A 56,145-nucleotide genomic window follows, 5' to 3' on the forward strand; every position below is an offset into this window, starting at 1 on the left:
CCCCCCCCCCCCCCCCCCCCCCCCCCCCCCCCCCCCCCCCCCCCCCCCCCCCCCCCCCCCCCCCCCCCCCCCCCCCCCCCCCCCCCCCCCCCCCCCCCCCCCCCCCCCCCCCCCCCCCCCCCCACCCAAATTTTTTTGTCGTGGTTCGTCGGCAGCGTCAGATGTGTATAAGAGACAGGGGCAATAGCATATAGTAAAAATAAAAAGCTGAATCTATTTGTGTTTAATGTTGATAGTTTAAAACATTACAATAGTATAGACACCTTAATTAAAAGAAAGATTTATAAGTATTTTACGTTCAGTGAAGAAGAACTGGAAAAACTAGATTGGAAGGTTCAGGTAAGCAATTAAGAAGACAACATTAAACGTGCGCCGACCAAATGAATTAATATATGCAAATCAGGTTTGGAAAAATGAAAAAATCATCTTTATTTATACTGATTCTAGCAAGTGCTGTAGCGCTTTATTTTATCACTAAAAATATTTATGTAGGGCATAAAACATATGTAACCCCAATCAATTCACATATAGATTCCATTAGTTTTGCAAATAGAGGGGGGGTTATGTATTATTATAAAGGAGGACAATTTATTGGGGATTTCTTTTTTAAAGGACGCGACAGTGCCTTTCTTAAGGTGGGAGATTCTGTAAGTAAAAAGAGCAAAAGCTATGTACTTAAGGCTTATAGGAGAAACAGCAGTGGAAACCTTGTGTATTATAGAACATTTACTAATGATTAATCAAATGTTAGACGAAGCTCACGCCTCTAAGTCTAACTTCAGCTACAATACATGAAACTTATATATACCCTCTTTTTTTGCCTATCGTTGCTAATGCTCTTTATTAATCTTAATCGTCCGGAGCTGATAAATAGAAAAATTGCAATAGGGTTATGGATTGTCTTTGTATTGATTGTGGCATTACATTTTGTAATAAAAACTGATTTTATGCTCCCTGCAAAGGTTGTCCAAATTCCTGTAATGGGGCTGGTTTTTATAGTTCTTGCGCACTATATTGCCGAATGGCAAAAAGAAAGCGCCAATAAATCGCAAATGTCAGATGAGATAAAATCATTAAGGATCAAAATGACTTCGATTATGTTTCAAAGAATAATCTATGCTTTTGTATTCTTACTTATATTGATAAGTTTGGCAAATTGAACTAATCGAGATAAAGAACTGATGGATAAATGTTAACAATGGGCAAGGTTTTAACCATAATATGCTTTGTTGTTATACTAATAGCAGTAGGTGTTGTTGTTCATTTTGTAGGTGGCGTTAGTCGGCAAACGCCACCAATTCAAAATTATGAATACCAAGGAAGTATAAATGAATTAGTGGAGGATATTAGTAACTATACTAAGTTAAAATCCAATGGAAAGTATTTCATAACAGATACGGTTGGAAATATTCATGAGGATTATGCAATCAGATTAACTATAGAATTAAAGGTTGGTAATGATACAATTGAATATGAACTAAAGATTGAACCTCAAAACAAGGCAGTTATGCCAATTAAGACAAATGTTTATTTAACTATGGCCTATAATAAAACAACAGTTTCTGGTGGTTATCAAGCTGAGAGCCCAGGGATAAAGCCTCTTGTCGATTTTTTTAATTCAGATTTCTTATCCAGCCTCAAAAAACTTCATAAAGTTGAATAGTTCAACTCAGCTAGCGCAGGTTTACAGTTCAAACTAATGTGCGTTTAGGCAGAAAGAAATAGCTATAGACCTGTATGATCGCATTTAAAAAGAATGTTAAAAAAGCCCTTCCTTACGATAGGGAGCAATACCTCGATTTCTTGGATCAAGATGTTAATTCAATTGCCAAATGGTACGGAGTCTCATTTCAGCTGCCAGGTGGCTATGAAGGAAGGAAAATTGGATTGGCGGAATATCTTGAAGCTTATGAGAAGTGGTTTAAAGCGATAATATCTCAGTTCGACAAGGGTTCATCCTGGACAGTTAATTACGATAACAAAGACATGAAATGGTTTCCCAATGAAGAGGATAATCTAGCAGCTTTACGGACCGTGTTCAAACAAAATCATATTCCAAATGAATTTAAAGGAGCCTTATTGTTTACAAAAGATGATTTGCTGAAGTTTGCGAAGGAGTTGATTTCATACCCGCTTGCTGTATTTAACGAAGTAGGTCTTTTATATAAGGATCTAGATATCTCACACAGCGAACGGCCATTTATTATAAAAATATCAGGACATGCAAATATTGATTTGTTGAGCACGGATCAAGGGCTTTTGACGGAGGTGGCAAACGCAATCAAACCCGAAAAGTTTATCTTAAGACCTTATAGGGGCACTTCGCTATGATTTGATTTATTGCCTTTGTCCAGCCACTAGGCGGGCTAACCGAAGGAAGTGCCCTAGTCATTTCCTTCGGGGTTCATATGCACCAATAAACTGACTTAAGATGAATGCCTTCGTTTCATTGATTAGTCCTTGTTGTTGATAAGGCACAATAGAGTCGACCACAAAATCATATTCAATTTGGTTTTTGATTTTTCTGTGCTTAAGTATCTTTGTTTTGTGACATATATTGTTGCCTTCAACGGAATGCTAGCATAAAAGCCCTCAAATTTTGAGGGCTTTTATGGATAAAAATTTGAGGTAAGATCTTTCGCAATGCATTCTACTTCACCTTAAACGAATCCTTCAAGCCAACCGTACGGTTAAAAATAAGCTTGCCTGGCGTCGAGTCCTTGTCTAAGCTGAAGTAACCCTTGCGGATGAACTGATAGCCCAATCCAGTAGTCGCGTTGGCCAAATAAGGCTCGATATAAGCCGCTTTGATCACTTCCATGCTGTTCGGGTTCAGGTAGTCCTTAAAATCGCCTTCCTCGCTATCTGGCGATTCCACGGTAAACAGCCTGTCGTACAAACGAACCTCTGCGGTATGTGCATGTTTGGTGCTCACCCAGTGGATGGTACCTTTTACGTTGATGCCACTGGTGTCGGCACCACTTTTCGATTCTGGAATATAAGTACAATGAACCTCGGTTATGTTGTCGTTTTCATCCTTTTTAAAGTCATGGCACTGTACAATATAGGCATGTTTTAACCTTACCGTAGCGCCTGGCGCCAGCCTGAACCATTTTTTGGCAGGTTCTTCCATAAAGTCTTCGCGCTCTATCCATAATTCATTGCTGAAAGGAATTTCGCGGGTACCGCCTTTATCTTCTGCTTCAGGGTTGTTTTCGCCGATCAATATTTCTTCTTGTCCTTCCGGATAGTTGGTAATCACCAATTTGATCGGATCCAACACCGCCATCACCCGGTTGGCGCGTTTGTTCAAATCTTCGCGGATGCAGAACTCCAATAAGCTCAGTTCGATCAGGTTTTCGCGCTTGGCAATGCCAATACGTTCGCAAAACTCGCGGATACTCTCTGGCGTGTAGCCGCGTCTGCGCAGACCACTGATGGTAGGCATACGTGGATCATCCCAGCCACTCACCAAACCTTCGTTAACCAATTGCAGCAGCTTGCGCTTGCTCATGACGGTATAGGTGAGGTTTAAACGGGCAAACTCATATTGTTTAGATGGAAAAATCTCTAATTGCTCAATAAACCAATCGTACAGCTCACGGTGTGCCACATATTCCAGGGTACAAATCGAGTGTGTAATGTGCTCGATGCTGTCGCTTTGGCCGTGGGCGAAATCGTACATTGGGTAAATGCACCAGGCATCGCCGGTACGGTGGTGGTGGGCATGTTTAATGCGGTAAATGATCGGATCGCGCATCAGCATGTTCGAACTCGCCAAATCGATCTTGGCACGCAAGGTACAGGCGCCATCGGGCAGCTCGCCGTTTTTCATGCGGGCAAACCAATCGAGGTTTTCAGCGATGCTGCGGCCGCGGTAGGCACTTGGCGTTCCCGGTTCGGTAGGCGTGCCTTTCTGGGCAGCAATTTCTTCGGCTGTGCTATGGTCTACATAAGCCAGGCCCTTTTCAATTAATTTTACAGCAAAGCCGTGCAGTTGGTCAAAATAATCAGAAGCATACAGTTCGTTTTTCCACTGGAAGCCCAACCATTGGATATCTTCCTGCTGGCTGTTTACGTATTCGGTTTTCTCCGTTACCGGGTTGGTATCGTCGAAACGCAAATTCGTATAGCCACCGTATTTCTGGGTTAACCCAAAATTAAGGCAGATGGCTTTGGCATGGCCAATATGCAGGTATCCATTAGGCTCGGGCGGAAAACGTGTAACCAACGTCTTGTATTTGCCGCTGCTTAAATCATTCTCTATTAGCTCTTCAATAAAGTTTAATGATTTCTCTTCACTCATAAAATTATCTATCTTAAATGTCAAAGTTACGAAGAATAGGGCTATTTTTTGAGCTTGTTTGCAAGGATTAATGAATAAAACGGCTAATTTCTTTACATTTACATCCTATTTTACAATCAAATATGAACAAGACATTGAATAGGCCCATCCGTGTTTTAGTGGCAAAGGTAGGCTTAGATGGGCACGATCGTGGCGCCAAGGTTATTGCTACTTCCCTGCGCGATGCCGGAATGGAGGTGATTTATACCGGCTTGCGCCAAACCCCCGAAATGGTGGTGAATACAGCCCTGCAAGAGGATGTAGATGCCATCGGGATTTCGATTCTTTCGGGAGCGCACATGACCGTTTTTCCGAAGATTGTAGAAATCATGAAAAAGAAAGAACTGAACGATGTGTTGCTCACCGGTGGAGGCATTATCCCGGAAGCCGATATGAAAAAACTCCAGGAAATAGGTGTGGGCGAGTTGTTTGCCCCCGGCACCCCCATGACAAGCATCGTTCAATATATTGAAAACTGGGTAGTTACCCATCGAAATTTTTAAGTTATGACCTATCAACAACTGTTAACCGAAATCAAGGAAAATATACTTTACGTGACCATCAACCGCGAGCAAAAACTCAATGCACTAAACAAGGAAGTGCTAGCCGAGCTTGCCGATGTCATTGCCAATGCTACTTCGAATCCAGAAGTGCGTGGTGTTTTGCTAACTGGTGCAGGCGAAAAGGCTTTCGTGGCCGGAGCGGATATCTCCGAATTTCAAAACTATAACCTGGCAGAGGGCAAAGAACTGGCCCAAAAAGGACAGGAAAATGTATTCAATGCCATCGAGAACTGTCCGAAACCGGTAGTGGCGGCTATCAATGGCTTCGCACTAGGTGGCGGCTTGGAATTGGCCATGGCTTGCCACATCCGCGTTGCCAGCGAAAATGCCAAATTGGGTCTGCCTGAAGTTACTTTAGGCCTTATTCCGGGTTATGGCGGTACGCAACGATTAACGCAACTGGTGGGCAAAGGCAGGGCTATGGAGATGATCGCCACTGCCGATATGGTTACCGCCGAAAAAGCGGCGCAAATGGGCTTGGTAAATGAAGTCGTTCCACAAACTATGCTGATAGCCAAAGCCGAAGAAATACTAGGCAAAATCAAACTCAGGGCTCCATTGGCCGTGGCCAGTGCCATTAAAGCCATCAATGCGGCAGGTGGCAACAAAACAGGCAATGGCTTTCAGGTAGAGATAGAAGAATTTAGCAAATGCTTTGGTACGGCCGATTTTAAAGAAGGCGTAACGGCATTTTTAGAAAAAAGAAAACCTGTTTTCAGCGGTAAATAAGAGCCGCTCCAAAGTTATGGCCTGTCTGCAAGAAATGCAGGCAGGCTTTCTTTTTTTAAGGCAATATTTTTTGCAATTACCTGATTTTTAACTTAAAGGAAAAATAACTTTAATTTAAACGAGAAAAAAATTCCCGCTGTGAATTAATTGTAAAAAAACTTAAAAATGGTGTAGAAAATATTTCCCACAGTAATTTTTTAGCTATATTTAGCTATTATTTGACTGGCGCATATTTCGTATGAAAAAAATATTAATTGTTGATGATGAGGTTAATATAGGCCTTTTGCTGTCTAAATTCTTAACCAGAAATTCATTTGCCGTAGAAACTGCTACCAGTGGTGCCTCTGCCATGGACTATCTTTCTAAGCAAAGTTTTGACCTCGTGCTGTGTGATTATCGCTTGGAGGATACAGACGGAAAGGAAATGCTCATCAAAATCAAGGAAAGATACCCTACAACCGGTGTGATTATCATTACCGGCTATTCTGATATCAAGCTGGCTGTAGAACTGATCAAATTGGGGGCGTACGACTATATCACCAAACCACTTTATCCCGACGAGATTCTCAATACGATTAACAAGGCTATCGAAACGCAGATTGCCTTGAATGCAGCAGCCAACGATCCTGTTGAAACCGGAAACAAGAAAGACAAAAGCAACAACAAGCAGATACAAGCCGAAACCGGCGAATTTGTGGTGGGCCAAGGTGCGGCTTCGAGAGACTTGATGCGTCAGATCATGTTGGTAGCCCCAACTTCCTATAGTGTTATCCTAACCGGCGAAAGCGGTACGGGAAAAGAATCGGTGGCCAAAACCATCCACATGAACAGCCCGAGAAAAGACAAGCCGTTTATTGCCATGGATTGCGGTTCGCTAACCAAAGAATTGGCGGGAAGCGAGTTTTTCGGTCACGAGAAAGGCTCGTTTACCGGAGCGCTCTACACCAAGATAGGCCATTTTGAGATGGCCAATGGAGGCACCTTGTTTTTGGATGAAGTAGGTAACCTTTCTTACGACATCCAGGCAGCCCTGCTAAGAACAGTACAGGAACGTAAAATCAAGCGTATTGGCAGCACCAAGGAAATCGACCTGGATGTTCGCATTATCGTAGCAACCAACGAAAACTTGGGCGAAGCTATCCAAAAAGGCCGTTTTAGGGAAGACTTGTACCATCGGTTTAACGAATTTTCTATCCATTTGCCACCCTTGCACTTAAGGGGTACCGACATTATGGTGTTTGCCAACACGTTTTTGGCGCAGGCTAATGCCGAGCTTAACCGTAACGTGCAGCGCTTTTCGGAAGAGGTAGAAGAATGTATTTTAACCTATAACTGGCCGGGTAACGTGCGCGAACTTAAAAATGTGGTAAGAAGAGCCACCTTGCTTACAGAAAGCGAAGAAATCCAGCTCAAGGCATTGCCTTTGGAAATTTCTACCTATGCCAAGGCCACCGCTATCGAAAATGCCGTAGAGAACACCATTATCCGTTCGGCAGGTACCAATAGGCCCCGCGATTTGAAAAATGCCGCACTCGAAGCAGAGTACGAAACCATTTTAAATGTGCTGCGCGAAGTGAATTTTAACAAAACCAAAGCCGCCAAGCTTTTAAATATCGACCGCAAAACGCTTTACAACAAAATGAAGGCGATAGATCTGGGCAACTAGGCTAATTGTGGCCTTGGCCTATTAAATTTAAAGATTCTAAAAACATTTTGGGGGCTTTTGCTATTATTGCTTTTAACCGCTAAAGCTCTATATGTCTTTATTTAACTACAAACAGCGCAATAACATCAACCTGGTCATTATTATTGCCCTGGGCTGTTTAATTGCCTATTCCCTGCTCGGCATTTTTAGTTCCTTGTTAAGCGCTTTGGTGCTTTATACCATTTTGCGCCCAGGCTATATTTATTTGACCGAAGTAAGGGGCTGGAACAAGAGCTTTACGGCCATTCTCCTGCTCTTTCTGTCGCTAGTAGTGCTGGTGTTGCCTTTTTACGCATTAAGCAGCATGGTGATTGAGAAAATAACAGAGCTACGCAACGACGAGCTTTATTTCAAGAACATCCTGTATAAGGTAAAACATCTTTTGCCGGTAGAGGAAAACGTGCAGGTGATTATTGAAGACGGCCTCAAAAAAGCGGGAGCCTGGGCAACAGGGCTTTTCCCATCGCTTATTTCGGGTATTTTTAACACGGTGCTGGGCCTGTTGCTCATGTACTTTATTCTTTATTTCATGCTAGTAGAGCGCGAAACCTTTGAGCGGGCGTTAATCAAATATGCCCCGTTTAGAGAACAGAATGCACAACGCTTTGCCGAAGAAATGCGTAATACTACCTATGCCAATGTAGTGGGGCAGGGATTCATCTGTTTGGTGCAGGGCTCGCTGGTCAGCTTGTCGTTTTACGTGCTGGGCTACAAAGACCCGTTGTTTTGGGGCGTGGTTACCACTTTTATTTCTTTTGTGCCCGTTTTGGGTCCGCCGGTGGTGTTTGTGCCGGCCGCCCTGTTGCAAATGGCCAACGGTAATAATTTTGCCGCCTGGGCCATGCTCATCTTCGGTTTTGTGGTTATCATTAACATCGATAATGTGTTGCGTTTCATGATTGCCAAAAAAGTTGGAAATATTCATCCCATAATTACGGTAATTGGCGTGGTTATTGGTATTCCTTTATTTGGTATATTGGGACTGGTGTTTGGCCCACTGTTGCTCTCGTACTTTATGCTGCTCGTCAAAATCTACGAAACCAGTTCGCTGGCTTCGGAAAGATTGGAAAGAATTAAAACAATTCGGGAACATGAGGAGTTATAAAAACGAGTTTTAACAATGCAATAACATCTCTTCTGCTATATTTGAAACAAACAAATTGTTAAACATAAAATTTTAAGATCATGAGCGATAATTCAAAAGTAGTTGTAGCGCTATTAGCCGGTTTGGCTGCAGGAGCAGCATTAGGTTTATTGTTTGCCCCAGAAAAAGGAAGCGAAACTCGCGATAAATTAGGACAGTCGTTGAAAGATTTTGGCGATTCGATCAAAGACAAGGCGGCCGATGAGATCAACAACCTCACTTCGCTGAAAGATAAAGTAGTAAACTCTATCAAAAGCAAACTGAGAGACGTGGAAGATGAGTATTCATCGGAAGTAGAAAACGTTTGAGCGATTTAACAACACGAACAAATAATGGAAGAAAACAAAGAAAAAGGCTTAGAGGATATCTTTTTAGATGCCAAGGAGTATATTGATACGCGTATCGAATATACCAGGTTGTCGGCGGTAGAAAAAGGTTCTAAAATATTTGCAGACCTGATTACGAGCGCTGCGGTAATTATTTGCTTTGTACTGGCATTTTTGTTTGCTTCGTTTACATTGGCGCTCTACCTGTCGACCGTTTTGGGAAGCTATGCGGCCGGTTTTGGGTGCGTGGCAGGAATTTACCTGTTCCTGTCTGTTATTGTTTATTTAACCAAGGACAAATACATCGAAAAACATTTGATCAACATGTTCATCAAAAAATATTTCGATAAAGTTGCCGATAAAGACGACGATGAAGAAGAGAAGTAACATACAGAACCTGAACGACCTGCAAGGCGAAATCAAGCGCCTTAAGGCCGATTATAAACAAAGGGGCGAAATGCTGAAGCATGATTCGAAAGCGTATGTGGCTCGGTTTTCTATTGGTAACCTGATTAAAAAATATGCAACCCCAAGTGGTTTTCTCAAATTAGACGAAAAAACCCATATCAGTAGCAAGGTGATGTCTATTGTGCTGCCTATGCTAATGAACAGTACTTTTTTTAGAGGCTCCGGTCTGATTACCAAGGCCTTGGCGGCGCTGGTATCGGGCAAAGTAGGCAAATCTTTAGATGCCGAAAGCATGTCGGGCATTTTTAACCTGGTGAAATCGCTTTTTACCAAAAAGAAAAAGGACAAGGAAAAAGAGCTGGCTTTTGTAGATTATGGCATTCCGCCAGACAGCGAAACCTATTAACAAAAAAGGAAACCATTTTGGTTTCCTTTTTTGTTAATTTATAAATCAGATTTGATTTTCAGCTCTTTCAATTGCTTTTCGTCGATGGTGCTTGGGCTATCGATCATGATGTCTCGGCCCGAGTTGTTTTTAGGGAAAGCAATCACATCGCGGATGCTATCGAGGCCGGCAAAAATAGAGCAAAGCCTATCGAAGCCGAAGGCAATGCCACCGTGCGGAGGCGCGCCAAACTCGAAGGCATCCATCAGGAAGCCAAATTGTTTTTGAGCCTCTTCAGGGCTAAAGCCCAGGTGTTTGAACATCAAAGCCTGCAAGTCGCGGTCGTAAATACGGATAGATCCACCGCCAATTTCAGTGCCGTTAACCACCATATCGTAGGCATTGGCCCTTACCTCGCCAGGTGCGGTATCGAGCATAGCAATATCTTCTGGCTTAGGCGAAGTAAACGGATGGTGCATGGCGTGGTAGCGCTCGGTTTCCTCATCCCATTCCAGCAACGGAAAGTCGAGTACCCAAAGTGCGGCAAAGGTATCTTTGTTGCGCAGGCCAAGTCGTGTGCCCATTTCTAAGCGGAGCTCGCTCAATTGCTTGCGTACCTTGTCTTTTACGCCGGCCATCACCAATACCAAATCTCCAGGTTCGGTTTGGCAGGCGGCCGACCATTTTTGCAGCTCCTCTTCGCTATAAAACTTGTCGACCGACGATTTTAACGAGCCGTCTTCGTTGTGGCGCATATAAATCAAACCGGTAGCGCCAATTTGCGGACGCTTGATAAAGTCGGTCAGTTCGTCTAATTGCTTACGGGTATAGTGTGCACAGCCTTTGGCGTTGATGGCAATTACCAGTTCGGCATTGTCAAAAACCGCAAAATCCTTCCCTTTTACCACCTCGTTCATTTCGATGAACTTCATCTCAAAACGGGTATCAGGCTTATCTGAACCATACCAGCGCATCGCATCGGCATATTGCATACGAGGTACTTCAGGCAGGTCGTAGTTGCGTACCTCTTTAAACAAGGTACGGATCAGGCCTTCGAAAGTATGTAGAATGTCTTCTTGTTCGATGAAAGACATTTCGCAGTCTATTTGGGTGAATTCTGGCTGCCTGTCGGCACGCAAGTCTTCGTCCCTAAAACACTTTACAATCTGAAAGTAGCGGTCAAAGCCCGAAACCATCAGCAATTGCTTAAAGGTTTGTGGCGACTGGGGCAGGGCATAAAACTCGCCCGCGTTCATGCGGCTTGGTACCACAAAATCCCTGGCGCCTTCCGGTGTCGATTTGATCAGTACCGGCGTTTCTACTTCAATAAAATCCAATCCGTCTAAGTAACGGCGGGTAGCCTGAGCCATTTTGTGGCGCAAGATCATGTTGTTCCTGATCGGATTGCGGCGCAGGTCAAGGTAACGGTATTTCATGCGCAAATCGTCGCCACCATCGGTTTTATCTTCAATTAAGAATGGAGGCAGTTTGGCCTTGTTCAATATTTCGAGGGCTTCTACCTTAATTTCGATATCGCCGGTCGGAATTTCCTTGTTTTTGTTAGAACGCTCTACTACAACGCCACTTACCTTGATCACGAATTCGCGGCCAAGGTTGCGCGCGGCTTGGCAGAGGTCGGCATTGTCATTCATGTTAAAAACCAATTGCGTAATGCCGTAACGGTCGCGAATGTCTATAAAAGTCATCCCGCCCAAATCTCTCGAATTTTGCATCCAGCCACAAAGTGTAACGTTTTCGCCTAGATTTTGCAGCGTTAAGGCGCCGCAAGTAGTTGTTCTTAACATCTTTAAATCAAATTTTGAGCCGCAAAAATACACAATCCTGTCAAGGTTTCCGAAACCTAGGCTGATTATGTGGGCAGAAAATTTTTTTTTCTACCTTGATGCAACGTTTTTGAAAATAGACTGTCTCTTGATTTGAACGCCTTTTAAAATTGGAAACTGCATACATAGACAAACACGTTTCGCTGGTTAACGAATGCCGAGCGGGAAGCCGGAAAGCACAGTTTGAGCTTTACAAATTATATGCTAGCGCGATGTATAACGTAGCCCTGCGTATTGTAAACGACGATGCCGAAGCCGAAGATGTACTTCAGGAAGCATTCCTGGATGCCTTTAACCGTATTGCGGATTTTAGGCAGGAAACCACGTTTGGTTTATGGCTTAAACAGATCGTGATTAACCGGGCCATTAACTATTTGCGTAAACGCAAAGCCGAATTTGTAAGCATAGACGAGGTTGACGTGGCCGAAGAAACGGCACCAGACCCAGAAGAAACCGCTTTAAAGGTAGAAGCCATTAAAGCTGCCGTGGCCGAGCTGCCAGATGGATACCGAGTGGTACTAACGCTGTATTTGTTTGAGGGCTACGACCACGAAGAGATTGCACACATATTGAAAATAACAGAAAATACATCACGCTCGCAGTACATGAGAGCCAAGAGAAAGTTGAATAGTTTATTAGAAACGAAAGGAGTAGCAAGATGAATAATAAATTAGAGGAGTTTGTAAAGGCTAACAAGAAAGAATTTGAAGTAAAAGGCCCGTCAGAACAGCTGTGGGAACGCATAGCCTCCGAATTAGACAAGAAAGAAAAAGAACAGCCAAAAAAGTCGGTAAGGTTATATTCGTGGCTCAGCATCGCGGCGATGCTGGTGATTAGTTTGGGCATTTATTTTACGGCCAGCTATAAAAAAGCCAACAGTACGGGTTTGGAAATTGCCGATGTCAATCCGGCATTTAAAAACAAACAGGTGCATTTGGCCAGCCTTATCGAGGAAAAGAAAGACAGCCTACAGGTTTATGCCAAGGATAATCCGGAGCTGTATGGCAAATTTACCGACGATATGTCCAAACTGAGCAGAGATTACGAAGCCCTAAAACAAGAGCTGCAAACCAGCCCTAACCGCGCAGACGTAGTCAAAGCCATGATGAAAAACCTCGAAATACAATCGCAGTTGCTTAGCCAGCAATTAGGAATTATAAACCAAGTCAATCAATATAAAAAGGAGAATTCGATATAGGGCCAACGGCTTTGTATCACAAAACAATCGATCATGAAAAGAATAAAAAATGTAGCCTTGGGGGTGTCGGGTTTGCTATTGCTCGCTACGCACGTTAACGCTGTGCAAACCGGAGAAGTAACCGCCTCGAGCCCCGCAGCACCAGCTGCGCCGGTGATGTCAACCACTGTAGCCAAAAACGGCGGATCAAAAGCCTCTCAAATCAGCGTAAGCAATTCAAGCTCGGTAAGCTATTCGTACAGCAGCAACCAAGATGCCGATGATCCGATGCGGGCCAAAACCTTCTCCAAGTCGTTTAGTGTAGACCGCAACGACAAAGTGAATTTGAGCAATCAGTATGGCGGCATGACCATTAAAACCTGGGACAAAAACGAAGTGAAGGTAGACGTAGACATTAAAGCCTATGCCAATACCGAAGAAGCCGCACAACGCTTGCTGGACAATACCAACATTAATGCCTCTAAAAGTGGCGACGTTGTATCGTTTAAAACAAGCATCGGCGACGGCAATAAGGGAAGTGGCAGCCGCAATGGCAAAAGATGGCGTCAGGAAGTAAAGGTATACTATACGGTTTACATGCCATCAACCAATGCTTTAACCGCGTCGCAAGAATATGGCGGCATTGTAATGGATAGCTTTGCTGGCCCAACTTCGCTTAAGGTACAATATGGCAATCTTACCGCCGGCGACTTGAGCAATGCCAATAACTACATTTCGGTACAATATGGCAAATGTGTGTTGCAAGACCTGAACCAGGCGCGTATCAAGCATCAATATGGCGGGGGCTTAACCATTGCTTCGGTAGGTACGCTCGATTTGGATGCGCAATACACCTCGGCCAATATTAACACCATTAAAAACAGCGCTACCATTAAACATCAATACGGCAGCGGCCTAACCATTGGCACGGCGGGTACGTTGAATCTCGATTTGCAATACACTTCGGTAAATATCGGAACCGTAAAAAATGCTTCTGTAATCAGGCATCAATATGGCAGCGGCATCACCATTGGCAATGCGGGCCCACTCGATTTGGACGTGCAGTACGCCACGGTTAAAATAGCCAACCTGCATGGCAACTTGGGCGCTAGGATCCAATACGGTTCGCTAAGTGCCAACAATATCGATGCAATGAGCAGAAACATCAGTGTCAATGCCGAATACAGCAGTGTGGCTTTGGGTTTTGATGCCGGCTATTCAGCCGATTTTGATGTAGCGGTAAGCTACAATAGCTTTAAATACGGCAGCAATGTAACGGCGCGCAAAACCAACGACGACGACGACCAGACCAAACGCTATACCGGCCAGATCGGCAAAGGGGGCAGCAACAAGGTAAGCGTACGTTCTGCCTATAATTCGGTTACATTTAGATAAACAAACCAAACAAATAAAGTCAAGGCCTGTTAATGAAAATTAGCAGGCTTTTTTTATTTTCGCCTAAGATCAGATTAACTATGGAATTTTTAAGCAGTCCAGAAGCCTGGATTTCACTATTGACCCTAACCGTTTTAGAAATTGTTTTAGGGATAGACAACATTATCTTCATTTCTATTTTATCGGGTAAATTACCAGAACATCAGCAAAAAAAGGGGCGTCAGCTGGGTTTGGGCCTCGCCATGATTACCCGTGTGCTCCTGTTGCTGTCGCTAACCTGGATCATGAAACTTACTTCGCCCTTGTTTAACATTGGCGAGTGGTTTGGCGTTGACAGCCAAGAGTGGCTAAGCAAGCTGGCTATTTCTGGTCGCGATTTGATCCTGATTATCGGTGGTATTTTCCTGATTTATAAAAGCACGCACGAGATACACGAAAAACTGGAGAGCGCCGAAGAGCATGAAGTCAAAGGAAAAGTATATTCTTTTAGTGGTGTCATTGTGCAGATCCTGCTGCTCGATATCGTATTCTCGCTCGATTCGGTGATTACCGCCGTAGGTATGGCCGAACATGTGGAGGTGATGATTGCCGCGGTTATCATTGCCGTAATCATTATGATGGTTTCGGCCGGAGCCATCAGCAATTTCGTCAATCAACACCCAACCGTAAAAATGCTGGCGCTTTCGTTCTTGCTGCTCATTGGGGTTTCGCTTTTGGCCGAAGGTTTAGACCAGCATATCCCTAAAGGCTATATCTATTTTGCCATGGCTTTTTCGGTATTGGTAGAAATGCTGAACCTGAAAATGAAAAAAGGCAAAAAGCCGGTCAAGTTGCGCAATACACCACATGAAGATACCGACAAGAAGTAAATCGCAAATCCGCATGTCGACAGGAAGCTCTAATCGTCACGACGGTTTCCTATTTTTTATAAACGCAATATTGTTGCGTTTAATTTTTTAGGTTTGTCCAAAATCAATTCAAAAGAAATGGACAGCTATGAAGTAATCATTATTGGAGGCAGCTACGCCGGTCTTTCGGCCGCCATGGCCTTGGGCAGGTCGTTGCGCAACGTACTGCTGATTGATGCAGGCGAACCCTGCAACAGGCAAACCCCACATTCGCATAATTTTTTAACGCAAGATGGCGAAACACCAGCCATGATCAGCGCCAAAGCGAAGGCTCAGGTGCTGGCTTATCCTACGGTTAAATGCCATGAGGGGTTGGCCATCAAAGCCGAGCAAATAACCGCCGGCTTTGCCGTATCAACCATCGATGGACAACGCTTTGAAGCCCGAAAGCTTATTTTGGCTATGGGCATTAAAGATATATTTCCAAACATCAAGGGCTTTGCCGAGTGCTGGGGCATTTCGGTTTTGCATTGTCCGTATTGCCATGGGTACGAAGTGGCCAGGCAGCCTTTGGGCGTTATAGCCAATGGCGATATGGCTTTTGAATTTGTCAGAATGATCTATAATTGGAGCACAGCACTTACCTTGTTTACCAATGGATTGCCAGCTTTGAACGATGAGCAGGCCGAATACTTTAAGCGAAAAGACATTCAAATCGTAACCGATGAAATTGCCGAAATCGTACATCAAGACGGGTTCCTCAAGCATCTTTTGCTTAAAAATGGGAACAAGCATCCACTAAAGGCTGTTTTTGGCCGTGGTGGCCTCGAGCAGCATTCGTCGCTCGCGGCCGAATTGGGCTGTGAAATAGACCAGCAAAACCTGATTGTGGTTAATGGCGTACAAACCACGGTACCCGGTGTTTTTGCGGCTGGCGATTGTACCACATTGTTCCGCACGGTTTCGGGAGCTGTAGCAAATGGCAACCTGGCTGGTATTTCGGCCAGCAAGGAATTGATAGCAGCCGATTTTTAATTCCGATTTGAGCATGCCAAAGCTAAAGCCTACTTTTGTAGGCCTACATTTTAAGCTGAGCGTATGATAACCTTTTTCGAAGCCTCATTGGCCGAACTTTCTATCCATAGAATTGGCAACAAGCTGCAAGACGAGTTCTATGTACTGTCAGAACAGTCGATGTATATCCAAGACGAAATGCTGAAACAGCTCTTGCTGCAGTATTTCCTGTCGCCTTATGAAAAGGTGAATGAAATTTACCACTTCATGCACCCCAACAACGACCTGAACCTGAATGAGGTGTATCACTTCGCTGCTGAAATTTTTGCCAATGGCGATTTGTTTCACGAAAACAGCAAGAAACTGGCTACCTACCTGTACGATATTTCGAACCATCCGAAAATCAAGTCGGGCGAGCTTTATGTGGCTTATTTTGAAAATGTGCAGATCGAAGGAGACTTGCACGACGCCATCGGCATTTTTAAATCAGAAACCAAAGAGAGCTATATCAAAGTTTATCCAGAGCAGAGCGGCTTTGCGCTAAGCTATGAGCAGGAAGCCATCAATATCAGCAAACTGGATAAAGGCTGCCTTATTTTCAACACCGATAAAGAACAGGGCTTTAAGGTAGCGGTTATAGACCAGACCAACCGCAGTGCCGAAGCCGTGTACTGGAAAGACGAATTTTTGAGGCTTAAGGTAAGGAATGATAACTACAGTCAAACGCAAAATGTACTGGGCGTGTACAAAAACTTCATTACCGAAAAACTGGATGAGGAGTTTGAAGTAACCAAAACCGATAAGATCGATTTGCTAAACCGCTCGATGAAGTATTTTAAGGAAAAGGAAAGCTTTGATATCGACGAGTTTGCCAACGAGGTAATTGCCAATCAAGAAGGGATAGCGCTTTTTAAAAGCTACAAAAAAAGCTACGAAGAGGAGTTTGATGCTCCAATTGCCGATACTTTCGATATTTCTGATGCGGCAGTTAAAAAACAGGCCAAAGCATTCAAAAGTATTTTAAAGCTCGATAAGAATTTCCACATCTATATCCACGGCAATAAAGAACTCATTGAAAAAGGCTTTGATGATGACCGCTCGATGAACTATTACAAGGTTTATTTTAGGGAAGAGCAATAGTCCGATCAGCACCCGATTGGGCCTGGTATCTGGCTCAAGTCAACTTAATTTCTTCATGATTGATTTGAGGCCGTTGGTTCCGTTTCTTAAAAAGGAATAAATTTTCTTAAATTGCTGTAAGCTAATAACCAATACCAACTACTTATGGCACTTAAAATCCTCAATTCGATCTTCATTCTTTTTGCCTTATACATGGGCATCAAACAAGGCTTTGCCATGATCAATGGCAAACCAGAAATGCTTCAGCTATTTAACAAATTTAATGTGGGCAAAAACGGCGTACTGGTGCTGGGTGCCTTCACCGTCATCGGTGCTATCCTGGTCTTGTTTCCCAAGACATTTCTGTACGGCAACTTCATCACGGCTGCGGGCATTTTGTTTATCATGGCGCTTGAGTTGAGCCATAAAGATCTGAAGGGGGCTGCGATTGAACTGCCTTTTCTACTGTTGTCGCTGGTTATCCTCTATCTGCAACATCCGCTGAGTAAATCCTAGTATTAAAGATCGCTTTTTTGCCGCAAAGAATCCAAAAGTATGCGCTAAGAAAGGAAAAATTCGGCATGCCCTACACCCAGGTGTAGGGCATGCCGAAGAGATGTCTCGAGAATGTTATGGTGTTTTAGTTTTCAAACACTTAGCTTTAAAGTTATGATCCCAACCAAACCCAACAGTATTTTTAAAGTAATCGGTGCCTCTTCTTTAGGGACGCTGATCGAATGGTACGACTTTTATATTTTCGGCAGTTTGGCCAGCATTATCGGGGCGCAGCTTTTTCCGGCCGATGCCGGGGCTTCGGCTTTGATCAATACCTTGGCCATTTTTGCGGCGGGTTTTATTGTTAGGCCTTTTGGTGCCCTGGTGTTTGGCCGTCTGGGCGATTTAATTGGCCGTAAACACACGTTCCTGCTCACATTGGTACTCATGGGTGGCTCTACCTTTTTAATCGGCCTTATCCCTTCTTATTCGAGTATTGGTTACGCCGCGCCAATTTTGGTGCTGGTACTGCGCCTTATTCAGGGCTTGGCTTTGGGAGGCGAGTACGGTGGCGCGGCCACTTATGTAGCCGAGCATGCGCCAAAAGGCAGGAGAGGCTTTTTTACCAGTTGGATCCAAACTACCGCCACTTTGGGCCTGTTTCTTTCCTTAGGGATTATTGTGCTTGCCAAAAACCTGATTGGTGCTTCGGCCTTTGCCGACTGGGGCTGGCGCATTCCTTTTCTGCTTTCTATCTTGCTGGTAGGTGTTTCCATCTACATCCGCTTAAAAATGCACGAATCGCCGATGTTTGCCAAACTTAAAACGGAGGGTAGGATTTCTAAAAATCCGCTGAAGGAAAGTTTTAGCAAGAAAGCCAATTTTAAAATGGTTTTGCTGGCCTTATTTGGCGCTACGATGGGCCAAGGTGTTATTTGGTATACGGGCCAGTTTTATGCACAGTCTTTCATCGAAAATACCTGTAAGGTCGATTTTAATGATTCTCGCTATATTTTGCTCTGGGCCATTGCCTTTGCCACACCCTTCTTTGTGGTGTTTGGTGCATGGAGCGATAAGGTTGGGCGCAAATGGATTATGCTGGGAGGCATGTTGCTGGGTATTGTTTTTTACCGGCCCATTTATCAGGTATTTTTAGACAAAACAGACCTGAGCCAATTGCAGCCGGCAGAGATCAAGGATGTTGCCGCGCCGGTTATTACCAAAACGCCCCTGCACACAGCCGGCGATACGCTGGTGAATACAAGTACCAAAATCACTTTATTAAACGGAAGTACTTTTAACAAGCTGCAGGTTGATACGGTGTATGCCGATCAGCGCAAGCCCATTGGCCATGCCAAGGAAGTTTTGAAAGACAAGATACTCACTTCGGGCACTTTTTGGCTGTTTGTGGCCTTGGTTTTCTTTCAGGTAATTTTGGTTACGATGGTGTATGGGCCAATCGCCGCCTTTTTGGTGGAACTGTTCCCCACCCAAATCAGGTATACCTCCATGTCGTTGCCATACCACGTGGGCAATGGTGTTTTTGGTGGTTTGGTTCCCTTTATAGCCACCTTGATTGCCAGTTTTGCAGGAGCGACGCCACTTTCCGGACTTTGGTATCCCATTGGTATCGCCACGCTCAGTTTTATAATCGGCGCTGTTTATTTAGCTAATCAAACCGACGAAAACATTAACGATTAAACCATGAAAGCATTAAAAAAAATATTAGGCATCTTTTGGATTGTTTTAGGGCCTTTAGCGGTGGGCTTAATGGCTTGGCAGGCTTGGGATAAGATTAGCCATGCCGAACCGGGAATGGCGCAAACCAATACAGCACTACAATGGGGCATCATTCTGCTCATCTTCATTCCGATAGCCATTGGCCTGGTTATATTTGGTAGGTATGCCTTAATGGGGGAGTATGATAAGCTGCCCGAAAATTCGGAAGAAAGATGAGCATCGATCGGGTCAAAACTAGCGTGATTTTTATGGCTTTTCTTTTGTTAATGAGCTGTCAGCTGAAACGAGAGGCAAGGCCATATCAACTAACCAAGCGAGACAAAAAGATATTGGAAGAACTAAAAAAAGAAACCGCAAAAGACGATTCCATACAACAGGCGAGATTAAAAGATCCAGACTATTTGGATTATGTAAAAAAGACTAATGCAGAAAACCAACCCGTTAAAAACTAACGGATTTATAGCACGTACTCGTCGTTGATGGGCATTACCGGAGCTGGAACTTCTTCTTCGCCCAGCATCTGCAACAGGTTGATTTCGATGGTACGGGTAATCTGGTTGAGCGGTACGCCCGACGAGTTGTTTTCGAAAGGATCGATCAGGCTCATGCCGTTGATTTGCGTCGACACGAATACAAAGCCTACCAACCAACCCATAAAAATGGCCCACCAGCCCATATCCTGGCTAATCACCAGCGTAAACGAAACTACAAACAGCCAAATAAATACCTTGGTTAAATAGCTGTAGGTGGTTGGAAAAACAGTGTTTTTGATGCGTTCGCACATGCCCATTTCATCACTGAATTTGATGAGCAGGTTGTTGATGTCGAGAAACTTGAAGCCATCTAGCTGGCTGGTGTATAATTTTTCGAGGTCTTTGGCCTGGTTATGCAGAATGGCGTTGTGCACATTGCGCTGTTTTTCTACCTGTAGCTGCTCGTCTTCGCTTAAATACTTGATGTAGATAAGGTCTTTCGTGCTTCTCAAGTTGGCTTTAAGGGCATACAAAAAGGCAATATGTCGTAAAATCATGCGCCTAACCACTTCGTCGTTAGTTGGGTTTCTGGGGACGTAGCTCAGCAGGCTTCGGGCAAACGACCTCGAATCGTTTACCAGTCCGCCCCAAATTTTGCGGGCTTCCCACCAGCGGTCGTAGGCCTGGTTATTGTTAAAGCCGATAAAGAAGGCAATGGCCGTACCCAAAACACCGGGAATGATGGTAGGGACGATAAAATGATGTGCAATAAGGTATTCGTGTGCCAAAAAAGCCACGGTACAGGAAACAATCATGATCAGGTCAACCTGCCAAGTGTTTCTGATAATTCTGCTTAAACGGATGTTTTTTACGATGAGCATAGCCAGATGTGTATTAAACTAATTTAAGCAGATTTTTTGTCAAATTAAACAATCCTGAGCAACAAGCCTTTTAAATATTCGCCTTCTGGAAACGACAAGCGGACCGGATGGTCTTCGGGTTGGCTAAACTGTCTGATTACCTGTACCTCCTTACCGGCATCTAGGGCCGCCCAGGCAATAATCTGTTTAAAGGTTTCGATGTCCACCGCTCCCGAGCAAGAGAAAGTAGCCAATAAGCCGCCACTTTCCAAAAGCAGCAGGCCCAGGCGGTTCAGGTCTTTGTAGGCCCGTGCGGCACGGTCAAGGGCCGAGCGCGAAGGCGCATATTTCGGCGGATCGAGCACCACGATGTCGAATTTCTTTCCTTCATCTTTAAAGGCGCGCAGCTGTTTGTTGACGTCGGATTGGATGGCGGTGTGTATCTGATGGTCAAATTGGTTGAGCTCGATATTCTGCTTGAGGGTTTCGATAGCCAGGGCCGAACTATCTACACTGGTTACCTGAGCAGCGCCCTGCAGCAAGGCATTGAGGCTAAATCCGCCACTGTAGCTGAAGCAGTCGAGCACGGTTTTGCCTTTGGCATAGCTGGCCAGCAATTGACGGTTGTCTCGCTGGTCGCAATAAAAACCCGATTTCTGTCCTTCGACGATGTTGATATGGTAAGTAATTCCGTTTTCCTTTACTTCGATGAAAGTGGCTGGCGCTTCTCCCCAAAGCAAGCCGTTTTCGGCGGTAATGCCTTCGTGTGTACGTGCAGTAGCATCGCTGCGGTCGAAAATGCCTTTCGGATTTAAAGCTTCACAAAGGGCTTCGATAATCACGTCTTTGGCTTTTTCAATACCCGTACTCAAAATCTGTACCGACAAAAAATCGGCATATTTATCTACAATGAGGCCTGGCAAAAAATCGGCTTCGCTAAAAATCAGGCGATAGGCATTGGTGTTTTCCTTTTGCAACAAGTGCGCCCTGGCTTGTATGGCCTGGTTGATTTTTTGGCCATACCATGCTTTGTTAATGGCTTGTTCTTCGTTCCATTCGATCAAACGGACAGCCACCCGCGACTGGTCGTTGAAATAGCCATAAGCTAAAAATTCGTTGTGCGAATCGAGCACTTTTACCACGTCGCCGTTTTTGGGATCGCCCTTTACTTTTTCCAACGCTCCAGAAAATACCCAGGGATGACGCTGTAAAACCGCTTTTTCTTTTCCCTTTTTTAACTTGATTTCAACCATGTTGCAAAGGTACTAAACCCTTTGGCTAACCGCAAAGCGCACCAGCATTTTCACAAAACCTATGCCGGCCAGTTTGTGGTTAAGGGGGCTAAATTGTACTTTTACTGCATGGAAGAAATAACCTGGAACGATTTTGAAAAAGTAGAATTACGCGTAGGGACCATTTTGGAGGCATTCGATTTTCCGGAAGCCCGGAAGCCGGCTTTTAAGGTAAAGGTTGATTTTGGCGAATTTGGCATCAAAATGAGCAGTGCCCAAATTACCAAACATTACACCAAGGAAGAACTGGTGGGCCGCCAGCTTGTGGGAGTAATCAATTTTCCAAAAAAGCAGATTGGCAAGTTCATGAGCGAATTTTTGGTCACTGGTTTTGCTGATGAAAACGGAGATATCGTATTGGCCAGCGTGGCCAGCAAGGTGCCCAATGGCAGCAAACTGATCTGATGAGGTTAAATTAAACAAACGCAACTCGTCAATCTAAAATCTACAATGAAATGAGCTATTACAATTTCGAAGAAGGCCAAAATCCAGAACAGGCCGATGAGCATTTTATGCGCCTGGCCCTGAACGAGGCCAAAAAAGCCTATGATGCCGAAGAAATTCCGATTGGAGCCCTTGTGGTGAGCCATGGTAAGATCATCGGCCGGGGTTATAACCTTACCGAACAGCTGAACGATGTGACGGCACATGCCGAAATGCAGGCCTTTACGGCCGCCGCACAAACCCTCGGCGGCAAATATTTAAAGGACTGTACGCTGTACGTCACCATTGAACCCTGTGTCATGTGCGCCGGTGCCAGTTATTGGACTCAGATTAGCCGCATCGTCTTTGGCGCGCACGAGGAAAAGCGCGGCTTTACGCGTATTGGACAAAACCTTTTGCATCCTAAAACGTTATTGAAAGGCGGTGTTTTGGCCGAAGAATGCGGTCAACTGATGACGGATTTCTTCAAAAACAAGCGCAAATAAAGTTGACAAACAATTGAATAAAACTTAACCTTTCTCTGTTATATTTGTACAGTAACAATTTTTAAACTTAAATATATACATTATGGCTTTTGAATTACCTGCGTTAGCATACGCAACCGACGCATTAGAACCACATATTGATAAATTGACCATGGAAATCCACCATGGCAAACATCACCAAGCTTATGTTACCAACCTGAACAAAGCTTTGGAAGGTAAGCCTGAGGCAAATTCGAACATCGAAGATATCATCAAAAATATTTCAAAATTCCCAATGGCGGTTCGCAACAATGGTGGCGGCCACTTTAACCACACGCTGTTCTGGACGGTTCTAGGCCCTAACAAAGGCGGTGAGCCAACCGGCGATTTGGCAAAAGCCATTAATGAGGCTTTCGGTTCTTTTGCCGATTTCAAGACCAAAATCCAGGATGCCGGCGCTACCCGTTTCGGTTCGGGCTGGGCTTGGCTATCGGTAGGTGCCGACAAAAAATTGGTGATTTCTTCAACGCCTAACCAAGACAATCCATTGATGGATATTGCCGAAGTAAAAGGTACGCCGATTTTCGGTATCGACGTTTGGGAGCACGCCTACTATTTGAAATACCAAAACAAGCGCCCTGATTACCTAGCGGCGATCTGGAATGTGGTAAACTGGGATGCCGTTGCCGAGCGTTACAAAAAAGCACTTTAATCGCAAAATCGCTTATCATTTTAAAAGCCAGGTTAGCCTGGCTTTTTTTGTTTTGCGGATTATTTTATAAATTGCGGCTATGAAGAAATGGATGGTAATGCTTGTTTTAGTGCTGGGCGTGGCGTTTGCAGGCAAGGCACAAAAGGTTCCTACAGCAGAAGAACTGGCGAAAAAAAACATCGAAGAACTGGATAAACGCCTTAAGCTGAGCCCAACGCAGAGAAGCGTGGTGTATAACTATGCCTATGAATTGGCCAAAGAACAGCTGGCTTTGTACAAAAAGCAGCAGGCAGGTACTTATAAAGACGAAGACGAGACCAAATTCTATAAAGTTCAGAACGAACTTAACAAAAATATCAAAGCCGTATTGAAGCCTGAGCAGCTAACCGAATACAACCTGATTGTAGAGGAGCGCCTGAGCGGTATTGATCCAAATGCCAAGAAAAAGAAAAAGAAAAAAGGCGAAGAAGAAGATAAAGTTGTGGGCATAGAGGGCTTGAAAAGCGGCAGCAACAACCCATAAGCATGCTCAAAGCCTTAGATGCTTTTCTAACTTTTGTACACCTTTTTATTATTGGCTTTAACCTGTTTGGCTGGATCTGGCCAAAAACACGCAGGCTGCACTTTTGGTTTGCCATGCTTACCCTGGGCTGTTGGACAGTGCTAGGCATTTGGTTTGGTTTGGGCTATTGCCCTGTTACCGATTGGCAATGGAGTGTAAAAAAACAGTTGGGCGAACAGAACCTGCCCGCTTCCTTTATTAAATATCTTGCCGACCAAGCTACTGGCGTCAATTTCAGTCCTACGCTGATTGATGTGCTTACCTTGGGCCTTTTTCTAATTGCGATAGCCATTTCGGTTAGGCTGAATTTCTTTAGCAGGAAACCAGGGAATTAAATTCCAATCACGTCCTTTTTCTTGCGTTGCTTCATCGTTTTCGGAATAATGGCCAGTATCTCTTCGCGCAAGGCATTGAGCATCCGCTTTTTGATGTAATTCTTATGTGTTACCAAGCTGATTTCGCGAACAGGTTCTGGCGATTTAAAATAACGGACTTTATTGAGTTGCTTTACGCTCAAATCGGCCAGGGCCAGCTCGGGCAATAGGGTAGCCCCATCATTAACGTCTACCATCCTGATCAGGGTTTCTATGCTGCCTGTATTATAGGCCAGTGACTGGAGGCGGTTGTTTTTGGTTGACCGGCAAATGTTCAGTACCTGCGTACGCATGCAGTGCCCCTCATTCAGCAACCAGATGTTTTCCTCCTCCAAATCTTCGGCTTCAATAGCCTTTTTCTTAAAGAGCTTGCTGTTTTTGCTGATGTAGCTTACAAAATTTTCATAAAACAACGGCGTCTCGTTCAGGTTGGGGTCTACCAATGGCGTAGCCAAAATACCACAGTCGAGAACCCCGGTTTTGAGATGGTGGATGATGTCTTCGGTAGTGTATTCCCAAATCAGCAGTTTCAGGTCCGGATATTTTTCGAGCATCGACGAGATAACCTCGGGCAATAAGTAAGGCGCAATGGTAGGGATAATGCCTATTTTGAGCTCGCCTGTAATGTCTTGCTGCTGGTTGCTGATGATTTCCTTTATTTTTTGATTTTCCTGCAGTACAATGCGTGCTTGTGCGATGATTTGCGCACCGATTTCTGTAGGAACCACGGGTTGCTTGCTGCGGTCGAATATTTTGACGTTCAGGAATTCTTCCAGTTTCTGTACCTGCATGCTCAAGGTAGGCTGCGTTACAAAACATTTGTCGGCGGCGCTTACAAAGCTCCGGTAGGTGTCAACGGCAACAATATATTCAAGCTGAACTAAGGTCATATAGTTAAAATTGATGTTATTTTGTAAAGATATAAATTCTGATGATAATGCCGAAGCCAAATTCTCATCGTGTTTTTGGCTAGCCATTCCGCCAGGCTGTGAACACAAAAACACAGCGGTAACCTGAGCGGGAGATGGCCACTACCCAAACACTATTCGATTGTTTTTAAAACGGTGTGTGTTCTTTTTTTTGTTAAAATATTGAATTTATTATTTTTTTGTAAAAAACTTGTTATGTTTGTGTTGCCTCTATTGTGTATAAAATCATTAACTTGGTACAACAAAATTGTATAAGCCGTTGAGTTGGAATTAGACGCAAACCACGCCGACACTGTCGGCATTTATTGATTAACGCTCGTCATCCCCATAAATTAGTGAAAAGATAAATTAGATGAAGCTATATGGCTGGTTTGGCTATATACCGATTTAGCATTCTCTTTAAATACGCGCCTCTGTAAAAGGTAAGCCATTTAGAGGATCAAAATTTTAACAACTATGAATTACCAATATAAATCTTGCTTTCTTGCAGGCTTGAAGGGGATGTTAACCTTGGTGCTCGTTTGGTGCACCAGCCAAGCTTTTGGCCAAACGGTCTTTGAGAAAGCCCTGTCGCTCAAAATGGATTCGCTTATTGAAGAGAAGGCCGTGTTTCGATCGAGAAGTTCTTTTGTATTGCCCAGCAACAATCTGCAGAGTATCACCACTCCATCGGGTTGGGGCGGCGGGAATGCCACCTATTTTTTTGCGATTTTGGGCGCCATTTACCCATCTTTTTATACCGTAGAGAAAAAGCCCGATATGATTGGGGCGGCCGGCATCAGCTTTGGCAACTCGAGCAGGTTTGTTAATGTTTCGGCCAGTGTTAACGTAACCCGGGTGAGCGAACTGAGGGATTTGTCGGCCAACATTGTGCTAAGCAGGCAGATTTTCAAAAGCTGCAGCATTGCCGTTGGTGGTTTGCAACTGTTTGCCGATCCGGCAGTGTCTGATGCGCCAGAAAACACCTACTATATTGCCTTTAGCCATGCCATCAGAGGAAACCGTTCGCAAGAAACCGGCAATGCGGCCCTGTCTTATACCATTGGCTTTGGTACGGGGCGCTTTTTGAGGAAGAGCCCTAACGATGTGGCCGCCGGCAAAGGAAAATATGGTACGGGCGTGTTTGCCAACGTATCTTACGAAGTAGTGAAAAGGCTTAACCTCAATGCCGAGTGGTCTGGCCTTAACCTTGGCTTTTCTTTGGGCGTAAGGCCGCTAAAGAATTCGGCCATAACCATGGGTTTCGGCGTATTTAATTTAACCAATTATTCGGGCGATCGGGTTACTTACATGTCTACAATTGGTATTCCTATATTCCTGGATAGAAAAAACATTCAATTATAATGAAAAAGAAACTGTTGCTATTCGTTTCATTGGCCTTTGCCGCTTACAAGGCTGATGCGCAAATTGGGGTTCATGGTAACTCCGACTGGAAAGTGCCGGTACCTTTGTTTACGCCGCAGCTTGATCCGATATACGGAACAAACCTGCAGTTTATCATGCCAAACGTGCCCTCTATTTCGCAGTCATCCATTTCGTCGTTTTCTTCTTTGATGGCATCGAATCTTTTGCCTTCGGTACCGCTTATGCCTCCGGCCCCCAAGTTGCCAAGTTTGGCTGGCTATACGCCTGAGGCATCCAGTCCAGAACCCTATCGCCCCTATGTTCAGCTTTTGCCTCCATTGCCTCCTATTGCGCCACTGGCTGTTGTAAGAGATGTTCAGTAAAAATGCACGTATTGATTCGGAAAAATATGACTAAAAACAAGAGGTTTAATAGGAAAGAAGGTTTAAAATCCATCATGGTGACCACGTTGCTGTTCTTGGGTTTTTATGTGCATGCGCAACAGAAGCCTCGCGAATTTACCCTGTCGAATGGGCAAGCATTTCAAGTAGAAACCGCCGTTACTTCAAATGCCGTAGCGGTACGAGGTAAGCAGCGCATCGAAGTGAATTCGCAATCGGAAGTAACCAAGCTGTACAAAGTGATATCGAAGGATGCCGATGGCTATCAGCTTGATGTGTCTATCACCAAGCTCGACGGTCAGATTGGGGCCATGGGCAAAAAGTTCAAGTATGCTTCTGGTAAAGGACTTGACAGTGCTTCCAGCATCAATAGAGCATTAGCTTATATGGTAAACAAGCCGGTTGAGTTGCACATCAATAAATTCGGGCTTGTAGAAAGACATTCTTCCTACAAAGCAGAAAAAGCTACCGATACTTTGGTCGATTTTGCCGGCATACAGCCCCTTGTTTTTGAAAAGGGAGTTTTGCTTAATTTCTTGGCTGATTTTACATACAGCAAAAACCTTAGGAAAGGCTATTCGTGGATTGACGATGTGGAAATTGACCAACAAAAGCTGCACACCGAATTTATCATTGCCGATATCAACGAAAAAAATACCGTCATTAAGTTTAATACCGAAATCAGGGGCAAATTGATCAACAGCAATACAAACGGCACGTATGTTTTAGACAACGCTTCGGGCATAATTGTCGAAAAACTGGCTTATGTCCTCTCCAGAGGCTATGAAATATCAGCCGGTAAGGTCATGTACGAGGTGGCCAGGTCAAGTTCCATCATTGAAAAGACAAAAGCCATACCTTAGCTATAATTTGTTTATTTTTGCACTTCAAATACACCGAAGTGGGCAAGGATAAATTAAGAAAATTTGCAGAAATAGATACTTTTCCAAATGTATACCAATTGCATCTGGGCAAAGTAATGAAAGGAAAATGGGCGACGGACCATTTTAAAAACGATCATCCAATTGTGTTGGAGCTGGCCTGTGGCAAAGGCGAATATGCCGTAAACCTGGCCAGGCTTTTTCCAGAAAAAAATTTTATAGGCGTTGACCTTAAAGGCAACCGCATTTGGCGCGGGGCCAAAACCGGCGTAGAAGAAGGTATTCAGAACTTGGCCTTTTTAAGGATCCAGATTGAAGATATCCTCGAGTTTTTTGCGCCCGGAGAAATTGACGAAGTGTGGATAACTTTTGCCGATCCGCAGCCACAAATCAGCAGAGAGAAAAAGCGCCTCACCTTTCCGGGCTTTTTAGAAAAATACAAAATCTTGTTAAGGCCCGGTGGCAAAGTCAATTTAAAAACCGATAACGACGGTCTTTATGATTATACCTGCGAAAAAGTAGAAGAACTAGGCCTGGTTACGCACAAAAATACCAATCACCTCTACCAATCTGAATTTGCCGATGAGGTATTGTCTATCAAAACGCATTACGAAAGAATATATTTAAAACACGATAAGAACATCAATTATATTCAATTTTCATTCAGCTAATGGACGATTCTTTTTATGACCAGGTTTACGAAGTAGTGCGGCTCATCCCGAAGGGCAGGGTAACTTCGTATGGCGCTATTGCCAAGGCCCTGGGCACGGCCAAATCGTCGCGTATGGTGGGCCACGCCATGGCGTATGCCGGTACGTCCAAACCCAAGGTGCCAGCGCATCGTGTGGTGAACAGCAACGGCTTGCTTACGGGCAAATTTCACTTTTCGCCACCATCGCTTATGCAGGAATTGCTGGAAAAAGAAGGCTTGAAGATAGAAAACGATAAAGTAAAAGATTTTAAAAAGGTGTTTTGGGATCCCTTGATTGAGATTTAGCAATTTGCATCCCTGTTCAACAATCAACATACAATATTCATGGGAAAATTAGTAGAAGAATTTAATGCCTATCGCAGCAAAATGAACGATAGGATCATGGAAACGGCCAATACCAATATCAAGCGTTTTTTTGCCCTCGATACCACCAGTTATGCGGCCGGTGCTTTAGATGTAAAAACCAAAGAAATGTTGGGCCTGGTAGCTTCTATGGTTTTGCGTTGCGACGATTGCATCAAATATCATTTAGAAAAATGCCATAACGAAGGGGTAACCAACGACGAAATGAACGAAATCTTTATGATTGCCAATTTGGTGGGCGGTTCTATCGTTATTCCGCATTACCGCCGTGCCGTGGAGTACTGGGATGATCTTGCGTCCATTGCTGAAAAATAATTAGCCAGGCTTGCGGCTTTGCTAGGAGGAGCCAACGAAGCAAGCTGGTTTTACGGGTTAGCCTTCAAACTCGAGACGAGCTTTACTTGTGCATCTCATTGTAGGCTTTGATAAAAGCCATCAAGCTCTTATCGTCAAAGCTTTCGGTATCTTTGATGCGTTGGGCCAAATCTTCGTCGTTGGCTAGTTTTTGGAGCAGAATGGCTTTTGTCGTGGTGATTTTTCCGGCATCTAAGGAGATTTCCTGCATAGGGCCGGTGCCCGGTCTTTCGATAAAATAACTGACTTTGCCTTTGGGGCCGTCGTTGAGTTCGGCATCGTTTCTTCGGCCACCTCCGCCAAAGGTAATGCCCCCGCCTAAGCCGCCTCCAAGTCCGCCAGAACCTAAGCCTACGCCAAATGATGGCCTTATTTTAGGCCTTGAGGGTGCAGGCGCTTGTACGGTTACCGCTTTGTCGCCATACGAATAAAGGTTAACCGTGCCGATTTCTACCAGCTTAAAAAAGCGGTAGTCGGCCTTTTTCTTCGATATGATGGGCTTGCTTTCGTAAGTCTCGCCATTCCAAACAAAAGATTTGATGTCTTTGGCCTGATACTGCACCAAACTCTGGTCGTCTTGCATCAACACAACCGAGCTGTAATTGGTGCCCTTGATTACGCCCCGAACAAAATTGCCCTCGCTAATCAGCACCACATCCTGGGCCCAAAGCCTGGTGCCCGCAAGTAACAGCAACAAAAGAAATTTAAACGCTTTCATGTACACAAATAACGTAAATTATTTGTGCTTGTTACCGCATAAGAGAGGTTTTTAACAATTTTTACCTTCGAATAATTTTATCGCTACTCGACATGACTTTGTTTTTGTTGGCGTAGTTTGCCGCAAAACCAGGTTGATAAAGCCGTAAAATAAAAATAATAATGGGCTTAAAGGATAGGCAGACTATTAGTACCTTTATGCTGCAAATACAATAAACCAATGGACAAAAAACTTTTCCTTTTAGACGGAATGGCGCTGATTTACCGTGCGCATTTTGCATTAAGCAAGAACCCTCGCTTTACTTCGGGCGGCATTAATACCTCGGCAGTAATGGGCTTTGCCAATACCTTGCTCGAGGTGCTCAAAAAGGAAAAACCAAGCCATATTGCCGTTGTTTTCGATACCGATGCGCCAACCGAAAGACATACCGATTTCGAAGCCTACAAAGCCCATCGCGAGGCGATGCCCGAAGACCTTTCCAAAGCCCTGCCCTATGTGTTTAGGCTGATCGAAGGTTTTAATATTCCGGTCATTACGCTCGACGGCTACGAAGCCGACGATATTATCGGTACATTGGCCAAAGAAGCCGAACGCCAAGATTTTAAGGTCTTTTGCATGACTCCGGATAAGGATTTTGCCCAACTGGTGTCTGACAATATTTTCATTTACAAGCCTGCACGAATGGGCAACGAAATGGAGATTTTAGGGGTGAAAGAAGTGCTGGCCAAGTGGGAAATTGAGCGGGTAGACCAGGTGATCGATATTTTGGGCCTATGGGGCGATGCTGTAGACAATATTCCGGGTATTCCGGGCATTGGCGAGAAAACGGCTAAAGCGCTCATCAAGCAATACGGCAGCATGGAAAATATCATTGCCAACGCACACGAGCTGAAAGGCAAGCAACGTGAAAATATTGAGAACTTTGCGGCACAAGGCTTGGTTTCTAAAAAACTGGCCACCATTATCCTCAACGTTCCTATCGAGTTTAACGAAACCGCTTTGCAGCTGGAAGAGCCCAGCCGCGAATTATTGGAGCCCCTGTTTGCCGAACTCGAGTTCAGGACCATTGGCCGTAGGGTTTTTGGGGAAGAATTTAACGTAAACGAGGCCAAAGCCAATCCAAACGGTCAGAAAGACCTGTTTGGCAACGACGTAGCGGTAACTGTTGCCCTGGAAGTAAAAACAACATCGCAGCCCTCGCTGTTCGATACGCCCATAGATGCCAAAAACATCAGCAATACCCCGCATAACTACATCCTGGTTGATACACCAGAGGCCAGAAAAAACCTGATTGATACGTTGCTTCAACAAGAAAGCATTTCTTTTGACACCGAAACCACCGGAACCGATGCCAACCTGGCCGATTTGGTGGGCTTGTCTTTCGCGATCAATGTCGGAGAAGGCTATTACATTCCGGTGCCAGCCGATAGAGCGGCTGCGCAAGCCATTTTAGACGAGTTCAGGCCTGTGCTCGAAAATGAGAAAATTGCCAAGATCGGACAGAACATCAAGTACGATATGCTGGTGCTTAAATGGTATGACGTAGCCATCAAAGGCGAGCTATTCGATACCATGCTGGCCCATTACCTGATCGATCCTGATACCCGCCACAACATGGATGTGCTTTCAGAGAATTATTTGGGCTACACACCAATTTCGATTACCTCGCTGATTGGCGCCAAAGGCAAGGCCCAAGGCAACATGCGCGATGTGCCGGTAGAAAGCGTGGTAGATTACGCCGCCGAAGATGCCGATGTAACCCTGCAACTGGCCAATATTTTTAAACCGATGCTGGTAGAGCGCAATGCCGCCAAACTGGCTGCCGAAATAGAAAATCCGTTGATTTACGTACTGGCCGATATGGAAAAAGAGGGCGTGCGGATTGACATTGATACCCTCAATGCCTACTCGATCGAGTTGCAACAGGAAATTATCAAGGCCGAGCAAAGCGTTTACGACAAAGCCGGACTGAAATTCAACCTCGCCTCGCCTAAACAGCTCGGCGAAGTGTTGTTCGATCATCTTAAGCTCGACCCGAAGGCCAAGAAAACCAAAACGGGTCAGTACCAAACCGGCGAAGATGTTTTGACATTGTTGGCCAATAAGAGTGATATTGTACAGGATATTTTGGACTTCCGCCAGATGCAAAAGCTTAAATCTACTTATGTGGATGCCTTGCCCTTGCTAGTTAATCCCAAAACGGGCCGGGTGCATACCAGCTATAACCAGGCAGTAGCCGCTACGGGCAGGCTTAGCTCCAACAATCCGAACCTGCAGAATATCCCAATCCGAACCGAGCGTGGCCGAGAAGTGCGCAAGGCCTTTATTGCCAGAGATGCCGACCATATGTTGCTCTCGGCCGATTATTCGCAGATCGAGTTGCGCATCATTGCCGAGATCAGCAAGGAAGAAAACATGCTTGATGCTTTTAGCAAAGGCATCGATATCCATACGGCAACAGCCGCCAAAGTATATGGCATTGGCATCGAAGAAGTGGATTCGATGCAGCGCCGCAATGCCAAAGCGGTAAATTTTGGCATCATATACGGACAGTCGGCTTTCGGCTTGTCGCAAAACCTCAATATTCCGCGCAAGGAAGCGGCCGAAATCATCGAGCAGTATTTTATCCAATACCCAGGCATTAAGCGTTACATGAGCGATACCATGAACTTTGCCCGCGAAAACGGATTTGTAGAAACGATTATGGGGCGCAGAAGGTACCTCCGCGATATTAATTCGGCCAATGCCACCGTGAGGAGCTACGCCGAGCGAAATGCCATTAATGCCCCGATACAAGGCTCGGCAGCCGATCTGATCAAGATAGCGATGATCAATATCCATCACGATATTAAAGCACAGCAGCTCCAATCGAAAATGACCATGCAGGTACATGACGAGTTGGTGTTCGATGTGGTAAAAACCGAAGTAGAACAGATGAAAGCCATTATTGCCAACCGCATGAAAACAGCCATCAAAACCCAGGTGCCTATCGAAATTGAAATTGGTGAAGGCGATAACTGGCTGGCGGCACACTAAAGCTAAATTAGGATGAAAAAGCTCTTGTTATTAGCATTGCTGCTGTATACCACATCGCTGGCCGCACAAACAGATACCGCTTATGCCTATGTTGACGCCAACTATAAAGCGGTTAAAGGCTGGAATGAGGCAACCTACTATTACAAAGCCTATAAAAAAGACAGTACCGGCTATATCCTATCGGTTCATAACCGGGCAGGCCAGCTGCAAAAGCGCGAAATCTATTTGGATGCAGGCTTGACCATCAAGAACGGACAAGCGGTGGTTTATAATGACGGCAAGCCCACCTACAAGGGCATATACATCAACAATGAACGCGAAGGTGTTTTTGTAGCGTATGATACACTTGGTCATGTACTCAGAACGGAAAGCTACCAGAGAGACACCTTGGATGGGCCCTATAATTCTTATTGGCCTAATGCCAGCATCAAGGAAACCGGTAATTATAAAAGAGGCAAAAAAGCCGGCGAATGGATTCTTCAATATGAAAGTGGCAAGCCAGCCATCATCGAAAAGTTTACCGATTATGGGGATTCTTACAGCAAAACCTGTTTTGATGAATCGGGGAAGGAAACGACCCTGGGTCAGATCGAAGCCCCGCCATCATTTCCTGGTGGCATAGACAAGTTTTATATGTTGCTTGCAAGAAATGTAAAATATCCGCCAGATGCGGCAGAGAAGCATATTGAGGGAGAAGTGCGCATGTCGTTTCTAATAACGGAAACCGGTGCTGTTGAAAATATCAGGGTGGAGCGGGGTTATCATCCCAGCTTGGATGCAGAGGCCCTAAGGGTGATGAAGCTTTCGCCAAAATGGATACCGGGCAAGCTATTTGGTAAGCCAGCCCGGGTAATATATAGCATCCCTATACGATTTAGCCTGAGATGATTGTATTGGCATACGGCTGCCTAAGCAGGTGTTTGCTCCGTTTTTAGACAAAAAATAGCAATAAGATCTAAGACGAAGTTAAAGTTTACGTCGTTTTATTAAGGTACTGCTTAATTTGTTGCCGACTGAAAATAATTCGGTAAATTTAGGTGTAATTAAATCATTTGAGGGCTTAATACGAAGAAATATGAAAAGGTATGTTTTATTGCCGCTGTTCTTGTTGACTGCTGCAACTCTGTTTGCCCAGCAAGATACCACACTTATTTATTCGAACCCAGGCTATAATAAAGACCCATTACGTTCTAAATGGCGCAAGGAAGTTGTGCATAAAGACAGCCTTTGGGTAGTGATGCTGTATAATGGCAAAGACGAGCTGCGCGAGCGCATCAGTTATGGCGACGAAAAACTGAGCGTAAGAAGTGGCCCTTATGCTTTTTACGAAAACGGCAAACTGGTAGAATCGGGAGATTTTGACAAGGGCTATAAATATGGCGAATGGAAGGTCTTGTTTCCCAATGAGCAGGTACACGAAAAGGCCAACTATGCCTGGAATACGCTCCATGGTAACTATCGCCTGTATTGGGATAATGGCCATGTAAGGAAAGAAGGGCGCTACAGCCGGGGCAAGAAGGTGGGCAACTGGCGCATGTTTCATCAAAACGGCAAACTGGCGCTCAAAGAAAACTACGATGACAACGGGCAGCTTACCGAGGGCGAGTATTTTGATGCCGAGGGCAAGCCTGTAGCCAAAACGGAAGTGGTATCGCCACCAAATTATAAAGGAGGCCTAGCCGCTTTTTATCAGCTTTTTGCACGTAGCTTTAAATACCCAGCCAACCTGCCCAAGGAAGAAGTGCCGGCAAAAATAAACATTGATTTTGAGGTGACGAGCAAAGGGAGGATTACCGCTGTTGGCTTTCCGCAAAATACCAACCCTAAATTGAAGCGCGAAATACTCAAGGTATTGGCTTTGTCTTTGGGTAATTGGGTTCCAGGGACCGAATTGGGCGAAGCTGTTGATATGCAGTATATTTTGCCATTAGAAATTTTACTTCAACAATAAAATGTTTAACTTCATTCAATCTTCATTTTAATAAAACAATTTTACATCAACAAAATGGAAAACTTGAAGCCTCTGTAAACGAGAGGTTCATTAAAAATTAAAAAATTAGCATCATGAAAAAATTATTAGGTCTTATTGCAATTGCAGTATTAGGTGCAAGCACCACTTTCGCACAAACTCCAGCCACAGCACCGGTAGCTAAAAAAGCAGCAGCGGCCAAAACAGCTGTTAAAGCCGAAGCTAAAAAAGCAGACGAAAAAGCTGCCACAGTAAAAGCTACTGCACCGGCAGCCGCTAAAAAAGAAGTTAAAAAAGTAGCGGCTTCAGCCACTCCAACCAAAAAAGACGGTACTCCAGACATGCGCTTTAAAGCAAACAAAGATGCAAAAGCTGCTCCAGCTGCAGGCCCAACCAAAAAAGACGGCACTCCAGATATGCGCTATAAAGCCAACAAAGCCGCAAAGAAAAACTAAGTCATAGCTAGTTTTATTAATTTAAGGTTTAATTGAAAAAGGCTCCCGAGCAATCGGGAGCCTTTTTATTGTGTTGGGCTACAAACTGATGGTTTCGCCTATGGCTGGCAGCAATAAGGTCTTGTGGGCCCGTTTAAAGCTCTCTACGGCCGTTTCAGAGTCGATGGCAATAACCGGAAAGGTGTCGTAGTGTACACCGATTATTTTATCGCAGTTGATGTAGTTGGCTGCGATAACCGCATCGTCAACATCCATGGTGTAGTTGCCGCCGATTGGCAAAATGGCATAGTCCAATTTGTAAAGCTCGGCCAGTAACTTCATTTCCAGCGTAAGGCCGGTGTCGCCTGCAAAATAAATCTGATGCTGATCTAGCTCCAGCACAAAGCCAGCCGGATTGCCTCCGTAGCTTCCGTCGGGCAGCCCAGAGGAGTGGGTGGCCCAAACCATGCGTATTTTTCCGAAATCGAAAGTGTACTTGCCAAAATTCATCGGATGTACTTTTTCGATGCCCTGCTTGCCTAACCAGCCTGCAATTTCGGGAATGGAAATGACCGTGGCCTGTGTTTGCTTGGCCAAGGCAACCAGATCGGCTACGTGATCGCCATGCCCATGGCTTACCAAAATATAGTCGGCCTCGATTTTAGTGCTATCGATATGCGTTGCCAAGGGGTTTGGACTGATAAACGGATCGAAAAGGAATTTTTTGCCGGCCTCCGTCTCTAACAGAAAACAAGATTGGCCATAATATGTATATTTCATTTTTTTTGCTTGAGATTTAAGATACTAGATATGAGATGTGAGATGTGGGATTTGAGGGGCGAAATATGAGCGCTGAGATTTTAAAATGGAATGCCCTTTCCGATTTTTAATCCTCAGCCTTCTATCCCATACCTGCTGTTTAAGCGCCGAACATACCGCCCAATCCACCAAGCATGTCTTTGGTTGCGGCCTGCATTTCTACGGCACTGACCTGGTCGGCCTGTTGCAGGGCTTTGTTTACGGCAGTTAGGAGCAGTTCTTCCAGCGCTTCTTTATCGGCTTGTTTATAAAAATCTTCGTCAATGGTAATGGCGGTAACTGCTTTGTTTGCCGTTGCGGTAACGCGAATGGCACCGCCTTCAACTTCTCCAAACACTGAAACGGTATCTAATCTTTTTTTAATTTCATCTGCCTTTTGCTGGGCAGCCATCAATTTATCGAACATAGCTCTTAGTTTTAAATTATAAGTCGAAAATAAGGGAAAATGTTTTAAAAAATTACAGCCTTCTGCCCAAGGTAAACCCGGTTATCGGTTGTGTAAACTCGAGCGCCGAAGTGGCCACAGAGGCTTGTCCGGTCGACAAATTAATCTGATAGAGCTTGTTTTTCCCCTCTACCGTAAAAATGCCGTAAGCAGTATCGCCAATGTTGCTAAAGCTAATGTCGAACCCGTTAACGGCGCTGATTATAATTTTTAAATCGCCAACAGGGCTCAATAAACCTGAATTTTGGTCTTGCGTGTAGAGCTTGTTCAGCACGTGGTCTATCACATAAAGCCTGCTTGTGGTGCTGCCTGCAATATTGTTGCTATAGGCGGCTGCACTTACCGTTGGCGAACCTGTGCTGGTTGATAGGTTGGGCTGTACTGAAACGCTGGCGGTAATCGGGTTGATACGCAGGTTTTGTGCCGTATTGCTTACCACGCGGATGATATCTTCTTGCGGGCTGAAATCGAAACCAAAACTTGTGCCGGCTAAGGCAGAGGCAAAGGTACCCGTGCCTGCCTGCGTAAACAGGCCTGTGCTCAGGTTAACCGTGTAAAGCCTGTTGCTGCTGCCTAAGGCATAAACCTGGCCGTTTAAAGGCCTCATGTCTATACCCAGTACCGTTTCTCCGCTCTGCATGCCCGTAATGGTTTTGGCAACTGCCACAGTTGTACTTAAAGTAGGGTCGAAAATAAGTAAGGTGTTGGCCTTGTTGGCATCAATAGTAGTGGCATAGGCTACAGGATTGGTCGGAATGGCGATGCTTTGTATAGCGATGTTGCCTGTAAACTTACCGACTAATTTGGTTACCTTTCTGTCTAAATCAATGCTGAATAAACCGACGAAGTCTTTTAAAGTACCTGCCAGGAGTACGTTTTTGTTGTTTGGCGAAATATCCAAACACACGTTGTTGCCTACATCCTGACCTAAATCGGCCACTTTGGTTAAGGTGCCGCTGTTTTGGGGCTCTTGTTTGTTTAAGGTTTTGGCTACGGGGTCAATACCGTATAAGGTGGTAGTGCTTGCCCCGGCAGTACTGTTGGTATAGGAAATGCCCATCACAGTGCCTCCGCTAATGTTGGCGTCGGTGGCCTCAACGGTAGCCGTTTCGGGGTTGATGCGCAGGTTTTGGCCGGTGTTACTCACCAGCCTGAGGCGATCGGTTGTAGGATCAAAGTCTATGCTGATTACCGTGCCCGAAACAGCAGGCGTAAGCGGTGCGGTGGCTATTGCGCGCGCCAATCCGGTACTCAAGTTAATGATGTATAGCTTGCTGGCATCGCTAATGCCATACAGGTCGCCCGTTGTAGGCCTAAAGTCGATGCTCAACATTTTTTCAGTCGGGCTCATGCCTGTAATGCTTACACTATTGAGCGATGTTTTGATGCTTTTGGCATTGTACTTCAGCAAGGTATTGTTATTGGCGAGTACATAGAAGTCTTGGTCTGGCCCCGAAAGCGGCAGATTGATTTGGGTACTTTCCTTTTTGCAGGATAAGGATATTGAAAAGAAGAAGAGCAATGCACAAAGTTTAAATGCAATTGTGCGATTGAGTTTGAAGGCCGTTTTTTTCATCTGTTTATTATTCGTTATTCGGGTAGGCAAGCCCGCAGACTGTTGTAAGTTGATGGTGGCTTTCTTTGTCGAACAGCGGCTTAACAAGGCTTGTTTTTTGAAGCCAAGATAAGCTTAATATTTAAATTAAACGTGTTTTGGCACGTTCATATTGCGATGGCCATCTTACATCAACGCCGAGCTGAAAGGCAGCATGAAGCGGAAAGTAAGGATCTCTCAGTAATTCCCTCGCCAAAAAAATCAGGTCTGCTTCTTCTTGTTGCAAAATGGTTTCGGCTTGTTGGGCTTCGGTAATCAATCCAACGGCGCCGGTTATCATCCCTGTTTGTTGTTTAATGGCCTTGGCAAAGGGCACTTGGTAGCCGGGCTGTACCGGTATTTGCTGGTGCAGATCTAAACCGCCCGAAGAAGTATCAATGACATCGACCCCTTTGGCTTTAAGCAAAGCCGATAGGCGTACCGATTCTTCTTCGTTCCAGCCTCCCTCTACCCAATCGGTTGCCGAAATGCGAACAAACAGAGGGTTTTCAGCTGGCCAGGTTTCCTGTACCGCTTCAACAACTTCTAATAAAAGTCGAATGCGGTTTTCAAAACTGCCCCCATATTCATCGTTGCGGAGGTTGCTTAGGGGCGATAAAAACTGATGCAACAGGTAGCCATGTGCGGCATGTATTTCTACGACTTGAAACCCAGCCCATAAGGCTCGTTTGGCGGCTTCTCTAAAATCGGCTTTAACTTTGGTCAAACCGTCAAGATCTAAAGCCAGGGGTATTTTGTCTGTCGGGTTAAAAGGCAATGCACTCGGGGCTAGGGTTGGCCAGCCTCCGTTAGTGTGGTCTAATTGCTTGGGGTTTTGCCAAGGAATATCGAAACTGGCCTTGCGGCCGGCATGTGCCAATTGAATACCCGAAACGGCTCCGTTTTGGTGAATAAAATCGGTAATTTCCTGAAGCTTGGCAATGTGTTCGTCTTTCCAAATTCCAAGGTCGGCAATAGAAATGCGGCCTTCTGGCGAAACGGCTGTAGCTTCGGTAAGCACCAGTGCGGCGCCCCCAACGGCACGGCTGCCCAAATGTACCAGGTGCCAGTTGTTGGCAAAGCCATCGGTTGAAGAATATTCGCACATTGGCGATACCACAATACGGTTTTTAAGGGTAATGTTTTTTAGGTGAAGAGGGGTGAAGAGTAGGGCCATTGCTCAAATTTTTGACAAATTAACAATAAGCCAAGGTATTTGTTTAACCGAGGAAGAACTTAAACAATCAGATGACAGGCGCTTAGTTCATCAAGGCGGTGTTAAAACCCACAAAAAGCTTGAAGAGCTGCTCGTAAACAGTAAATGGGAGGGTTTTAGGCTGGTCGTATACATCGTGGTAAGCTGTAATGCCACCCTGTGTATAAAGAAAAAATGCAGGCACACCCTTTTCGGTAAAAAAATAATGGTCGCTGTTGGCCGCTTTTCCCCTGGGGTTGATCTTGACCAGAAAATGTCCAGCATCATTGATTTGGTTAAGCAGGGCAAACGCGGCGGGGTATTGGGTCGCATTAACTACGGTAGCTCCGGTTTCGCCGGTGCCAACCATGTCCACATTAAGGAGGAAGCGAACTTTTTTAAGATCGACCAATGGATTTTCAGTAAAATATTTGGAGCCTAAAATACCGGCTTCTTCTCCGGCAAAACAAATAAAAGCCATGGTATACCGCTGCGGATGGGCGGCGTAATATTTGGCTAGGCTGAGTAGGAAAGCTACGCCGCTGCCGTTATCGTTGGCCCCCGGAAAATAAGTATCGGTGCCCATGCCCCCCAGATGGTCGTAATGAGCGGTTAGTAGCAGTATAGAATCAGGTCTGGCGGTGCCTTTTACCATGGCGCAAATATTGCTTGCCCTAAAATCGGGAATAAAAACATTTTCGATGTTGGCGACTATGGTTTGCGGTGGCTGCGTTAATGCCGATTTTTTAACCATGATTTCGGTAAAATCGTTAACCTTTTGTGCTACAGACCAGGTGAGTTTGTCTTGCAGGCTTACCACAATCCGTTCTGTTTGGGCTATAAAGTGGGTGCTGTCTTGCTGGGTGAGGTTTGTTTTGGCCACAACGCCTTTACTGGCCTGGCCTACAATAAAATCTTTGCCCGGCATGAGTTTTTTACCGTTTATTTGCAGCTCCATTTTACCCGGGAAGGTATTAACCGAAAACAGAAAGGGTTGCTTGAAGCTTTTTCCATCCATGGGTTGCAGGCCAAAGGATTTGAGCTCGGCCACTATAAAATCGGCCGCTTTTTCCATGCCGTTTTTCGTATAGCCTCGCCCCCAAAAGGCCGGAGCAGTTAGTTTTTCTAGGGTCTTGCGCGCGTATTTGAGGTCTTGCGCAAAGGCGCCGGAAGCGAATAGCAATAATACGCCAAGAACGATTTTCTTCATGTCAGCAAAGAGAGGTTTTGTAAGGCAATATACGAAATCGAAGGCTTTGTATACTTGCGAAGTTTTTTTCAGTTGGCGGGGGCGACAACTGAAAAAGCCACAGGTAGACAGATTTCGCTTGACTGATCTGTCTACCTGTGGCTTGATTATTAGGCTTAATAAATCCCTGGATCGGTATGTACGGTGACTAACCTTTGGCCAAATAAGCCAAAATGATTTTTCTGATGCCTTCCTTGTTTTGGGCAGAGCTCCAGTTTTCTTTGATCGATTGGTCGCCCAAGGCAAAAAACTGCTCGTACAATAATTTGTTGTCCACTTTGGAAGTCAATTTAATGACGTCGTTTGCCGCAAAAATAGCATCCCAGGTTTCGCGGGCATCTTTCCAAAAGTTTTGTTGCTGTTTCCACCAGGTTTGGGCATAGCCAAAAGATTTAGGGTCGGTTTTGATGAATTCTTCCATGCCTTTTTCCATGGCTAGCAATTTATCGCCGCTTTCGGTACGCAGTATTTTTTTGTTGTCTTGCTCAAACATCCAGCCTTTTGGAGTAAGGTAAAGCATGTTGCCACGGTTCAGCACATTGTAGTCGCTGCGCTCGGTATACTCGCGACGAGGTAGTGGCGAGTCGGAATTGCTTTGCCATTGGTGCCTGCCGTCAACATGCACCCAGGTGCCGATGGCTTGGTAACGTGGACTATCATCTACCTGATAAACTTTTTGGGTCCATTTGCCTTTGATGTCGTTGGCCGATAAGGTTACTTTTTTCCAGGTGTCGTTTTTGTCATATACCAAAATTTGTGGGTCTTCATAAGTCCAGTCTTCTCTCCAGTGTTTGATAATCATGCTGTCGCCTCTCATGACCAACAGGTGCTGTATAACGATTTTTTTGGGCGAGTCTTCTAAAATTACGGCCCATTCTTTGGCTGATGAACGGTGTCTTTCGTGAAACTTGTAGTCGTCGTCTGGCGAAAAAGTTTCTGCGTAGTTAAACGTTACCTTATAAAAACCTGCCAATGATTTGATGGCTTCGCGGTCTTGATCCATTTTTGATTGCGCCACTGCTCCTAAAACAGGAAGGACCAGTGCAAATAAGAGTTGTAGTTTTTTCATTGTAATGATTGTTTTTTGTGCTATTGTTTTTGCTCCGTTAAATCGCAACGGGCTTTGTTGATTTTTTTCTTCTTTTTTTTCTTTTTGCCCAACCAGATGATGAAGCCCGTAATGGGTAGGGTGGCGGCTACCAGGCTGGCAAAAAACGCCATGATTTTCCCGGTTAGACCCAAAACGGCGCCCACATGGATGTCGTAGTTCATGCCGATGAGCTTTTCGCCGGTATTTTGCTCGGAGTGATTGCGCCGGTTAATGAATTTGCCCGTGTATTGGTCAAATTGCAGCACATCGAAATCGTAATAGGTTTCTAAGCCCCTGTAGCCATAGGCCGAAATGGTTCCCGATTTGTCGGTCGGAGGGTTCATGCCAATGCGGTCAACACCTTTCAGCATTTGACGAGCCTGTTCAAAAGAGATATCCAAGGGGTGTGAAACCTTGGCCCCCGTGCTGTCTGATTTGAAGGTTTTAACGATTGGTGGCGTAGTGCTTTGCGAAGCCACCGCATATACTGTTGCCTGAAACCATTGGAAGGCCCATACCAGGCCGGTTAAGGCTAATATGAGGCAAACAAGTAGCGCATAAAAGCCTGGTACGTTATGCAGGTCGTAATTGAGACGTTTAAACTTGGCTTTCCATTTAACCTTGAAGCTTTTATCGAAATTGGATTTTTTAAGGTTTTTGGGCCACCAATGGATCATGCCGGTAATGAGTAGGATCACGAAGATAAAAGTGCTCCAGCCTACCAGCTGTTGCCCGATGGGGTGATTGATCAGCAAACTCCAATGGATGAATTTGACCACGTTAAAAAAATCGTATTTGTAGTCTTTAACCAGGTTTACTTTCCCGGTATAGGGATTAACGTAAACTACTTTGTAATAATCAATCGCATCGAAATAGAAAAAGGCATTAGGATTGCCGGCTTTGTAGCTGCCGAAAATCCAGGCCCGTTCTGGCGACTGGTAAGTTTCTACAAAGCCTACTTTAATGCCATTGCCCAAAGCCTTTTCGGCTTCTTTTTGCAACTGACTTAAGGGCAATGGCTGTGCTTTTGCCGGTGGGTTAACAAATATTTCGTCGTGATGGATCCACGCTGTTATTTCAACCTGAAAGGCAAAGATGCAGCCCGTGGTGGCCACGATAAACACAATAAGGCCCGAAAACAGCCCCAGCCAAAGGTGGAGCCAATCGCTTATACGCCTAAAGCGCGATTTTTTTGTTTGATTGGATGTGGGCTTTGTGGTGCTCATTTTTTAAAGAAGAACCAATCGACCGCTTAAGGCCAATTGGCTGCAAGATTAATTGTTGCTAAGGGTTATTGTGCCTGTACGAAATAGGTTGCCACATGCCAAACCTTGTCGTATTTTTTCCCGTCGAGTTCTCCAGGCGTGGCATCTTCCTTAAAGGCTTCTAAAAAGTAATTGCCTTTTTGTGCTGGTTTAAAATCAAACTTGCCGTTGGCATCAGTTACAGGTTCTTGTTTTTTTCTTTCGGTATCAACAACCGCTAGCTTCTGTGCGGCAAAGGGTGCTTTGTTGTACAGCACTTGATGGGGCACCGAAGTACCGGCTTTAACAACAGCTTCTGATGGGCGAATGGTAAACAAAGTGTTTGCCGGATAGGCCGTGTTGATTTTTGGTGCATTTCCCACGGCAACATGTGCAAAAGCATAGTACGCTATTTTGGCGTGTTCGTAAATGGTTTTTACTTCGTGCACAACCGATAAGGTGTAAGTGCCGTCTTGGTCTGGCGTAAAACTCGCTTTGAAGCAATGCACATCGGCCACCGTCTTTAAAATTCTGGCGGTGCCATTTGGAGCGGTTAGCAGCAGGCTGAAGTCTTTGAGGTTGCTGAACCATTTGGCCGTCGAATCGGGTTGGTTTTCTTCATATTCGCCAAAGAATATTCTCACTTCCTGAGCCTGTCCCTTTTTGCCGGTTGAAGCGGTTTCTATCCATAGGGCATGGGCAAAGGCGCCACTAATGCTCAAGGCGAGTAGTACCACTACCAAAACTGTTTTTTTCATCGTCATTTAGTTTAAAATTTATAGGCTATGCTTAATCTGTAGTTTCTTGGGGCTTCGGCTTGCCAGTAATACGCATTTAACCAAGCGTAGTAGGAACCCGAGTACAGGTAACGATTTAAGAGGTTAAATGCGTTGGCCGTAATCCTGATTTTATCCCTGCCATAGTAAACACCGCCATCTAGCTTAAAGTAGTTTGGTAGTTTTTGCAACCCAACGCTCCAGGTATCTGTAGCCCGATCGGCCATATAGGTAAAGCCGGCCGATACGCCAGCACCTTTTAATGCGCCGTTTTGTATAGCGTAGCTCAGCCAGCCGTTGGCTACATGCTTGGCAAAGCCCGGAACAACGTCGCCAACGGTAAAGCCCGTTACTCCTGGGGTTACCTTGGTTACTTTGCTGTCGGTATAAGCGTAGTTGGCAATGAGTTTAAGGCCGGGAAGGATTTCGCCCCTAAGGTCGAATTCAACGCCCTGTGCTCTTTTTTCGCCGAATGCGATGCTATAGGTTTCTTTAGAGCCATCTGGGCGGGTTCCATTTGATGGATCGGCAGTAAGTTCGTTTTGTTTCAAGATTCTATACACCGATAATGTGGTATTCCATTGGCCATCAAACCAGTCTTTTTTGAGGCCAAATTCGGTATTGGTGCCGGTAATCGGATCAGGTGTGGCGCCACTGCGCAAAATGCCGCTTTGAGGCGTGAAGGCTTGGTCGTAAACACCGTAAACTGCCGTGTTTTTATCGATAGAAACACTCAGGCCTAGGCGAGGAGTAATTTTATCGGCTTTGTCGGCCGCGGCGCCCCACGATGATTGGCTGACATAGGTATAGCGGCCAGCCAGGGTGAGGCGTACCCTATTTTTAAAAAAGCCCATTTCTTCTTGAACATAGCCGCTCAGGTACTTTTGATCCATTAAGCCACCAATGGCAACGGCTCTTTCCTTTACGCTTTTGGTACGGTCAAAATTGGGATAGCCGTTTGCAGGATAGCCATAGTTTGGATGATAGATGTTAAATGGCGCTGTAGGTAAATCCAAATCGTGCGATTGACCCCAGTCGGCAAAGTATTCTTTTTTGCCGCCATCAAAGCCAGCTAAAATGCGGTGGGTTATGCCTCCGGTTTTAGCTTCGCCGTTGATGAATAATTGGCCCAGTTTCATGGTGCTTTCGGCATCCCAAATGGCTACATTTCTAATCACATCGCCATTCTTGCTTACAGCCGATGGCCATGAGCTGGTGCCGGTTTGCAGGTACCTGAAATAGGCCGCCTGTGCCGTAATTTTCCACTTGTCGCCAAGATTTTGGGTGAGGTTCAAGAACAAACTATGGTCTTTGATGCGGGTTGGATCAACGCCAGGCTGGGTCATGGTAAATTTAGGGCCAACTTTGGCGTATTGATTGGTACCAAACACGTAGTAAGAGCCTACCTCGGTCATTTTTGCGTTTTGCAAGGTGTATTCGGCGGTAAATTTGGTGCTATTGGTAATTTGATAGCTCAACGAAGGCGCAAAGCTATAACGGTCGTTTTGTTCAAAAGGCCTGAAGCTGCCTTTGTGCTGTACGGCGGTGTTCAGCCTAAACAATAATTTGCCATCGGCTGTTATTTTGCGGTCAAGATCAACGGTTGTTCTGTACAGATCGTAGCTGCCTGCGGTAAAAGAAACTTCGCCCGTGTTGGTGCCCATTGGCTTTTTGGTTACTACATTGTATAGGCCGCTCGGATCGCCATTGCCCAACATAAAGCCTGCCGGACCTTTTACAAATTCGATGTGATCAACAAAGCTCATGTCTTCGGTTAGTGGCCCCCAAAAAGAGGCTACTACATTAAAGCCGTTGCGCATAGCCTGGATTTGTGAGCCACGCATGGTAATGTTGGTGTATAAATCGCCCCAGTGCTCTAATTTTACGGCACCGCTTACGTTGCGGATCAAACCATCGCTCATGCTGATTACCTGTTGATCGGCCAAGGCCTCACCACTTACAATCTGGATGTTTTGTGGCGCTTCCAATACAGGTTCGTTAAGCCTTAGGGAAGATGATGGCGTACCGATTTTATAGTTGTTTTTGCGGGCCTGGATGGAAACTTCTTTCAGAATTTGGCTGTTTTCGGTCAGCACGAAATCCAATGTTGCTGTTTCTCCAGCGGCAAGCGTTATCATTTTTTCTTGGGTATTGATGCCAACGGCACTCACCTTTAAAGTATAACTTCCGGCCTTGATTTTGGTAAAGGTGTATTCGCCGTTTTCGTTGGTAGCAGTGCTTTGGTTTTTGTTTTTGAGGCCTATGCTTACAAAAGCGGCGGGCTGGCCGTCGGCCGTGGTAATTTTTCCTCTAAGGCTACTAAATTGTTGTGCAAAAACAATGGAATGGGTTAACACCATCACTGTTGTTAGTATAATGAGTCTAATTCTATTCATTTTATGGAGTACTTTTTAATTATTTAAAATTTGAAGGCTGGGCTAGTTGCTAAGTCAATGGTAATACCGGTTGCAGACGAACCGCCGACAGTTGTGGTTTTTTCCGCAGGCCTCCATTTAAAGGAGAAGGGTTTGAAAAAGGAGCGTAGCTAAAATGTAATCGTATCTTCATGTCAATTGTTTTTATTTGGATTAATTCTAAACAACTGCAAAGTAACGTGATGAAACAATATCATCCAAATTATTTTGAATAATTCTAAATAAGGGTGTCGACAGGGTGCCTTACTTAAAAAGCTACGCCCGTCAAACATAAAGCTTGCATTGGCTGTTAGGATTCAATAAATCAGGTACATGAATATTAGATCAAACGAACCTTACTGGCTGGTTAAGAATGGCATTTTGCATGCCTATCCATCTTTAAGAACCAACCAAACCTGTGATGTGCTCATTGTTGGCGGCGGCATTACAGGCGCATTAATGGCCCACGCGTGTATCAAAAACGGTTTAGATACCTTACTGATTGATAAGCGCGAAATTGCCAATGGCAGCACTTCGGCCACTACCTCCATGCTGCAGTACGAAATTGATGTACCGCTTTACCAGCTCATCAAAAAAATTGGCCAGGAAGGGGCCGTTGCCAGCTATAAAGCCTGCCGGGATTCGATAGATCAATTAGCCGAAATTGTGCAGGAAATACAGTCGGCCTGTGGTTTCGAAGCCAAAGAATCGCTTTACTTTGCCCATAGCAAAAAGGATGCGAAGTGGTTGCGTACCGAGTTCGAAACGCGTCAGGCCAGTGGTTTTGAGGTTGATTGGCTAACGGGTGAAACGATTAAACAACGTTATGGCTTGCTAGCTGATGGAGGCATTTTATCGGCTGATGGGGCAAGCGTGGATGCTTTTTGCCTCGCCCATGATTTGTTGCACCACAACGTCCAAAAAGGCCTGCAGGTTTATGATAAAACCGAATTGAAAAAAGCAAAATACGAAAGCGATCATGTGCTGGCCCACATGCATACAGGTGCAAGCGTAAGGGCAAAACATCTCATTTATTGTACAGGGTATGAAACCCAACAGCTGTTGCCTAATACCATTGTAAAGCTTAAAAGCACTTATGCCATGGTCAGCGAGCGAATGGAGCACTTGAGCGATGCCTTAGCCAATACCTTGTTTTGGAATACCGATACGCCCTACCTCTATATGCGGAGCACTGCCGATGGAAGATTGTTGTTGGGGGGCGAAGACGAAAATTTTAAGAATGCGCTGAAACGCGACGCGCTTCTAGACCTCAAGCAGCAAAAGCTGCTCAAAACATTTCAGAAACTGATGCCAGACGTCAATTTTATCACAGATTTTAGCTGGTGCGGCACCTTTGGAGAAACCAAGGATGGATTACCTTATATCGGCACCCATCCCAAGTTTCGGCATAGTTATTTTTGTTTGGGCTTTGGGGGCAACGGTATTACTTTTTCGGTAATTGGTGCGCAGCTCCTTGTGCAACTGATCAAAGGGGAAACCAATCCCTTAGCCCATTATTTCAGATTTGGCCGCTAGCTATTGGTGTACAATTACCTGGCCGCTAAAGGCATTTTCTTCGCTGTTGGCTGGTGTAACGAGGCCTCTTGCCAAAATGGTGTAATAGCTGTTGGCGCCTACCGAAATATCGCTTAGGGTAGCCCTAACCACACCATTGGCATCCTTGATTTCGAAGGTGTATTTTCCGGCGGCCAGTTGGGTAAAGCCGCTGGCGGTTTTATAGGCCTTGCCGGTAAACAACGAATTGCCATCTTTAATTTTGAGATCCATTGCAGGTGCATCGGGCGAAACGTTTACAAACCTGATGAAAGCATTGGTTGTAGAAGTTGTCGATACGTCGTCGGTTACGACAAGGGCATCAAAATTAGCAGGTCTGTTGATCACATAAAAAGTAGTATAGGTTTGTGGGGCAATAGAAACGCCTTTAGTAAGCAAGCTTTCTGCACGTCCGGCTATCATGATTTTTACGCCATGATTTCCCGAAACATAAGTGCCGTATTTGAGCTGGCCTCCAAAAGGAAGTGCGCCGTTGTTTATTTTAACGTCGTCTACGTACACATCATAGGTAGCTGAAGTTGGAGAGGTATTTACAATGCTTAATGCTCCGGTGCTTGGAAGCTCGGTGCTGCTGCCTTTGCAACCAGCCAAAGCTACCATGACCACTAAAACAAAAAGAAGACAAGCTTTAACAACATGAAGCCTGGCTAAGCGATTAGGAGTATAATTTTTAGTCATAATAAGTAAATATAGAAGTTAAAAAGCTGTTTTTGAAATATTAATACGCTTCAAAAGCATCCTAATGCAAATATTGGCTTTATCTCTTGGAAAACCATGTTAAACTTTGTTAAATTCTGGCTGAGCGTATAAAGTAGATAGAAAATAAGGAATGGGAAATAAAGTGTTATGAGCCTATTCCCCATTTGCTATTCCCTAATTTCCTGCACTAGGAAAAAATAGAAAAAATGTAAAAAAATCAGATTCTTATTGCACAACTCGATTTTTATTTAAACCTTTGCGCCTCAAGTAATTTACAACGGGTTAGCAAACCATAAAAATGAGCAAAAACATCATACATAAACTCTCTATCTTAGAAGCAAAGAATATTGCTGCCGAGAGTCTGTTTATTGAGCGCTTGCGACCCGTATTCTTCGTTACTACCAATCGGCAAAACTTCACGCCGCGTATTTAGTACTCCGTACCCTAGATACATTCAGAGGAATTGATCCTCTCTAAAAACCCAATTAACAAGAAGACCTTATTTTTTTCGTTAGAGAATTAATGAATATAAACGATTTTATAGTGCAAGTTGCACTTCCTGAACATCGTGTTTTCGCTGAAGAAATCTGCACCGAGATGGCAGAATCTGCAAAAGCAAGAGGTACAGGTATCGCTAAGCGTTCGCCAGCCTATGTGGCAGGCAAGATGGAAGAAGGAAAAGCCGTAATCGCCTTTCACAAAGATGGACGCTGGGCCGGCTTTTGTTATATCGAAACCTGGAGCCATGGGCAGTTTGTGGCCAATTCCGGCCTAATTGTTAGTCCGGAGTTTAGAAAAGCAGGCTTGGCACACGCCATTAAAGAATCCATTTTCAAGCTTTCGAGAACGCTTTATCCCAAAGCTAAAATATTTGGCCTGACTACCGGATTGGCGGTAATGAAAATCAATTCAGACTTGGGCTACGAACCCGTAACTTATTCGGAGCTTACCCAAGACGAAGATTTTTGGAAAGGCTGCCAGAGCTGTGTCAACTTCGAAATCCTGAAAATGAAAGAGCGCAAAAACTGCATGTGTACCGCCATGCTGTACGATCCGGCCGAAAAAAAGCACGAAGCCGCCAAGATCTTTGCCGAAGAACTGCAGAAAAAACCGGGCCTGTACGAGCGCTTCATGCGCATTAAGCAACGCCTGGTGGTCAAACCAAAATCGGGACTGAAATCGGTCTTACTCTTGTTTACCCTTTTATTTAAATAGCATAGCACCCATGAACCATGATGATTTGCCAAGCCCAAAGGGAGCAATCAACAAATCATGATGACTTCATCACCATTGAAAACCAATTAAAAAAGATGAAAAAGAAAGTTGTTTTAGCTTTTAGCGGAGGTTTAGATACCTCGTTCTGTTGCATCCACCTGGCCCAAGACCGTGGTTTGGAAGTACACTCGGTCATTGTCAATACCGGTGGTTTTTCTGACGAAGAATTACAGGAAATCGAAAAACGGGCCTATGCTTTAGGTGTGGCTTCGCATGCTACGGTCGATGAAACCGCCAACTATTACAACTCTTGCATCAAATACCTGATTTATGGCAACGTGCTTAAAAACGCTACTTATCCGCTTTCGGTAAGTGCCGAGCGCGTGAGCCAAGCTACCGCCATTGCCAATTATGTAAAGAAAATCGGTGCCGATTATGTGGCCCACGGAAGTACTGGTGCCGGCAACGACCAGGTGCGTTTCGATATGATCTTTAACATCCTGATTCCGAATGTAGAAATCATTACGCCGATCAGGGACCTGAAACTATCGCGCGAGGCAGAAATCGAATACCTGCGCGAACATGGTGTTGAATACAGTGCCGAGAAAGCCACTTACTCGATCAACAAAGGCTTGTGGGGTACTTCGGTAGGAGGCAAGGAAACCTTAACTTCTCACGATACCTTGCCAGAAAGCGCCTGGCCAACACAGGTTTCCGAAACCGAGGCCCGCAGGGTAGAACTGACTTTTGAGCAAGGCGAATTGGTTGCTATTGATGGCGAAAAAATGGAGCCGGTAAGGGCCATCCAAAAACTGCAGGCCATTGCGCAGCCTTTTGGCATTGGCAGAGACATTCACGTAGGCGATACCATTATCGGTATTAAGGGGCGTGTGGGTTTTGAGGCCGCTGCGCCGATTGTCATCATCAAGGCGCACCATACCTTAGAGAAACACACCCTGACCAAATGGCAGCTGAGCTGGAAAGAACAATTGTCGTCGTTTTATGGCAACTGGCTCCATGAAGGCCAATTCCACGATCCGATTATGCGGAATATCGAAGCTTTTTTAACCGATACCCAAAAAATGGTGAGTGGCAAAGTATTTGTAGAATTGTTGCCTTACCGTTTTCAGGTCATCGGCATTGAATCGGCGCACGATCTGATGAGCAACAAGTTTGGCAGCTACGGCGAAATGAACAATGCCTGGACCGGCGACGACGTAAAAGGCTTCTCTAAAATATTTGGCAACCAGGTGATGATCTGGCATAAAGTAAACGAAGAGGCATAAGGCTAAAGAATAAGGCTGAAGATTAAATCACTCAGCCTTCACCCTATACCTTCCGCCTTCAACCTTAAAAAGATGAACGAAATCCTTTCCAAAGAAAATTGTTTAAGCCACTACAAATGGGGCAATAACTGCGATGGATGGAACTTTGTTGTCGGCGATGATGCGGTCATTAAACAAGAATTGATGCCTGCCCAAACTGCCGAAAAACTGCATTTCCACATCCGTGCTACGCAATTTTTCTTTATCTTGAAAGGACAGGCCACTTTTTTGGTCGATGGTGAAACCCATGTTGTCAATGCGCAAGAAGGCCTACAGATCAAAGCCGGACAGCCGCATCAAATCATAAATGCCACTATGCAGGATTTGGAGTTTGTGCTGTTCTCTTATCCATCAACCCAAAACGACAGAACCGATTGTGAGTAAGATTGAAATCAAACAAATAGACAAAACAGAAGCCAACCTCGTAGTTGGACTGTTTAATCAATACCGAATATTCTACAAGCAATTTTCGGATATCGGGATGGCGCAGGCCTTTATCAACGAGCGTTTGCAAAACAACGAATCGATCATTTTTGTAGCCCTGGATGCCGAAGCGCAAAAACCGGTGGGCTTTACGCAGCTTTACCCTAAATACTCATCGGTAAGGCTGGTGCAAAACTGGATCTTAAACGATTTGTATGTAGACGAAGCCTACCGCAAACAAGGCATTGGCGAAAAGCTGATCAAAACTGCGATGGATTTTGCCAAGACCAGGGGTTCGAAGTTTGTACAACTGGAAACAGCGGTCGACAATTATACCGCACAAAGTTTGTACGAAGCCATTGGATTTAAAAAACAAGAACCAGAGACAGATTTTCTGCTCTACAGAATAGCTATAAACCCATAAAGATGAACAAGATCAAAGCAGGCATAATTGGTGGTGCAGGTTACACAGGTGGCGAATTGCTGCGTATTTTGGTGAACCATCCACAGGTAGAAATTGCTTTTGTAAACAGCAGCAGCAATGCAGGTAACCTGATTTCGGATGTACATACCGATTTGTTGGGCGATACCGATTTGAGGTTTACCAACGAAATTTCGCAAAACATCGACGTGTTGTTTTTATGCGTAGGCCATGGCGATGCCAGAAAGTTCTTAGAAACCAATTCGATTAACGAGCATGTAAAAATCATCGATCTTTCGCAAGACTTCAGGTTAACCCGTAACTCACAAATCGCAACTCGCAACTTCATTTACGGTTTGCCGGAATTAAACCGCGAGGCCATCAAAACGGCCAATAATATAGCCAATCCAGGTTGTTTTGCCACATGCATCCAATTGGGCTTGTTGCCTTTGGCGGCCAAGGGCTTGCTCAACGGCGAAGTGCATATCAACGCCACTACGGGTTCAACCGGTGCCGGACAAAGCTTATCAACTACGTCGCATTTCAGCTGGAGAAATAATAACCTTTCGGTTTACAAGGCTTTTGAACACCAGCACCTGAACGAAATTGGCGAAAGCCTGGTGCAGCTACAGCCGTCGTTTGCGGAAGCCATTAACTTTATTCCGCAGCGTGGCGATTTTACCAGAGGCATTTTAGCCGCGATTTACATTGATAGCGATCTGACTTTGGAGGAGGCGCAACAGCTTTATGAAGACTACTACAGCTCGCAGCCGTTTACGCATGTCAGCAAAAAGAACATCGACCTGAAGCAAGTGGTGAATACCAACAAAGCCTTGGTGCATGTAGAGAAGCACGGCAATAAACTATTCGTTATCAGCATTATTGATAATTTGCTGAAAGGCGCCAGTGGCCAAGCCGTACAAAATATGAATTTGATGTTTGGACTGGAGGAAGCTCTCGGGTTGAAATTAAAAGCAATAGGATTTTAATTGAAAGTGAAAAGTCTAAAGTGAAAAGTTGAGATGCAGAATTATAAAGATTTATTGGTTTGGGCAAAAGCACACGAGCTTACCCTTAAGCTATATAAAACTTTAGCAACTTATCCGAAAGAAGAAACTTACAGCCTGGTAAGCCAATTAAAACGAGCTTCAATATCAATAGCAACAAATATAGCAGAAGGGACTGGCAGGTTTTCTCAGAAGGATTTGGCTCATTTTTTACAGATGGCTTTAGGATCATGTCACGAAGTAGAATACCTGCTGTTGTTATCCAAAGACCTTGATTTTATTAATAAAGACATATATTCAACACTAGAAAAGGAAATTAACGAGATAAAAGCAATGCTCATTTCATTAATTAAGAAAGTTAGACTTTAAACTTTCAACCTTAAACTTTCAACCTTAAAAAAATGAACTTATTCGACGTATACCCACTTAACGATATAGAAATTGCAAAAGCGCAAGGCAGCCATGTTTGGGATGCCAATGGGCAACAATATTTGGATTTGTATGGCGGCCATGCCGTTATTTCCATCGGCCATACCCACCCGCATTATGTTGGTCGCCTGACCGATCAATTGGGCAAGGTTGGTTTTTATTCCAACTCCGTAAAAATTCCTTTGCAGGTACAGCTGGCTGAGAAATTGGGCCAGGTGTCGGGTAAGCCAGCCTATCAGTTGTTTTTATGCAACTCTGGTGCCGAAGCCAACGAAAATGCTTTAAAACTGGCTTCGTTTTACAACGGACGTAAGAAAGTAATCGCTTTCAAAGGCGCTTTCCACGGACGCACCTCGCTGGCCGTAGCCGTTACCGACAACCCCAAAATAGTAGCGCCGGTAAACGAAAACCCTCATGTGATTTTCTTGCCGCATAATAACGAAGTGGCCTTAGAAGAAACCTTCAAGGCACAAGGCAATGAAATTGCAGCGGTAATTATCGAAGGCATCCAGGGTGTGGGTGGCATTAAAGAAGCCTCTAAAAGCTTTTTGCAAAAAATCCGCTCGCTTTGCGACGAATACAACGCTGTTTATATTGCCGATAGCGTTCAATGTGGCTACGGCCGTACAGGTTTGTTCTATTCGCACGATTATGCAGGCGTAGAAGCTGATGTATACACCATGGCCAAGGGCATGGGCAATGGGTTTCCGGTAGCAGGAATTTCGATTGCGCCAAAATTTAAGCCTTGGCATGGCGAGCTGGGCACTACTTTTGGCGGTAACCATTTGGCTTGTGCGGCAGCCTTGGCCGTGCTCGAAATTATGGACCAAGATCAGCTCATGAAAAATGCCGAAGAAGTAGGCAATTACCTGATTGCCGAACTCAGAAAATTTGAGCAGGTAAAAGAAGTGCGCGGCCGTGGACTGATGATTGGCATCGAACTGCCAGAAGAGCTGGCACATGTGAAGAAGGATTTGCTGTTTAAGCATTTCATCTTTACCGGCGAAGCCAAGCCCAACGTGATCCGCTTGTTGCCGGCCTTGAACTTAACCAAAGCCCAGGCAGATGAATTTTTGACCGCATTTGGTAAACTAGTAAAATAGATTTTTTGAAATTTTGAAGAGGCAGTGTAGGGGAAGCCTTTAGGCCTACACCTCAGACCCATTAACCGTATTAACATGAAACTTTTTTCATCTGTACACGATGTCCCCGACATTAAACAGTTTGTAAACGATGCCTTGGCATTAAAAGCCAACCCTTATGCACACCAGTCGCTGGGCAAGAACAAGACTTTAGGTCTGGTTTTCATGAATCCAAGCCTGCGTACCCGTTTAAGCACGCAAAAAGCGGCCTTAAACCTGGGCATGAATGTGATGGTAATGAACATGGACAAAGAAGGCTGGGCTTTAGAAACGCAAGACGGCGTAGTAATGAACGGCACTACCGTAGAACACATTCGCGAAGCCGCTGCCGTAATGGGCATGTATTGCGATATCCTTGGCTTACGTTCTTTCCCTAAGCTGCACAACCGTGAGGAGGATTACAGCGAAGACTTTTTCAATAAATTTGTAAAGTACTGCGCCGTACCCGTGGTCAGCTTGGAAAGCGCTACGCGCCATCCCCTGCAAAGTTTTGCCGATTTGATTACCATCCATGAAACTTGGGCCAACAAAGGCACCAAACCAAAAGTGGTGCTGGCCTGGGCGCCCCACGTAAAAGCTTTGCCACAAGCCGTACCCAACTCGTTTGCCGAGTGGATGTGCAAGGCGCAGCAAGATGGCATGATCGATTTTACCATTGCACAGCCAGAAGGTTATGAGCTGGCCGCCGACTTTACGCCGGGTGCAAAAATCGAATACGATTTGGAAGAAGCGCTAGCTGGTGCAGACTATGTGTATGTCAAAAACTGGAGCAGCTACAAAGAATACGGAAAAGTGTTAACTTACCCCGACGGTTGGATGATGAACAACGAAAAGCTCCAAATCACCAATCATGCCAAGGTCATGCACTGCCTGCCGGTTCGTAGAGATTTGGAACTATCGTCCGAAATTTTGGATGGGCCAAATTCGTTAGTTATTCATGAAGCCGGAAATAGGCTTTGGGCCGCACAAACGGTACTTAAGGCTATGTTAGAGAAACTGTAACCGTCATCCCGAGCTTGCGTGCTTCGGGAGCCGTAAAAAATAAGCATATGAAAACCCAACTCACCGTCATCAAAATTGGAGGAAACGTAATCGACAACTCCGAAAATCTACATCAGTTTCTGTTAGATTTTACGGCATTGCCCGGTGCAAAGATTTTGGTACATGGTGGGGGTAAAATTGCAACCGAACTCGGCCATTCTTTAGGCATTGAAGCCCAAATGGTTGATGGCCGCCGTATAACCGACATCGAAACCCTGCGGATCGTGACGATGGTTTATGCCGGGCTGATCAATAAAAACATGGTGGCGCAGCTACAGGCCAAAAACTGCAATGCCATTGGCTTAAGCGGTGCCGATGGCAACGTAATCAAAGCCACCAAACGTCCGGTTAAAACCCTAACCCATGGCGCGCCTCCTGGCCCGCAGGCAGGCGCTGTAATCGATTATGGCTATGTGGGCGACCTCCATGAGCATTCTGTGTCGTCGGCTACTTTAGACAACCTGATTAAGGCCGGCATGGTGC

Annotated in this window: 63 protein-coding genes (1 of these 63 only partly in view); 47 read left to right on the top strand and 16 right to left on the bottom strand. The window is 44.9% G+C overall.

The genetic code is table 11. The annotated features are described in order from the left end of the window. The 5 genes from JHD69_RS03950 to JHD69_RS03970 all read left to right on the top strand — a co-directional run. Positions 1-194, top strand: a 194-nt coding sequence (locus JHD69_RS03950; protein ID WP_199137613.1) for a hypothetical protein, incomplete at its 5' end; no start/stop codon positions are given. Positions 195-413: 219 nt separating this feature from the next. Next, positions 414-740 (top strand): hypothetical protein, encoded by a 327-nt coding sequence (locus JHD69_RS03955; protein WP_199137615.1) that lies wholly within the window; start codon positions 414-416, stop codon positions 738-740. Positions 741-791: 51 nt separating this feature from the next. Then, a complete protein-coding gene (locus JHD69_RS03960) occupies positions 792-1,160 on the top strand; it encodes a hypothetical protein (RefSeq protein ID WP_199137617.1) in 369 nt (122 codons plus the stop codon). 38 nt (positions 1,161-1,198) lie between these two features. Beyond that, a complete protein-coding gene (locus JHD69_RS03965) occupies positions 1,199-1,663 on the top strand; it encodes a hypothetical protein (RefSeq protein ID WP_199137619.1) in 465 nt (154 codons plus the stop codon). 74 nt (positions 1,664-1,737) lie between these two features. Beyond that, complete coding sequence (locus JHD69_RS03970; RefSeq protein WP_199137621.1) at positions 1,738-2,331, top strand: hypothetical protein; 594 nt, start codon at positions 1,738-1,740, stop codon at positions 2,329-2,331. Between the two features lie 319 nt (positions 2,332-2,650). Here the strand turns inward: JHD69_RS03970 and JHD69_RS03975 are convergent, their stop codons facing one another. Continuing rightward, complete coding sequence (locus JHD69_RS03975) at positions 2,651-4,306, bottom strand: glutamine--tRNA ligase/YqeY domain fusion protein (RefSeq protein ID WP_199137623.1); 1,656 nt, start codon at positions 4,304-4,306, stop codon at positions 2,651-2,653. A 122-nt stretch (positions 4,307-4,428) separates the two neighbouring features. Here JHD69_RS03975 and JHD69_RS03980 point away from each other — a divergent pair, with 122 nt between their 5' ends. From JHD69_RS03980 to JHD69_RS04010, 7 genes are all read left to right on the top strand, one after another. Next, positions 4,429-4,848, top strand: a complete 420-nt coding sequence (locus JHD69_RS03980; protein ID WP_199137625.1) for a cobalamin B12-binding domain-containing protein — start codon at positions 4,429-4,431, stop codon at positions 4,846-4,848. A 3-nt stretch (positions 4,849-4,851) separates the two neighbouring features. After that, a complete protein-coding gene (locus tag JHD69_RS03985) occupies positions 4,852-5,637 on the top strand; it encodes an enoyl-CoA hydratase/isomerase family protein (protein WP_199137627.1) in 786 nt (261 codons plus the stop codon). 238 nt (positions 5,638-5,875) lie between these two features. Next, a complete protein-coding gene (locus JHD69_RS03990) occupies positions 5,876-7,303 on the top strand; it encodes a sigma-54-dependent transcriptional regulator (RefSeq protein ID WP_199137629.1) in 1,428 nt (475 codons plus the stop codon). A gap of 91 nt (positions 7,304-7,394) precedes the next feature. Further along, entirely contained in the window at positions 7,395-8,447 is a 1,053-nt protein-coding gene (locus tag JHD69_RS03995; protein WP_199137631.1) for an AI-2E family transporter, read from the top strand. A gap of 80 nt (positions 8,448-8,527) precedes the next feature. Further along, complete coding sequence (locus JHD69_RS04000; RefSeq protein WP_199137633.1) at positions 8,528-8,794, top strand: YtxH domain-containing protein; 267 nt, start codon at positions 8,528-8,530, stop codon at positions 8,792-8,794. Positions 8,795-8,818: 24 nt separating this feature from the next. After that, entirely contained in the window at positions 8,819-9,199 is a 381-nt protein-coding gene (locus JHD69_RS04005; protein ID WP_199137635.1) for a phage holin family protein, read from the top strand. Further along, complete coding sequence (locus JHD69_RS04010; RefSeq protein WP_199137637.1) at positions 9,183-9,626, top strand: hypothetical protein; 444 nt, start codon at positions 9,183-9,185, stop codon at positions 9,624-9,626. The genes JHD69_RS04005 and JHD69_RS04010 overlap by 17 nt, the downstream gene beginning before the upstream one ends. A gap of 38 nt (positions 9,627-9,664) precedes the next feature. Here JHD69_RS04010 and aspS read toward each other — a convergent pair whose 3' ends face one another. Beyond that, positions 9,665-11,410 carry an aspartate--tRNA ligase gene (aspS, locus tag JHD69_RS04015; protein WP_199137639.1) on the bottom strand — a complete coding sequence of 582 codons (1,746 nt, stop codon included), beginning with the start codon at positions 11,408-11,410 and terminating at the stop codon, positions 9,665-9,667. Between the two features lie 149 nt (positions 11,411-11,559). On the opposite strand from aspS, the gene JHD69_RS04020 reads away from it, so the two are divergent. The 10 genes from JHD69_RS04020 (at position 11,560) to JHD69_RS04065 (ending at position 19,689) form a co-directional block, all read left to right on the top strand. Further along, entirely contained in the window at positions 11,560-12,111 is a 552-nt protein-coding gene (locus tag JHD69_RS04020; RefSeq protein ID WP_199137641.1) for an RNA polymerase sigma factor, read from the top strand. Beyond that, complete coding sequence (locus JHD69_RS04025; RefSeq protein WP_199137643.1) at positions 12,108-12,647, top strand: hypothetical protein; 540 nt, start codon at positions 12,108-12,110, stop codon at positions 12,645-12,647. Before JHD69_RS04020 ends, JHD69_RS04025 begins: the two co-directional genes overlap by 4 nt. A gap of 33 nt (positions 12,648-12,680) precedes the next feature. Further along, the gene (locus tag JHD69_RS04030) at positions 12,681-14,021 is read left to right on the top strand and encodes a hypothetical protein (protein WP_199137644.1); all 1,341 of its coding nucleotides are present in this window, start codon (positions 12,681-12,683) and stop codon (positions 14,019-14,021) included. 80 nt (positions 14,022-14,101) lie between these two features. Further along, positions 14,102-14,890 carry a TerC family protein gene (locus JHD69_RS04035; protein WP_199137645.1) on the top strand — a complete coding sequence of 263 codons (789 nt, stop codon included), beginning with the start codon at positions 14,102-14,104 and terminating at the stop codon, positions 14,888-14,890. A gap of 93 nt (positions 14,891-14,983) precedes the next feature. Next, on the top strand, positions 14,984-15,904 hold the full coding sequence (locus JHD69_RS04040) for an NAD(P)/FAD-dependent oxidoreductase (RefSeq protein WP_233165686.1): 921 nt from the start codon (positions 14,984-14,986) through the stop codon (positions 15,902-15,904). A gap of 63 nt (positions 15,905-15,967) precedes the next feature. Then, positions 15,968-17,023 carry a nucleoid-associated protein gene (locus tag JHD69_RS04045; RefSeq protein ID WP_199137646.1) on the top strand — a complete coding sequence of 352 codons (1,056 nt, stop codon included), beginning with the start codon at positions 15,968-15,970 and terminating at the stop codon, positions 17,021-17,023. 144 nt (positions 17,024-17,167) lie between these two features. Next, positions 17,168-17,518: a hypothetical protein gene (locus JHD69_RS04050; RefSeq protein ID WP_199137647.1), complete on the top strand. Its 351-nt coding sequence runs from the start codon at positions 17,168-17,170 to the stop codon at positions 17,516-17,518. A 153-nt stretch (positions 17,519-17,671) separates the two neighbouring features. Then, a complete protein-coding gene (locus JHD69_RS04055) occupies positions 17,672-19,198 on the top strand; it encodes an MFS transporter (protein WP_199137648.1) in 1,527 nt (508 codons plus the stop codon). A 3-nt stretch (positions 19,199-19,201) separates the two neighbouring features. Then, positions 19,202-19,453, top strand: coding sequence for a DUF6814 family protein (locus JHD69_RS04060; protein ID WP_199137649.1), 252 nt, complete (start codon positions 19,202-19,204; stop codon positions 19,451-19,453). A gap of 50 nt (positions 19,454-19,503) precedes the next feature. Then, positions 19,504-19,689, top strand: coding sequence for a hypothetical protein (locus JHD69_RS04065; RefSeq protein ID WP_199137651.1), 186 nt, complete (start codon positions 19,504-19,506; stop codon positions 19,687-19,689). Positions 19,690-19,694: 5 nt separating this feature from the next. On the opposite strand, the gene JHD69_RS04070 is transcribed toward JHD69_RS04065, so the two are convergent. Both JHD69_RS04070 and JHD69_RS04075 read right to left on the bottom strand, forming a co-directional pair. Further along, the gene (locus tag JHD69_RS04070; RefSeq protein WP_199137653.1) at positions 19,695-20,591 is read right to left on the bottom strand and encodes a bestrophin family protein; all 897 of its coding nucleotides are present in this window, start codon (positions 20,589-20,591) and stop codon (positions 19,695-19,697) included. A gap of 44 nt (positions 20,592-20,635) precedes the next feature. Further along, positions 20,636-21,823 carry a class I SAM-dependent rRNA methyltransferase gene (locus JHD69_RS04075; RefSeq protein ID WP_199137655.1) on the bottom strand — a complete coding sequence of 396 codons (1,188 nt, stop codon included), beginning with the start codon at positions 21,821-21,823 and terminating at the stop codon, positions 20,636-20,638. Positions 21,824-21,931: 108 nt separating this feature from the next. On the opposite strand from JHD69_RS04075, the gene JHD69_RS04080 reads away from it, so the two are divergent. The 5 genes from JHD69_RS04080 (at position 21,932) to JHD69_RS04100 (ending at position 24,379) form a co-directional block, all read left to right on the top strand. Next, the gene (locus JHD69_RS04080; protein ID WP_199137657.1) at positions 21,932-22,267 is read left to right on the top strand and encodes a tRNA-binding protein; all 336 of its coding nucleotides are present in this window, start codon (positions 21,932-21,934) and stop codon (positions 22,265-22,267) included. A gap of 50 nt (positions 22,268-22,317) precedes the next feature. Continuing rightward, positions 22,318-22,791 (top strand): nucleoside deaminase, encoded by a 474-nt coding sequence (locus JHD69_RS04085; RefSeq protein ID WP_199137659.1) that lies wholly within the window; start codon positions 22,318-22,320, stop codon positions 22,789-22,791. A gap of 82 nt (positions 22,792-22,873) precedes the next feature. Next, entirely contained in the window at positions 22,874-23,482 is a 609-nt protein-coding gene (locus tag JHD69_RS04090) for a superoxide dismutase (RefSeq protein ID WP_233165688.1), read from the top strand. A gap of 79 nt (positions 23,483-23,561) precedes the next feature. Then, positions 23,562-24,005 (top strand): hypothetical protein, encoded by a 444-nt coding sequence (locus JHD69_RS04095; RefSeq protein ID WP_199137661.1) that lies wholly within the window; start codon positions 23,562-23,564, stop codon positions 24,003-24,005. A gap of 2 nt (positions 24,006-24,007) precedes the next feature. Further along, entirely contained in the window at positions 24,008-24,379 is a 372-nt protein-coding gene (locus JHD69_RS04100; protein ID WP_199137663.1) for a DUF2784 domain-containing protein, read from the top strand. Here the strand turns inward: JHD69_RS04100 and JHD69_RS04105 are convergent. Beyond that, positions 24,376-25,308: a hydrogen peroxide-inducible genes activator gene (locus JHD69_RS04105; RefSeq protein ID WP_199137665.1), complete on the bottom strand. Its 933-nt coding sequence runs from the start codon at positions 25,306-25,308 to the stop codon at positions 24,376-24,378. The genes JHD69_RS04100 and JHD69_RS04105 overlap by 4 nt on opposite strands. Before the next feature lie 495 nt (positions 25,309-25,803). Here JHD69_RS04105 and JHD69_RS04110 point away from each other — a divergent pair, with 495 nt between their 5' ends. From JHD69_RS04110 to JHD69_RS04135, 6 genes are read left to right on the top strand one after another with little or no spacing between them, the layout of a single operon-like run. Further along, positions 25,804-26,691: a hypothetical protein gene (locus tag JHD69_RS04110; RefSeq protein ID WP_199137668.1), complete on the top strand. Its 888-nt coding sequence runs from the start codon at positions 25,804-25,806 to the stop codon at positions 26,689-26,691. Next, the gene (locus JHD69_RS04115; protein WP_199137670.1) at positions 26,691-27,074 is read left to right on the top strand and encodes a hypothetical protein; all 384 of its coding nucleotides are present in this window, start codon (positions 26,691-26,693) and stop codon (positions 27,072-27,074) included. Before JHD69_RS04110 ends, JHD69_RS04115 begins: the two co-directional genes overlap by 1 nt. A 26-nt stretch (positions 27,075-27,100) precedes the next feature. Beyond that, positions 27,101-27,955, top strand: coding sequence for a hypothetical protein (locus tag JHD69_RS04120; protein ID WP_199137672.1), 855 nt, complete (start codon positions 27,101-27,103; stop codon positions 27,953-27,955). A gap of 38 nt (positions 27,956-27,993) precedes the next feature. Beyond that, a complete protein-coding gene (gene trmB / locus JHD69_RS04125; RefSeq protein ID WP_199137742.1) occupies positions 27,994-28,644 on the top strand; it encodes a tRNA (guanosine(46)-N7)-methyltransferase TrmB in 651 nt (216 codons plus the stop codon). After that, complete coding sequence (locus JHD69_RS04130) at positions 28,644-28,970, top strand: MGMT family protein (RefSeq protein WP_199137674.1); 327 nt, start codon at positions 28,644-28,646, stop codon at positions 28,968-28,970. The genes trmB and JHD69_RS04130 overlap by 1 nt, the downstream gene beginning before the upstream one ends. Positions 28,971-29,009: 39 nt before the next feature. Further along, positions 29,010-29,363, top strand: a complete 354-nt coding sequence (locus tag JHD69_RS04135) for a carboxymuconolactone decarboxylase family protein (RefSeq protein WP_199137676.1) — start codon at positions 29,010-29,012, stop codon at positions 29,361-29,363. Between the two features lie 82 nt (positions 29,364-29,445). On the opposite strand, the gene JHD69_RS04140 is transcribed toward JHD69_RS04135, so the two are convergent. Beyond that, positions 29,446-30,120 carry a hypothetical protein gene (locus JHD69_RS04140; protein ID WP_199137678.1) on the bottom strand — a complete coding sequence of 225 codons (675 nt, stop codon included), beginning with the start codon at positions 30,118-30,120 and terminating at the stop codon, positions 29,446-29,448. Between the two features lie 219 nt (positions 30,121-30,339). Between JHD69_RS04140 and polA the strand changes: the two genes are divergently transcribed. The 4 genes from polA to JHD69_RS04160 all read left to right on the top strand — a co-directional run bounded on the left by polA (position 30,340) and on the right by JHD69_RS04160 (position 35,580). Then, a complete protein-coding gene (gene polA, locus JHD69_RS04145; protein ID WP_199137679.1) occupies positions 30,340-33,156 on the top strand; it encodes a DNA polymerase I in 2,817 nt (938 codons plus the stop codon). A gap of 12 nt (positions 33,157-33,168) precedes the next feature. Next, complete coding sequence (locus JHD69_RS04150) at positions 33,169-34,044, top strand: energy transducer TonB (protein WP_199137680.1); 876 nt, start codon at positions 33,169-33,171, stop codon at positions 34,042-34,044. Between the two features lie 187 nt (positions 34,045-34,231). Beyond that, positions 34,232-35,107 carry a toxin-antitoxin system YwqK family antitoxin gene (locus JHD69_RS04155; RefSeq protein ID WP_199137681.1) on the top strand — a complete coding sequence of 292 codons (876 nt, stop codon included), beginning with the start codon at positions 34,232-34,234 and terminating at the stop codon, positions 35,105-35,107. A gap of 113 nt (positions 35,108-35,220) precedes the next feature. Beyond that, on the top strand, positions 35,221-35,580 hold the full coding sequence (locus JHD69_RS04160; protein ID WP_199137682.1) for a hypothetical protein: 360 nt from the start codon (positions 35,221-35,223) through the stop codon (positions 35,578-35,580). 78 nt (positions 35,581-35,658) lie between these two features. Here JHD69_RS04160 and JHD69_RS04165 read toward each other — a convergent pair whose 3' ends face one another. From JHD69_RS04165 to JHD69_RS04205, 9 genes are all read right to left on the bottom strand, one after another. Continuing rightward, positions 35,659-36,339, bottom strand: a complete 681-nt coding sequence (locus JHD69_RS04165) for a metal-dependent hydrolase (RefSeq protein WP_199137683.1) — start codon at positions 36,337-36,339, stop codon at positions 35,659-35,661. A 139-nt stretch (positions 36,340-36,478) separates the two neighbouring features. Then, positions 36,479-36,784: a YbaB/EbfC family nucleoid-associated protein gene (locus JHD69_RS04170; RefSeq protein ID WP_199137684.1), complete on the bottom strand. Its 306-nt coding sequence runs from the start codon at positions 36,782-36,784 to the stop codon at positions 36,479-36,481. 52 nt (positions 36,785-36,836) lie between these two features. Continuing rightward, positions 36,837-38,345, bottom strand: coding sequence for a DUF4394 domain-containing protein (locus JHD69_RS04175; RefSeq protein WP_233165691.1), 1,509 nt, complete (start codon positions 38,343-38,345; stop codon positions 36,837-36,839). Between the two features lie 175 nt (positions 38,346-38,520). Further along, positions 38,521-39,594, bottom strand: a complete 1,074-nt coding sequence (gene namA / locus JHD69_RS04180) for an NADPH dehydrogenase NamA (RefSeq protein WP_199137687.1) — start codon at positions 39,592-39,594, stop codon at positions 38,521-38,523. Between the two features lie 82 nt (positions 39,595-39,676). Next, complete coding sequence (locus tag JHD69_RS04185; protein ID WP_199137689.1) at positions 39,677-40,822, bottom strand: M28 family metallopeptidase; 1,146 nt, start codon at positions 40,820-40,822, stop codon at positions 39,677-39,679. Positions 40,823-41,009: 187 nt separating this feature from the next. Next, on the bottom strand, positions 41,010-41,930 hold the full coding sequence (locus JHD69_RS04190) for a DUF6607 family protein (protein WP_199137691.1): 921 nt from the start codon (positions 41,928-41,930) through the stop codon (positions 41,010-41,012). A gap of 20 nt (positions 41,931-41,950) precedes the next feature. Then, a complete protein-coding gene (locus JHD69_RS04195; RefSeq protein WP_199137693.1) occupies positions 41,951-43,177 on the bottom strand; it encodes a PepSY-associated TM helix domain-containing protein in 1,227 nt (408 codons plus the stop codon). 65 nt (positions 43,178-43,242) lie between these two features. Further along, a complete protein-coding gene (locus JHD69_RS04200; RefSeq protein ID WP_199137695.1) occupies positions 43,243-43,953 on the bottom strand; it encodes a DUF4198 domain-containing protein in 711 nt (236 codons plus the stop codon). An 11-nt stretch (positions 43,954-43,964) separates the two neighbouring features. Continuing rightward, the gene (locus JHD69_RS04205; RefSeq protein WP_199137696.1) at positions 43,965-46,367 is read right to left on the bottom strand and encodes a TonB-dependent receptor; all 2,403 of its coding nucleotides are present in this window, start codon (positions 46,365-46,367) and stop codon (positions 43,965-43,967) included. A 351-nt stretch (positions 46,368-46,718) separates the two neighbouring features. Between JHD69_RS04205 and JHD69_RS04210 the strand changes: the two genes are divergently transcribed. Then, entirely contained in the window at positions 46,719-47,921 is a 1,203-nt protein-coding gene (locus JHD69_RS04210; protein ID WP_199137697.1) for an NAD(P)/FAD-dependent oxidoreductase, read from the top strand. Here JHD69_RS04210 and JHD69_RS04215 read toward each other — a convergent pair whose 3' ends face one another. Then, the gene (locus tag JHD69_RS04215) at positions 47,922-48,638 is read right to left on the bottom strand and encodes a DUF4397 domain-containing protein (RefSeq protein WP_199137698.1); all 717 of its coding nucleotides are present in this window, start codon (positions 48,636-48,638) and stop codon (positions 47,922-47,924) included. Between the two features lie 543 nt (positions 48,639-49,181). Between JHD69_RS04215 and JHD69_RS04220 the strand changes: the two genes are divergently transcribed. From JHD69_RS04220 to argB, 9 genes are all read left to right on the top strand, one after another. Beyond that, positions 49,182-49,874, top strand: coding sequence for a GNAT family N-acetyltransferase (locus tag JHD69_RS04220; protein ID WP_199137699.1), 693 nt, complete (start codon positions 49,182-49,184; stop codon positions 49,872-49,874). 95 nt (positions 49,875-49,969) lie between these two features. Then, complete coding sequence (gene argG, locus JHD69_RS04225) at positions 49,970-51,160, top strand: argininosuccinate synthase (protein WP_199137700.1); 1,191 nt, start codon at positions 49,970-49,972, stop codon at positions 51,158-51,160. A gap of 72 nt (positions 51,161-51,232) precedes the next feature. Beyond that, positions 51,233-51,583, top strand: coding sequence for a cupin domain-containing protein (locus JHD69_RS04230; protein WP_199137701.1), 351 nt, complete (start codon positions 51,233-51,235; stop codon positions 51,581-51,583). Then, the gene (locus JHD69_RS04235) at positions 51,576-52,046 is read left to right on the top strand and encodes a GNAT family N-acetyltransferase (RefSeq protein ID WP_370583450.1); all 471 of its coding nucleotides are present in this window, start codon (positions 51,576-51,578) and stop codon (positions 52,044-52,046) included. The genes JHD69_RS04230 and JHD69_RS04235 overlap by 8 nt, the downstream gene beginning before the upstream one ends. 2 nt (positions 52,047-52,048) lie before the next feature. Beyond that, the gene (gene argC, locus JHD69_RS04240) at positions 52,049-53,032 is read left to right on the top strand and encodes an N-acetyl-gamma-glutamyl-phosphate reductase (protein WP_199137703.1); all 984 of its coding nucleotides are present in this window, start codon (positions 52,049-52,051) and stop codon (positions 53,030-53,032) included. A 33-nt stretch (positions 53,033-53,065) separates the two neighbouring features. Beyond that, positions 53,066-53,419, top strand: coding sequence for a four helix bundle protein (locus tag JHD69_RS04245; RefSeq protein ID WP_199137705.1), 354 nt, complete (start codon positions 53,066-53,068; stop codon positions 53,417-53,419). Between the two features lie 32 nt (positions 53,420-53,451). Continuing rightward, positions 53,452-54,582, top strand: coding sequence for an aspartate aminotransferase family protein (locus JHD69_RS04250; protein WP_199137707.1), 1,131 nt, complete (start codon positions 53,452-53,454; stop codon positions 54,580-54,582). A gap of 75 nt (positions 54,583-54,657) precedes the next feature. Continuing rightward, a complete protein-coding gene (locus tag JHD69_RS04255) occupies positions 54,658-55,623 on the top strand; it encodes an acetylornithine carbamoyltransferase (protein ID WP_199137709.1) in 966 nt (321 codons plus the stop codon). A 47-nt stretch (positions 55,624-55,670) separates the two neighbouring features. Next, positions 55,671-56,145: the 5' portion of an acetylglutamate kinase gene (gene argB / locus JHD69_RS04260; RefSeq protein WP_199137711.1), read on the top strand. 359 nt of this gene lie beyond the right edge of the window; 475 of the gene's 834 nt are visible here — the first part of the coding sequence; its start codon is at positions 55,671-55,673; its stop codon lies beyond the right edge, outside the window.

The organism is Pedobacter sp. ASV12 (assembly GCF_016429155.1).
Classification (GTDB): domain Bacteria; phylum Bacteroidota; class Bacteroidia; order Sphingobacteriales; family Sphingobacteriaceae; genus Pedobacter.

Excerpts from the sequence above, each read along its gene's own strand:
- JHD69_RS03955 (WP_199137615.1), top strand. The coding sequence starts at position 414 with ATGAAAAAATCATCTTTATTTATACTGATTCTAGCAAGTGCTGTAGCG.
- JHD69_RS03960 (WP_199137617.1), top strand. The coding sequence starts at position 792 with ATGAAACTTATATATACCCTCTTTTTTTGCCTATCGTTGCTAATGCTC.
- JHD69_RS03965 (WP_199137619.1), top strand. The coding sequence starts at position 1,199 with ATGGGCAAGGTTTTAACCATAATATGCTTTGTTGTTATACTAATAGCA.
- JHD69_RS03970 (WP_199137621.1), top strand. The coding sequence starts at position 1,738 with ATGATCGCATTTAAAAAGAATGTTAAAAAAGCCCTTCCTTACGATAGG.
- JHD69_RS03975 (WP_199137623.1), bottom strand. The coding sequence starts at position 4,306 with ATGAGTGAAGAGAAATCATTAAACTTTATTGAAGAGCTAATAGAGAAT.
- JHD69_RS03980 (WP_199137625.1), top strand. The coding sequence starts at position 4,429 with ATGAACAAGACATTGAATAGGCCCATCCGTGTTTTAGTGGCAAAGGTA.
- JHD69_RS03985 (WP_199137627.1), top strand. The coding sequence starts at position 4,852 with ATGACCTATCAACAACTGTTAACCGAAATCAAGGAAAATATACTTTAC.
- JHD69_RS03990 (WP_199137629.1), top strand. The coding sequence starts at position 5,876 with ATGAAAAAAATATTAATTGTTGATGATGAGGTTAATATAGGCCTTTTG.
- JHD69_RS03995 (WP_199137631.1), top strand. The coding sequence starts at position 7,395 with ATGTCTTTATTTAACTACAAACAGCGCAATAACATCAACCTGGTCATT.
- JHD69_RS04000 (WP_199137633.1), top strand. The coding sequence starts at position 8,528 with ATGAGCGATAATTCAAAAGTAGTTGTAGCGCTATTAGCCGGTTTGGCT.
- JHD69_RS04005 (WP_199137635.1), top strand. The coding sequence starts at position 8,819 with ATGGAAGAAAACAAAGAAAAAGGCTTAGAGGATATCTTTTTAGATGCC.
- JHD69_RS04010 (WP_199137637.1), top strand. The coding sequence starts at position 9,183 with ATGAAGAAGAGAAGTAACATACAGAACCTGAACGACCTGCAAGGCGAA.
- aspS (WP_199137639.1), bottom strand. The coding sequence starts at position 11,410 with ATGTTAAGAACAACTACTTGCGGCGCCTTAACGCTGCAAAATCTAGGC.
- JHD69_RS04025 (WP_199137643.1), top strand. The coding sequence starts at position 12,108 with ATGAATAATAAATTAGAGGAGTTTGTAAAGGCTAACAAGAAAGAATTT.
- JHD69_RS04030 (WP_199137644.1), top strand. The coding sequence starts at position 12,681 with ATGAAAAGAATAAAAAATGTAGCCTTGGGGGTGTCGGGTTTGCTATTG.
- JHD69_RS04035 (WP_199137645.1), top strand. The coding sequence starts at position 14,102 with ATGGAATTTTTAAGCAGTCCAGAAGCCTGGATTTCACTATTGACCCTA.
- JHD69_RS04045 (WP_199137646.1), top strand. The coding sequence starts at position 15,968 with ATGATAACCTTTTTCGAAGCCTCATTGGCCGAACTTTCTATCCATAGA.
- JHD69_RS04050 (WP_199137647.1), top strand. The coding sequence starts at position 17,168 with ATGGCACTTAAAATCCTCAATTCGATCTTCATTCTTTTTGCCTTATAC.
- JHD69_RS04055 (WP_199137648.1), top strand. The coding sequence starts at position 17,672 with ATGATCCCAACCAAACCCAACAGTATTTTTAAAGTAATCGGTGCCTCT.
- JHD69_RS04060 (WP_199137649.1), top strand. The coding sequence starts at position 19,202 with ATGAAAGCATTAAAAAAAATATTAGGCATCTTTTGGATTGTTTTAGGG.
- JHD69_RS04065 (WP_199137651.1), top strand. The coding sequence starts at position 19,504 with ATGAGCTGTCAGCTGAAACGAGAGGCAAGGCCATATCAACTAACCAAG.
- JHD69_RS04070 (WP_199137653.1), bottom strand. The coding sequence starts at position 20,591 with ATGCTCATCGTAAAAAACATCCGTTTAAGCAGAATTATCAGAAACACT.
- JHD69_RS04075 (WP_199137655.1), bottom strand. The coding sequence starts at position 21,823 with ATGGTTGAAATCAAGTTAAAAAAGGGAAAAGAAAAAGCGGTTTTACAG.
- JHD69_RS04080 (WP_199137657.1), top strand. The coding sequence starts at position 21,932 with ATGGAAGAAATAACCTGGAACGATTTTGAAAAAGTAGAATTACGCGTA.
- JHD69_RS04085 (WP_199137659.1), top strand. The coding sequence starts at position 22,318 with ATGAGCTATTACAATTTCGAAGAAGGCCAAAATCCAGAACAGGCCGAT.
- JHD69_RS04090 (WP_233165688.1), top strand. The coding sequence starts at position 22,874 with ATGGCTTTTGAATTACCTGCGTTAGCATACGCAACCGACGCATTAGAA.
- JHD69_RS04095 (WP_199137661.1), top strand. The coding sequence starts at position 23,562 with ATGAAGAAATGGATGGTAATGCTTGTTTTAGTGCTGGGCGTGGCGTTT.
- JHD69_RS04100 (WP_199137663.1), top strand. The coding sequence starts at position 24,008 with ATGCTCAAAGCCTTAGATGCTTTTCTAACTTTTGTACACCTTTTTATT.
- JHD69_RS04105 (WP_199137665.1), bottom strand. The coding sequence starts at position 25,308 with ATGACCTTAGTTCAGCTTGAATATATTGTTGCCGTTGACACCTACCGG.
- JHD69_RS04110 (WP_199137668.1), top strand. The coding sequence starts at position 25,804 with ATGAATTACCAATATAAATCTTGCTTTCTTGCAGGCTTGAAGGGGATG.
- JHD69_RS04115 (WP_199137670.1), top strand. The coding sequence starts at position 26,691 with ATGAAAAAGAAACTGTTGCTATTCGTTTCATTGGCCTTTGCCGCTTAC.
- JHD69_RS04120 (WP_199137672.1), top strand. The coding sequence starts at position 27,101 with ATGACTAAAAACAAGAGGTTTAATAGGAAAGAAGGTTTAAAATCCATC.
- JHD69_RS04130 (WP_199137674.1), top strand. The coding sequence starts at position 28,644 with ATGGACGATTCTTTTTATGACCAGGTTTACGAAGTAGTGCGGCTCATC.
- JHD69_RS04135 (WP_199137676.1), top strand. The coding sequence starts at position 29,010 with ATGGGAAAATTAGTAGAAGAATTTAATGCCTATCGCAGCAAAATGAAC.
- JHD69_RS04140 (WP_199137678.1), bottom strand. The coding sequence starts at position 30,120 with ATGAAAGCGTTTAAATTTCTTTTGTTGCTGTTACTTGCGGGCACCAGG.
- polA (WP_199137679.1), top strand. The coding sequence starts at position 30,340 with ATGGACAAAAAACTTTTCCTTTTAGACGGAATGGCGCTGATTTACCGT.
- JHD69_RS04150 (WP_199137680.1), top strand. The coding sequence starts at position 33,169 with ATGAAAAAGCTCTTGTTATTAGCATTGCTGCTGTATACCACATCGCTG.
- JHD69_RS04155 (WP_199137681.1), top strand. The coding sequence starts at position 34,232 with ATGAAAAGGTATGTTTTATTGCCGCTGTTCTTGTTGACTGCTGCAACT.
- JHD69_RS04160 (WP_199137682.1), top strand. The coding sequence starts at position 35,221 with ATGAAAAAATTATTAGGTCTTATTGCAATTGCAGTATTAGGTGCAAGC.
- JHD69_RS04165 (WP_199137683.1), bottom strand. The coding sequence starts at position 36,339 with ATGAAATATACATATTATGGCCAATCTTGTTTTCTGTTAGAGACGGAG.
- JHD69_RS04170 (WP_199137684.1), bottom strand. The coding sequence starts at position 36,784 with ATGTTCGATAAATTGATGGCTGCCCAGCAAAAGGCAGATGAAATTAAA.
- namA (WP_199137687.1), bottom strand. The coding sequence starts at position 39,594 with ATGGCCCTACTCTTCACCCCTCTTCACCTAAAAAACATTACCCTTAAA.
- JHD69_RS04185 (WP_199137689.1), bottom strand. The coding sequence starts at position 40,822 with ATGAAGAAAATCGTTCTTGGCGTATTATTGCTATTCGCTTCCGGCGCC.
- JHD69_RS04190 (WP_199137691.1), bottom strand. The coding sequence starts at position 41,930 with ATGAAAAAACTACAACTCTTATTTGCACTGGTCCTTCCTGTTTTAGGA.
- JHD69_RS04195 (WP_199137693.1), bottom strand. The coding sequence starts at position 43,177 with ATGAGCACCACAAAGCCCACATCCAATCAAACAAAAAAATCGCGCTTT.
- JHD69_RS04200 (WP_199137695.1), bottom strand. The coding sequence starts at position 43,953 with ATGAAAAAAACAGTTTTGGTAGTGGTACTACTCGCCTTGAGCATTAGT.
- JHD69_RS04205 (WP_199137696.1), bottom strand. The coding sequence starts at position 46,367 with ATGAATAGAATTAGACTCATTATACTAACAACAGTGATGGTGTTAACC.
- JHD69_RS04210 (WP_199137697.1), top strand. The coding sequence starts at position 46,719 with ATGAATATTAGATCAAACGAACCTTACTGGCTGGTTAAGAATGGCATT.
- JHD69_RS04215 (WP_199137698.1), bottom strand. The coding sequence starts at position 48,638 with ATGACTAAAAATTATACTCCTAATCGCTTAGCCAGGCTTCATGTTGTT.
- JHD69_RS04220 (WP_199137699.1), top strand. The coding sequence starts at position 49,182 with ATGAATATAAACGATTTTATAGTGCAAGTTGCACTTCCTGAACATCGT.
- argG (WP_199137700.1), top strand. The coding sequence starts at position 49,970 with ATGAAAAAGAAAGTTGTTTTAGCTTTTAGCGGAGGTTTAGATACCTCG.
- JHD69_RS04230 (WP_199137701.1), top strand. The coding sequence starts at position 51,233 with ATGAACGAAATCCTTTCCAAAGAAAATTGTTTAAGCCACTACAAATGG.
- argC (WP_199137703.1), top strand. The coding sequence starts at position 52,049 with ATGAACAAGATCAAAGCAGGCATAATTGGTGGTGCAGGTTACACAGGT.
- JHD69_RS04245 (WP_199137705.1), top strand. The coding sequence starts at position 53,066 with ATGCAGAATTATAAAGATTTATTGGTTTGGGCAAAAGCACACGAGCTT.
- JHD69_RS04250 (WP_199137707.1), top strand. The coding sequence starts at position 53,452 with ATGAACTTATTCGACGTATACCCACTTAACGATATAGAAATTGCAAAA.
- JHD69_RS04255 (WP_199137709.1), top strand. The coding sequence starts at position 54,658 with ATGAAACTTTTTTCATCTGTACACGATGTCCCCGACATTAAACAGTTT.